Origin of the sequence: Haloarcula japonica DSM 6131 (assembly GCF_000336635.1) — an archaeon.
Classification (GTDB): Archaea; Halobacteriota; Halobacteria; order Halobacteriales; family Haloarculaceae; genus Haloarcula; species Haloarcula japonica.
This window is the reverse complement of record NZ_AOLY01000018.1, coordinates 1-57,671: the sequence shown is the minus strand read 5'-3', so window position 1 is coordinate 57,671 and position 57,671 is coordinate 1. Positions and strand designations below refer to the sequence as shown.

The window sequence follows — 57,671 nt, the reverse complement described above, 5'->3', positions numbered from 1 at the left end:
CTCTAGTTACTCACGGTGTGCTTGGATGACACTGCGAATCCGGTCAGCTAAAAGTTCGTACTGTTCGGGAGTCGCCTCTTTTTCGACATAGTCCGTAATGCCGACTGCGACAGCATCAGGGATAACCGTTTCACTATCACGTGAAGTGAAGAAAATAAATGGGAGTTCCGGGTACTGCATCCGAGTTATCTGCAAAAGCTCACACCCGTCAATTCCGGGCATATCAAAGTCTGAAATGACACAATCTGGCTTATGATCATGTATTATATCTAAACATTCGCTCGCATCAGTGGCTACTATGACATTAAATGACTCCTCCTCGCGCTCAAGAAACTCGTCAGTTAGGGCCAGTAAGTCCGGCTCATCGTCGACGTGGAGTACCCGAATGGTATCTTGAGCACTGCTCGACATATTTAGGTCTTGAATGACATTTGCAAAAATAGCTTGGTCTAGTTATCAAATATGATATTGAAAATGAACTACTGGATGAGATAATCCGACTTCCTATGGTTCATATACTATATTGCTCTTGTGAAGCACGCTGTTGATTCTGAAGGCACTGGAAGACGACGAAATACAGATAGCACCATCCCTTACGGCTTATATGATAAGTCGTTACCACTCCCTTACAAGGAACACCGGTCTGCTTGCTCAGCCAGTTTGGAAAATAGATGAGATAGTGTCAATTCTGAAAGAGGATTTAGTAGCTGTGGAAAAACGGGGACAAATACGTCACGTATCAAACGACACTACTACCCAACCAGAAATAACTCCCCAGCGTCAAATATGGTGAATTGCGTCAGAAAGATGTCGGCGATCCTCTCACCGATCCATCGAACAACCTCGCCTGCTGTCCTCTGATATTCCGGGAACATTATCCCGAGGAGAACTCCCGTCAAGATACCTGCCGGAATACCTAGTACCAGACCAAACAGGATGTAGTCCTGACGCTCAAAGTTGCCCAACAAATCAGAAAATTCCCGCTGCTCAGTAATTTCTTTTTCCTTCACTCCCGGGTCGAAGTTGGAGCCGTCTTCACTCTCTTCAGGTGGGTCATACGAGCTCATGGGTTCGGCCTCAAGAGTTCAATTTTCATATTACAATAGAGGGACAGGATCGTAATACGAGTTTCTCTCAAACTGTCTATATACAGGCCCGAATCAGCATCCCCATTCTCTGTCTCTTACCCCACATGACTGATGAAACCTGAATAGTTTGAATCTCTTATCAAGAAAGAACTCGCTGCAGTGAGAGCGCCTAATCTAAGGAGACTGATGTGGCCAGCGGGCTTGAGTGCGAATCTAGTGTGCCGCCAAGCGACATCGTCACCGCTGGCAGCGGCGGTCGAAACTGGGTGACCGATCGGATAATCGAGGCTGTTAACCAGATTGCTTTCCTGTGATATCTGCACGACCTCTTTGCCAAGATGTATGATGCTATTGCGCTGAGTCGGTTAGAGCTACTCTGACCGAGCTAGTGGGTTTAGTTCCTATTAGTCGCGCCACCAGTGTCATCTAGTTTGAATACCGGATCAAGTCTTGGGATCAGTCAGTATCCGGTCACGTTGCCGACTGCAGCAGAGCATGTGAGCGCCGCAACTAATTGTATGACTGGGCCGAAACCAGCACTTGAAGCCGCTGACGCGACAATCATTGCAATTACAAGCCCGGCTAAACCGATCGCCGCTTCGCGGACAACAATGCGGCGGAATCGGCAACGTCGGTCGCTCGGTTGCGTCTGGAGTACCAGGAGCACATCATGGTATCGCGTCTGTACGAGGTTGTTCGTTACCACAGCGAACAGGCCAGCGATGGACACCCACGACCCCCAGCTAATGCCGAATACCAGATCGAAGTCAAGCGCGAATACGCTTAGCTCGGCTGGCCGCTGGCCTCCAGACGTCGGCGGCGAAGGTTCGGCCCCACCGCCTACGGCTTCTTCATGGCTGTCGGTTGACGTATCGGTCGTCGCCTCAGTGGGTATTTCAGTCGGTTCGTCAGTTGGTGTCGTCGTCTCTGGGGTATCGGTACCTCTCTCAATAGCGCCACTGCCGCCCTCGACAGTGTCTGATTCAGCATCCCGAAAAGGGTCTAATCGGTATACGACCTTCTTTTTATATCCAGATTATACGGTTTTAGAAGACGGGTATGAGTAGCAGCAAAAATATCTCCAATAGGAAATAGTGGCACTACGTATTCACAATATTTTTCTAAATCAATTGAATCTGAGATACTATGTATGTAGTAAGTTTTCATACCAGTGGTCCACGATGAATCGCCATAACTTATCAACTGTCTTCAGGTGGGGAACAATTGGCTTCGGTATTACCGTCTTTCTTTTGATCATAATTATCGGTACTAGTGCTGTGATTGCACAACCAGTACCACCGAACTCCTACTACGGCGTTGCTCAGGCCGATGGAGCTCCAGCACCGGAGGGAACTATTATTGTCGCTGTCGCAGACGGTGTCAAGCAGGACTCTATTTCTGTTGGCTCCAACGGAAAGTACGGGAGTTCCTCTGGTGAGAAGCTCAATGTGGACAGCGATATTAACTCGAAGGTTACTTTTCACGTAGATACTGTTGATGGCCCTCAAGCGGACCAGACAGATTCGGACCCAACAGCGGAAGTAGAGGAACTTGACCTGACATTCCCAAGAGGTGCATTCAGTGACTCATCCTCAACAGAGACCGAAACGGCGACTGAAACCGAAACGGCGACTGAAACCGAAACGGCGACTGAAACCGAAACGGCGACTGAAACCGAAACGGCGACTGAAACCGAAACGGCGACTGAAACCGAAACAGCGACTGAAACCGAAACGGCGACAGCGACACCAACAGGACCAGTCACCGAAATGGGTTCACAAACCGAAACAGAAGCCAAAACGACATCGAAGACCACCACTGCCCCGACGTCAGCAAATACCGACGATACATCCGAAGAGACATCGACAGCCGGTGATATTTCAGCTGAAATTACAATAACAAGTGCAAGCCTCAATCGGACACAAGTAGCGCCAAATAGGGTGATTTTGGTAAACGCAACATTACAGAATACAGGCGATGCGACAGCGTCTACCGCTGTGTCGCTAATGGTCGGTGAGACACGAGCAGCGACAAATAACTACACGCTGCCGGCTGGTGAAAGCCGCGACATCCAGTTTCGCTACCGCGCAAATGAAACTGGAGAGTTCCCAGTCTCTGTTGGACAAACCAGCGCTGGGACACTCACTGTCGACGGGAGTGATGGCTTGATTCCGTGGGGCATACTCCGAGCCATATTTCTCTTTATCTTTCTCCCAGTAGCAATCATTTATGCCATCCTGAAAGCACTTGCAATCTACTACGGCTACTAAATTTCATCCTATTCAATAACTATAATCTACTCCTGCAGAATGTTAGAGATAACAATTAGGGATCGTACTGCTCATCTTTAATTACGCCATACTTTTCACCGGAGTCAATATAGATATAGTAACCTTGGTAAGCCGTCATACCACTACTTAGCTCTTTGAATTCCATATTGTTAGGGCTACTGGCAGAATCTGTTGTTGATTTGGAGACGTACACGTTATCGCTTGTCCCGAGGCTAATCGAACCAAGTTCGTTGGACTCGCTGATAGTTGACCCGTCATTCAGGTCCGGGGTTGCAGTGACAAGATTGTACCCTTCGTATAGATGCCGTGTGTGTTCTCCACTACTATCGCTGAAGGTGTATCCGATACGGGCAGAATTGTTTATGCCGTGAATGTAGTACGCTGAACCTGCAGTTTTCAGGTCTGGGTTACTGTCCCAACTGTCGTCAGTGGGGTCATAGTGCAACTGACTATTCGTGTACTGCAAATCTACGCTTTCAGCGTCCATAGGCGTACCTTCAATCTGGTATCCTTCTTTGAGATTATTGGCTTCATCAACGAGTGTTACCGTATCGGTAGCTGATCCCGAGTCAGCCGCTGTAAGTTCAACCGTCACATCACCTGTCCTCTGACTGTTCGAGATCTGTTCAGGATTGATTCTGGTATCAATACTACCACTACTAACTGGGACATCGTAGTTGTGGCCTCCGACTCTGAGCGTGGTGTCTTTGTCTACGATTGCGTTACCCCGCGGGTCAGCGATGCCATCGGCAGTTACCCGAACAGTGGTGTTCTCATCTTTAACAATACCGATGAAATTCTGGTGGATAGTAAGCGAACTGACTGAGGCAATGTCCGTTACGAGGTCAATTGAATTACTCTCCGTAGCGGTGTTCCCATGGTCATCCTTAGCAGATACAGTCAGTGAAACCGACCCATCGCCAACGTCCGGATCAGAGACAGTGAACTTCTCTTTGTAGGTACTCCCGGAGTCCAACGAAAGAGACAAAGAAGAACTTTCGCCCAAGTTCGATGCATCAACTGTCACCGTATCGATGCCCGATGTCGCGTCGGTTACGTCGGCTGACACACTGACTGTATCACCAACTTGGACTTCTCCATCTCCATCGGTTTGGTCTATTACTGAGACTTTATTGATGTTGTTACTATTGAATTGAGGGTCGGTAGTATCGAGTGTGAATGATTGTTTGAGGTCCGAATAATCCGGGCCGTCGAAATACGACGCAGTGTTGCTCGCTTTATCGGTAGCTCTTACGTATATACGATATTCTCCATCATTTAAATTATTAACCTGCGACATATCATAGCTCCAGTCACCGCTGCTGACCTGCGCGTCGCGCCAATCCGGTGAAGCTGAACTGAAGTCAGATCCATCGTAGTAGTTGTCGTTGCTATCTCGGATTGCGACTTCAACTTTATCAAGGTGCTTATCCCTGGCAGTCCCCTCAACTGTCGGGGCTGATGTCGGTTCTGAGATGCTATCGAGCTCTACCGTCGGAGCAGTATCATCGACAGCAAATGTCGTCGAGTCGTCTGGCTCAATATACCCATCTCGGTGGTCGACCTTGACAGTTGCAGTACCTTCGTCAAGCGTGGTGTCGAGACTGCTCAAATCAATTTCAGTGGTAAACGAACCCGAATCAACCAATGTGTCTGATTCGGAATCCGATTTCGAAATATAATCGCTGTTTCCGCTTGCATCTTCTATAAGGAATGTAACTGTGGTAGAGCTGTCAGAATCAAGGTTACCGGTTATCTCAACCGTTCCGTCAGGTGCTGCAACATCTTCCGTAATATTCAGTGTGCTGTCACTGACGGCGGCACTGGCACTGTCACTGAATGTAACTGTTACCGTGGTGAATGATAGTATTAGAATGATCGACAACCCGACGGCCTGAACGGTACTTTGCGATAGTGTTTGGCTCATAGTTTGTGACCTGTCTGTTTGATCTCTTGGATGCCTTCTCCCGATCTGCTGCTGCCATGCCAAGGTAATTATTGACAGGTACGCAGTTATCTGCCTATCAGCTGCGCTTTATTGTATAGTAATCAATATATCTATACCATTAATAAAGGCTTGGCCACCATTATCGAATTTGAAAGTGGGGATTTCAACTCATTCATAGAACTACCGCAAGGCTACATAGAATCTCTCAATATCTATATTCAGCAAACCTTCCTGACAGTTTATGTGTAATTGACAACTTGATATGACATGACGCGCGTTTCCACTGACGGTTATCTCCACGAGAATCACAAGATATGATTGATGAGTACTGACCTTCTCTCGTAATTCGTGAGATATCGGACACGTCAGAAGGCATCTCCTGCTAAGCCTACGTTCTATACTGACCGGAAGACTCGCGAATAGAACCGCTGAATTCAGAACAACTGATAAAGAAACCATATTAGCAACTACTGGTAAAGTAATAGATGTGATTTAATCGTCTGCCACTACCCGGGTGATTGAAATCCGAGTATCGTCAATACTCGGGGACTACGGCCCGATTCGAACTCCTGAGTCGTCCAAGTAAGATAGATCCGGATCCGCAAAATCCGATGGGCAGTTGCCTCGTGGCAGTCGCTACAGAACTCTTCGAGGATGGGCCGCCATGGTGAGAGTCCCAGCTCGTCGAGGATCTCCTAGTAGTCGAGGTATCCGAGTTCAGCGTATTTGTCCGGCGGAATACCTAGGAGCCCAGAGCCATAGACCGAGCCCAGCAGGATGTGTGACGGATGGCTAGCCGGTGACCCGGGATACGAGTATCTGCATGCTATGGCTCGCTCACCGACGACGTCGACGCCCACCACGGCTCCAAATGTGCGACGAATCCATCGACCATTTCTTTTACGACGAAGAAAGCACGTAACGTCTTATGATGGTAGTTGTAGGAACTCTCTAAGAGAATTTCGAGCTGCACCGCGACCGCAATCCTGAGCACAGCTCGGAAACGAGCAGGTCCGGCAGTAAGTAACAGCGGTCGCTCTTCCTACTGTTCTCAGCGTGTCGATATCAGACAGTGACGACGGTGCCTTCTGATCGTGTCGAGACACGCAACAATATCGGCAAGCGCTGGGCACGTCACTGAACAATCGTTGTACAGGTATTGGACAAGGCTGGTCCCATCGATACCAGAGAAGGCAGCAACTGATCGGCTGTGGAGCCGTTGTTGGCGGGTCATCGCTGCTGTCTTGCAGTCTTTTTCGATTTCGGCGAGTTGATCGTCGATACGATCGAGGCGGACTGGATCGGTCGTTTGGCGTGCGTTTGCACCAAGCGTGGCCCCGCGACGTTCGCAATCGTCAAGTGTCTTTTCGGCTGACTGTAACGATTCGCGTTCGCGTTCGAGCGCCGGAAGTAGCGTTCCACGTTCATCGCGCGCGCCCTCGCTTGCGGCTAGCAACGCCTCATATAATTGCGGGGTCAGGCGTGTTCCCGTAGCGATCTGCGTGCCGAGTTCTGGCCCGAACTCCAACGACATGTTCTCCTCCAGCGAGTCGTTGTACTCGGTTTCGAAGTGTGGTACGGACATTACCGTTTCGTGGTAGGCCTCCCGGACAGCACGCAGACTGGTTTCAGGCTTAGGCTGTCGGGTTCCGAGCGCCGACATCCCGCCGGCTGACGTATCGGCAGCGCCTACGGGGTGTACCGTTGGCTCGATAGACACAAGACTGGCCCGAAAGCGCCTGAAAGCCGTCAGCTCAGCTTCTATACAGTCTATCTCTCGCTGGACAACGGCGAGTGCTTCCTCAATTCGCGGTTGGCTTGTCTCAGTCTTGGACACGAGGCGCTCATTTGAACCATTAATTCACGAAAGATGATTAATGGCACTGTCTAGTTGAGCGAGTTTGAGAAGTGAGCAGGCCGTTGCGAGAACTGTTCATGGAACTCGCAGACCTGCTCAGAGAAACCTTGGAAACAGACAGCCAAGACGNGGCACTGTCTAGTTGAGCGAGTTTGAGAAGTGAGCAGGCCGTTGCGAGAACTGTTCATGGAACTCGCAGACCTGCTCAGAGAAACCTTGGAAACAGACAGCCAAGACGTTTGGGAGAACGAGCGCACCCCGACACCCGTCCGGCGATTTGGGGTGCGTCTCCACGCGGCGGGGCTGTCGATCAGGGAGACGGTCGCTATATTAGAATCACTGGGTGTCGACCGTTCTCACGGCGCGGTCTGGAATTGGGTTCATACGTTGTCTGAAGCACAAAGCGACCCGCCGACGGCGTCGCCGTCGCGGGTCGCGGTCGATGAGAAACAAATCGAGGTTGATGGCGAAAAAAAGTGGCTGTACGCCGCTGTCGACACCGAATCAAAGCTGCTGCTCGAAGTTGACGTGTTCAGCCGCCGCGGGACTGACCCCGCGGCGGCGTTCCTGCATCGACTCACCGAGAAACACGATGTCACCGAGACAGTGTTTCTCGTCGATGCTGGCGGCTATCTGACTGCCCTCTCTCGCCACGATTTGAGCGGTCGGCTTGACTATCGACTCCGGAACCACATCGAAAAGTGGTTCCAGACTGTGACCATGCGAATCGACCGCTTTCATTCCTTCTGGAGGGGCAGTCAATCCAGCGCGAAACAGTGGCTACGACGCTTCAGACACCACTACAACCACGAACGACCGAACCAAGCACTCGACGGACGAACGCCAGCTGAGGAGATTCAGAACTAGACAGTGCCNCGCTTCAGACACCACTACAACCACGAACGACCGAACCAAGCACTCGACGGACGAACGCCAGCTGAGGAGATTCAGAACTAGACAGTGCCTGATTAATCTATATGTTTAGTATATGCTATTTGTGTTGCTAGTGTCTTCCTTACTGGGTAATTCAGGACAGACTATACTGATAGCAGTAGCTACACCAGAAATTCTGTGGCCGCCTGCAATTTTTCATTGGACGTATTGAAGAAGCCACGGACCATCTGAATACCAGCGCTGAGCACGAATGTTGGGCTGACTGAGTCAACAAGCCAAGGCAGAACTAAAAAAAGCTGACAGAAGCGCTGCCTGTGTCAGTGCCGATCGTTGCAGCGGCAGGCGAATCAGGTGGACAGTTGATAGGTAATCCGTATGACGAGGCAGCTGCGAAGGTTGTGGAAGATGTTGTTGACTACAATGTCAATATTGGTTTCTCCACCCACAACAGTCCATTTCGGTGAAGGAAGTCAGTCAGCGATAGTCCCTTGATCGGTCATCAGTCATCACCGAGGGCTGTTGACCGCCATTGTAGGAGCCAAGCGTCGTCGCGCCGCTGTCAGCGAGCTTCGAGTCGCCTTTGACGGTCGCGAAGCATCTGGTCGTCTGAGTCATGTCCGGGTGGTCAATTTCAAGTTCGGTTAGATTGAGCCGCACCACTGTTGTCTGTCTAGTTTTCCGGTCCAATTCCGAAGTACTCAGCGGCTGCGTGCATTATACAATAAATCGTCGACCTCGCAATCTCGGTATCAGACACATCTTCGCGACGTTCTCCCTCAAGGAGCGTCATACCATTTGAGTACGCGATGCACCAGCGACGGACTTGGCGGGAGATCCGACAACTCTGCGTGTCCACCCTGATTCATATTGACGCTTGCTCCTCTTGACCTTGTGTCGTCTGCAGGTGCTCCGATGGAATGTTAAGATCTGCTATCCGGCCTTCCCAGCGCTCACGAAGCCTCGCTGTTGCGACGTCGGCCCCGGGCTGAGAGGAACTCCCATCGAAGTGGTTTGGCACGAAGCGTTTGATCGCTTCACATTCGCCGAGATGGACCACGTGGGTCCGAATGGACTCTAAATCAGTGACGTAGGCAACCCACAGTCGCTTATGCCCGTTGACGACTTCGTAGCCCTCGTCGACGACACGGACCACCAGCTCTGGGATGGATAACCGCGCTCACGGGTACTGGCGATGAACTCACGGTTTGCCTCATAGTAGAAGGCAGACATAGTACGGCGTCGGCTGGATCTCATCGAGGGCGACCGCCGTCGGGCTGTGGCTGTCGATAGTCTCGAGTCGCGACGTTGGGTAGGCGTAGAACGAGATGTTGTCGGCATGTAGTGTGGAGAGTTTAACTGGCTGGTCTCCGGCGTACTGTGGTCGGTGGTGGTCCAGCGTCTGGCGATAGACAACGATGACAACAGTGTCATCAGCGAGGTACTCAGGGCTGTCCTCCGAGACGGTCGTGTCACGGCCGTCGAGATTCCAGTCCGTGACTAAGACTGCCGGCGTGTTCACCACAACCGCGTCGTCAGGGCTAGGATGTTTGCAATCGTGGAAGATATCGTCGGGGGAATATGGGCAGTTACGCATGGTTGATGTCCGGGTTGTCGATGTGGCGAGCTGCTTGGTGAACGCGTTCATTGGAGGGTGGGGAGACTCCTATATGTTCTCATGGCCTATGAGTTCATGAAGATCCGCATCACGGATTGGCACGAGCCCGCGGTTGGTAGGACTATCTCGCCACATGATTGTATCCTCAGCGTTGATTACTGCCTGAGCGTAGAATCAACACTGTCTCGGTGGGTGGGCCCGTAGCCGTCTGGCTCGCCGACACGCACTCCGGATCGGCGAGAGCGATGCGCTTGGAGTCTGCGGCCCACCGACGTATTCGTAAGCGGTGCTGTATCCGCGCTCCGTACTGGCGTGCGCGAGCAATGGCTTCAGTACTGCCACGAGTCGTCTGCTGTGGCCTCCGGGCCCGGAGCCGAACTGGCAGCGTAGGACATAATCAGGCCGTCGACGGTCAGCTGCTCAGGGTCAAGACTTGCATCGATGTCAAGCGCTTGGTCGATGATTGCCTGCTTGACCTGTTTGGCGTTGCTCCGTAGATACTTTTGTCCCTGATAGGAGCCATAGGTGAACCCATCAGCATTCGCAGCCACCTCCATCAGCGGTACGCATAATCATGCGACGGTCCCTCTTCGAGACACTCCTAAAAGAGCTGTTGCACCTGTTTGTACGTGAGGGCGTGCCGCTGCTGTTTCGTATCAAGCGCTTTGACCACGGCCAGACGACGGAGTCGGGTGGCTCCCGTCTCCCCGTTGAGATCACCCCACAGTGTCGCTCCTCTTGTTTCGGGGATTAGAGATTCTTGTGTGGGTGTTTGACGGCGTTCTTGTAGTTCGTAACAACATCACGGTACTCGTCGATGTTCGCCGCATCGCCACCGGCAGTCTTCGCGATGGTTGATTCAAGTACGTTAGTAAGAAACTGGTCGCCAAGGTTGTCAGCGATCTCCATCACGAGCTGTGGGTCAGGCTCAACGGTTTTATCAGCCTCGGCTGTGGTACCACCGTCGGTACCACCAGTGACGAGTTGCTGCACATTATCTAGGGTGTGGCGTGATGGGGGCAGTCCCTGTCAGAAGGATTACCCAGATAACGAGGTACTTGCTCTCTGCTCGACTCACCGCCTGAAGTGTCGACATCAAAGCCACATTTCTGAATTCTAATGATGTAGAAAAAGCCCACTCTGAGACGATATACCCTCAGAATGAGAACCCACAGTGAGGGTCAGCTGTCGGGCCTCGGAACGCTTACTCCCTATTACTCATTGAAACAAAACCGGTATCGTGCGAATATGACAAGAATATTTAATTAACAGTCGCTCGAACTCTTTGTTAATTTGTTTCATGCCAATCAAACTGAAGAGGGTGGACTCTTGTGCGGTATCCATTATAAAAAGATTATACTTGAATTTATTACCCTCTGTCAGCAAAGCCGTTGTATATGCTTACTTCCGAGCGATTTGAGGTAAAGGATCGAGAGCAGGCGAAGAGTGTCCTTTCAAAAGTCAACACAGAGAATGCTCTGAAGTTTCTCTCCGAGCCAACCAATCAGCGATCCGACCAGCAAGAGCAAATTTTCGTGGCGTGCTCTATCCCAAACACGGAATTAGAGTATCGAACACGTGAGGGCGGGCAAATTAGGTATTGTGTGCCAGAAGAGTTATTGGGCCTGCTCCTCTCAGACCAAGGAATGGTTGAGTTTGCCCCCGCTGACCAATTTTCGATTACCACTACGAACTAGTGGTGTTCTAAAAGAATCTTGTCAACTCTGGGATGGCCGTGAGAATACGGGAAGAAATGAACTCTCGACTCAGAGCGCGAGTGACTCGTCCAAGAGTCGGTATAGACTTTCTGCCGAGACGCGGTCAACTTGTCTGAGCCGACAACTTCCACGATCAGCGTGTCGCCAGCGTCTGGGCGTACGCAGCGACAATCATCGAGTCCTCTGAAGAGAAGTACATAAAATCGTCGGTCTGCGACGGAAATCATCACCGAGTTAGACTAATTCAGGTAAAAAAACGCCCGTTTGAACGACACGGCACCACAGTGAAACCAGCGCTGGAGCCCCGGATAGGTTGTTGTCGCGGACTGAAGGATACTTTCCTGGGATCGACTTCATGGATGTTCAAAATTGATAAAAAGCTAGAATATAATTAAATAACACTATGAATAAGGATACAATTCGAGTCTGCCATGTGGTAAATAGTGTCGGTCCAACAAGCATTCCTGCAGATATTGCAATTGAATTACAACAATCGACGAACATTCAAGTTGGTATTCTTTCTTGGTTTGATATAACAGAATTTGAAAATATGGAATGTATTGAGGTACACAGTGCAAATCCTCCACAAACGACAATCGGAATAAATCGCTCGACTGCTATCAGGGTTCACGATATATTTACAGAATATGATATAATACACACGCACCACCCTCACTCAGGATCTCTCAGCAAACTACTCGCTCTCCATGCCGATAATAAAATCATTACTACTGAACATAATAACCACAAAGCGTATTCTCGCAAAGGGCTTGTCTTGAATGGACTGACGAATATTATCCCTGATGCAGTTACTTGCGTTTCTAGATCGGTCTATGACTCATTCCAGTCGTGGGAAAAAAGTATTGTCAATAAGGGCGACGTTCACGTCATCTATAATGGGGTTAAAGATGTGCGCTTATCGCTGAATACCAACTGGTCAGCATACGATTACTGCAACATAAGTCGTGATGAATATTTAATCGGAATTGGTGCAATGCATACTGAGCAAAAGGCGCATGACGTACTTATCAAAGCGGTTGCAGAATTACTGGACAAAGAATATAAAGTCAATCTTCTGATTACTGGAACTGGCCCTCTACAAGACTCATTAAAACGTCTGGTTGTGAACGAGGGAATTGAAAATAACGTCCACTTTCTTGGTCTTATTGACCAAAATAAACTCTATCGATTGTTGGCGGAGTTAGATGTTTATTCAATGCCATCCCGCTGGGAAGGCTATTGTGTTGGTGTTGCCGAAGCAATGGCACTTGGTACTCCTTGTGTTCTCTCAGATATTAAAACCTTCAAGGAGGTATACGACAACTGTGCACTATACCACTCTGTTGATAATCCTTGTGAATTAGCGTCAACTATCGAACAGTTGTTGTCGGACAAAAATCTTCGAGAGAATCTCTCAATGCGTGCAAGTGAACTTATACGGTCGCAGTATAACTTAAACGATGTTGCGACCCAATACGAATCTCTCTACATGGATATATGTTGAAATATTGGTTATTCAGTGATCCTCGGATCAGGCACCCATAGCAGTTGTTCCGGATTTCGGGGTATTTGTTGCACGCTAATCAGGCCAACCAGCCGGCGGCACAACAGGGCGAGGGCTCGATAAACGCAGGGCGTCAGGCCCTGAATAGTGCTCCACTCTGCGTCTTCTTCAGGGTCGTATACGTTCCTCCAGTCGGGTACCTTCTCGGGGTCGACTTCACGAATCGCGTGGAGCAATTCTTCGCCAGTCCATTCGATATCCTCGACGTGGAGACGCTCCTCCAGCCGATTGTCAACGAATTGAGACATAGTATACAATATCGCCGCCATGATCAAGTAGAAGGCCCATAAAAAGGGTTTATTCGATTTGCATTTCGCATCCTCATCAGCGTTAGGACATCGGCCAAGAGGTATGGGACAATTAGAAGGGCCCCGGCGATGGCACCAACGGCACCAAGCTCAGGGCCCCCTACTAGGGTCCCAGCCGTGTCGAGAACAGTGCCGACAGCAAGAGCGAACCAGACGGTGTGTCGGGCCGCGATGGGAAATGCCGGGCATGCGCTGGTCGAAATCTGGAAGCATTGCCCCACCAACGACGACACCCCACCGGCGAAAGCCATCTCGAGAGTGCCGACGACAATCAGTACTACGACGAGCGGTACATAACAGATCAATGCACCGTAGTGTCCTATTCGATGCATATCAGTATCTCAGCCCCTGCCCAGATTCTTGATCTGTATTACTCATCCGTGTCTGATGAACGAAACCGCTCGGGTGGGTAGAAGACAACATGAACCGCGCTCCCAATCGCGTACCACGACTTCGGGAGTATCGAGATCCCTAGTCCCCATTCGGAAGCAAACTGGAAGAGGTCGAACCACTGGTTGTACGGCGGAGCGTCGGAATCGAAGCGCTCGATATTACTCGGGTAGACATGCATCCCATACAGCGCCGGCTCGCCGTTCTCGTCAAGCCACAGCGTCGAATGATCGTCAGCTGGCGGACTGTGTGGCGGCCGATTCGGAGTGTCCATGAGTGGGCCGGCAATCCTCGCCTGTGATCAGCCGACTGATGCACGGCTTCTCCGCTGGTCCAACGAGACCGAACGCATCAATGAACGCCTGCCGCTGGTACTCGCCCATAATAGCGCCGAGCGCTCGCCAGATGTCACGCCATGCCGGGTCGTCTGGGTCGTGGCCAAGGTAGGCGTCAACGGCGTCGGCCAACTGGTCGTATTCAGGCCACGATGTGACTGGTGGGTTCGGACCGATGGACGGAGAGTCATCGCTCATCGCTGATCAGAGATTCGCCTTGTAACACCAAGTGCTTCGGGTTCTTCCGGTACCGGCCCAGGGATAGCCACAGTAGCGTTCGCCGTCGACGCGAGCATGTCGGCATTGTGGACCAGCTCAGCAAGCGGGCTACTCATCTACAGTGATTCTGTTATTACACCCGATTCCCATCCTGTAGGATACTACACATGGATTTAACAGATAGCGCGACCGAGCCAGCAGATATGGCTGCACAGTCAACTGCAGGTCAGGACTCGCTTTTCAACCTCCCGTCGCATCCAGTCGGATACCTTGCAATTGTGGCCGCGCTTGCGACTGCTGGTATCCACTTGGTACTTGGGCCACGTGTCATGGGATTCAGTCAGACGCTGGGCATTCTGTTCATCCTGAACGGGCTTGGATTCCTCGGCGGACTCGTACTGTACAGCAGCCGCTACTGGCGGCCTGAACTGTTCTTAGTCGCTGCAGGATATGCCCTTGTCACTATCCTCGCGCTATTCGTATTTCAAGGATTCAGCCTTGATGCGTTCTATATGCAAGGCAGTCTGAACCCGCTGGCTGTTGGGTCAAAAGCTGCCGAAGCCGTCCTCGCCCTCTGTGCTGTCTATCTCTACACAGCGTCTAGTCCATGAGCCCGCCGCCGCAGGGATAGTCTATACAGACTATCGACACTCGTAACTACTCTAGCGCCCGCTGCAAGCCGTCTCGCATCCCGGTCAAGACCTTGCGCCCGTCCTCAGTGACTGAGTACATCTCACGTCGCTTGGTCGGCCCTGAGGCTTCGACCAAGCCTTCTGCTTCCAGTTCTGAGAGCGTGCGCCGCACGTGGCAGTCGCTCACGTCAACCGCTTCCTGTGCGGCTCATGCGATCAGGTTCCGCCAAGCGTCGCCGCCATACATGGCGACCAACAGTAGGCACGTCTGTGCGACTGGCGTGAGCTCCTGATACGCAACTCGTCTCCCCGGTCGTCTTCGTCAGTGTGGGCTGTCATTCACTCACCGCCGTTGTACGTATAGTCCACCTGAAGTGCTGAACCAGAAACTGGAGGCTGCCCCGAAGCAAATTGAGGGGTGTAATCAACACTGCTCGACGCCTCCGACTCGTCGAAAGCTTTCAGATTTTCGAGTATTGTTTGCGACCAGCCAGCGGCGCATGCTCGCGTCGCATAATGCGTCCACCCACACGGGGGGTACTCATGTCTTTGGAATTCCGCGCGCGCGAAAAATTCGCCGATCGCCGCGAAATCGGTGCGGGGACCGGTCTCCGGCAGTCCGACCCCCTGGGTTTGTCTCTGAAAACTGAAACATTACAACCGACCCACGAGGACGTCGACGTCGATCGTCAACGACTGGGCCACGGGGTCGGGCCGATCATGCCGACGCACCCCCCGCCACCGTAGCTCGGTCCGAATCGCTCTCGGAGAGGTAGACTTTCAGGTCGCCGTGGATCGGCTTCGAGATCTCCGGCCATGTGATCGGCGGCCAGGTGAATGCCTGCTCATTGTAGAGAACGGCCTCGCCGATATCAAGATCCGAGGTGACATCTTCCTCCATCCTGACGGACTCGAATCCTTTCGGTGCCGACCCGCCGTGTGGATTCGCAGTGCCGTTCATCGCGACGCGCCAGCGAATCCGGTCGGTCCAGAGATTGTGTAGGTGCTTGTCCTTGTGATCGAAGAACAGGCCGATGATCCCGTTCTTCCGAAAGTCCTCTACGGCAGTCCCAGCAAGTTGGACTTTCTGCAGTGTCGCGTACTTGTCCTTCGAGACGCCCTCACGGGCGAGCGACGCAACCTCGTCACAGATCCAGGTCGTCCAGTCGAACGGGCCGCGTTCGACGAGTGATAGCGCCCAGCCGAACCACCAGTGATCGACCGGGTCTCCATGCTGGAACTCGACGCCGTCGATGACTTTGTCGCTCTCTTCGTAGACCCACTGACAGCCTCGCATTTTCGCGTCAGGGTAGACGACGTGGAACACGCCGTCCTGCAGGACGTTGAGATTCAGGTCCATGATATCACTGTAGTGCGTAACCTTCCGGACGACATCCTTGAGCGGGACCTCTTTGCCCATCGAGTTCCGGTTCCCGCCCTTCGGAACGACACGGGCGGTCGCCTCGTACCCCTTGGGGAGACACACGTGTGCGACAGGCGCGTATGGAAGCCACTCCGACCGCGAGCCTGTCGCAGCTCGCCAGACGACCCGGGAGTTGTTGACCTCCATGTCGATCTGCGCTGCCCGCAGTGCGAGTGTCGTTTTCCCGGAATTCGGCGGCCCGGTAGCGAACCACTCGACGCCACCGCTGGGCTGGTTCCGGCCGCCGTCCCACGTGTGGTCCCAAAACGCCGGGACGAGACTATCCTCGTCGAACTGGTCAGGATCGAACTTCGGCATGCCGTGGATGCGCCGCAGGTGACGGCCGTCAGAATGACATCGAGCGTCACCCTGCCACTGTTCGCTTCCGTAGTGCGGTTCCACAAATCCCAGGTCCTGTGGATCATGCAGCTCAGGCATGGTCACATCGTCCTCGCTGGATCGTGTTCGCCGTTCTTGTCCTCACGGTGTTCGTCAGCCTCTCCAGCCCATCGTTCGACCGCGCGGTTGTACGCGGGCAGGATGTACGTCGCGGCCCACAGCTCTCGCTCGCGGGCGTACTTCTCCGCATCACGGAGCAACACGCGTTGGGCGCTGGGCCGATCGTGGATTTTCCAGTCGAAGTCCGGTTCGACCTTGTAGAGCTCACCGAGCGTGCCCCGATCGAGTACGTGAATGTACAAAATCCGGCAATAGTGAGGATATAGAGGGAAAATAGATAAGAATAAATGCGATTGGCACCTGATGCAGATACATACTTAGCCAGCGATTTGTTTCTATGCCAACGCCATACACTGGACTGACAAGATAGGTAACAAGTGGATCAGCGACGCCATGGAGAAACAAACCCAATAGTCCGAGATGCCAAAACCGGCGAACACGAGGGTCCGAAACGTGTTCGCGCCAAGTAGATGGCACAATTTGGTCGAAGTCTGTCACTGAAATATACATTTAGTGTGTCCAAACACATATATTCCTTTAGTTGTGAAGTGAGATATGATATTTTTGGAGGATACACGCGCCCAATCGGTACAAATCGGCGCAGTTCTCCTGTTCGGGATTCTAGTAATCTCATTTAGCCTTCATCAAGCCGTTATTGTACCAAATCAGAACCGCGATGTCGAGTTTAACCACTTCACCACGGCCCAGAACGAAATGGAGATACTCCGGAACGAGATTCTTAATGCTGGCCAAGATGGTGACGCCTCGCAGGCCCCGGTTCAACTCGGAACAAGCTATCCTCCTCGAATGATTGCGGCACAGCCACAACGATCTTCAGGATCACTGCGAGTGAGGTCGATAGGTGGGGACAGCAAAGCGTTCGAATTACAGGAGGGAGGCACACCATCAACACAAGAGCTCTGCGGGCTTGATTCAGTGACAACAGGGGCGGCGACTTACCAACCAAATTATAATTATCTTGACTCTGTAAAGAATATCACTTACGAGAATACAGTTACCTATACCAATGGCCGGTCAGAGAGTCGGTCATTTCAGACTGACCAACAACTCGTTCAGAACACAACGGTCCACCTCTACCCGCTTGTCGGTGAGTCCGATCAGGGAGGAAGTAGCGTAGCTTCAGTTACGGTGGAAGGAAATGAAACCGGATTCAAATCCGTCTCCGGGTCGTTCAGTCTCGTTGTACCAACACGGCTGTCAGCTACCGAGTGGGAGCAGTTGCTGAGTGAGCAGACGCATGTGAGTGGTGTTGAATCAGTCAGTGGGCAGGCGGTGAAAATCAACTTCGATAACTCAGATTATAATCTTAAGTGCTCTCCGGTTGGTGTTGGAGAAAGACCCGACAATAATCCAGCATACGTCAAAAATAACGACGGCAATCAAAACGGAGGGGGAACAGCGTATAATATCTCGTGGGTTGATACAAGACTGGTTCCAGGTCCGACAGAGCCCAGCGAGGTTTGTCCACAGTTTCCCTGTAATGTGACTCTGAGAGCATCAACCGATCCAACGCAGATTGGCGCGCCGGTCGGATTTGGGTCGGGTGATGGAAACATCGCGACAGTACAGGAACGACTGAACGTAACAGGCCGAGCTGGTGCCTCCCAAACAAATGTAACGTTCAATCGAGCAGTAGGAAATACAACGCTCTGGACACAGAGTGGTGGCGCAAAGGATTCACTAGTGGTCTCGACACCCTCTTCAGCGGACTTTGAATCAGGCCTCGGAGAATATAGCAAATTTGGGTCATTTGAGGGCAATGATGCGGACAAGCGGGATAATACACAGCAGTCAAACAGCGGTGAATGGGCAGTGCTGCTTGATGGGGGAAGCGACGGTGGAATCAAAACTACGGGATATGATACGACCGGTGGCGAGTCAGTTATCATTCAGTATTGGGTTGTGAACAGTGACCGAGGAACTCCCGACGGCAATGGTCAGTTAGTGGCTGAATATCTGTCCAAGGACGGTAATTGGGTGGAAGCCGACAGCAAACTACAGGAACGCCCTCAGGGATCGGACTCTGCAGAGATTCGAACAGTGCGACTCGGAGAGGCAGCAATTCATGATAATTTCGGGCTCCGGTTCAAACAGGTAGACGCCGACAACCCGAATGATGAGTGGCTCATTGATGATCCCACGATCACTGTGCTGGGCACAAAAGTCGCCCCAGGTGCGGCGGATATGGGAGGCGGCGGAGACAGTGGTGGCGGTCCGCCTGGATTCTCTAGTCTTAGTGCTACAAATGTACCCTCTTCGACAGTATTTGGGTCACAAACATTTACTTTTACACTCAATAAGTCGCTAGCAAATGGCGAGACTGTAACAATTAATTTCGACGAAGCACAGGGACTGAAGGGAGGCGGAAACGAATTCCCGGATCCGGCAGATTATAGATCCGCAGAGATCAGCGACTTTTTTTCAAGCCTCAGTGATGGAACCGCAACAATCGCTGCAACTGAAGGAACAGTGAGAATTACATATCAGGCAAACCAAGACATTTCAACTGGAACAACAATCGAAATAGTCGTGTATGATGTCGACACAGAGGGCCAATCTACCGATACGGTTTCAGCAACTTTCAGTCGGAGCGACGGGACAACAGGGTTAACGACATTCTCAGTCGATTGACTGTCTATCTACAGAGTTCGATGTTTGGATTTCACTTCTAACATACCTCTGTCGCTGTGTCGTGGACGGTGAGGCGGTGGCACAGCCGATACCGTCGAAACGGATATGAGCACGTGGCAGCAACGTTCTGTGGTAACAGAGCGTTAACCGGCAAAATAATGCCAGTCTCTCTTTGTTGGCTAGCTATCTCCCACTCCGCTCTCTAACTGTCATTTATTGCTAGGTTGCCACCCTGAAACGACTACTCGGTAAGCATGCGAACTATTCAAAAGAATTCCCCCGAATATTCGTCCCGAGCCCAGTACCCGGGTTCTGACTGGCGTCCAATTCGTTCTCGCGACGGCGCTGTCGACAGTCTCAGCCGTAGCGTGGATGGGCGGTGAGGATATCAAGGATATCCGAGCACCTACCCAGCAGTACCAGTAAAACCACACAACGCCGGCGGTACTGTTATATAAGAATACTATTTACACAGCAGTATGCCGATAGATCTGGATTCTGATGCATGGAAAGATGCCACCACGTATGATCCACTTGAGACAGAAATCAACTCCTTATTCCGGGATCACCAAGATCAGGCATTATCCATTACTGAGATCGAATCACACCTCCACGAGAACCACGCGCATTTGTTCCCAGCCGATCTCGTCGGAAAAGATGCTGTTGACGGAGCCAAAGCCGCTCGCCAGTCTATAGTCGCAACCCTGCTTGAGCGGATGTACTGGCGTTCCAAGGTTACGTTCCGGCGTGTGTCTCCCGAAGACGAGGCAGATGCTGGGTTATACTTTACATCCGACGGCACAGGTATATTCCCGATCGCAGAAATTGACGAGGTGAAAGACCCGGACCCAGATTCGCCTTTCGGAACACTTTCTGGCCGGTTTCGAGAGGTCGAGGACGAGATTAACGAAGAGGTGTCCGACCTAGAGGAGCGGGTAGACTGGCTGGAATTCCGCGTTCGCGAAGAACTCGGTGCGTACTAAGAAGCTGATATACACGTGGCGACGCAGAGAATAGTGCTTAGATATTCTCACCCGGTTTCCTGCTGTTCAGACTCTTGGCTAATGACAGCATTTCCACTCTTTCGGCCCCTCAAACGGACACTCTACCGACTATCAACTTGTGCGTCGGCTTCCCCAGTCACTAAGCGAGACACCCACACACTGATAGGATGATCCCAGCGAGCGCAAGCAGACTGAGCGCGTCGCGGCGTCATGATGCTATCCAGCGGCACTAACTGTTACCAGAACCGACGGACAGGGGAGGGGACGAGCAGTGAGCGTTCGGCCGTGGGCTTCGCATTGGCTCTTACTGGGTGAGATCTGGCCTCGACACGCCGCCGTTACAGTCGGCGTCGGTCTGTATCAGAGGCATGGACCGACAGAACGGAGCAATCAGTACGAGAAGCGTCGCCCGAAGCAGACAAGCGGTTCGGTGCGCCGAAGTGATCATAGACAATAGAGTCAAATACCGCTAGCTAGGTACATTACATACAATACGACTGATGGATATTCCGTCTCAACTACACTGTCTGTTTGCTGGCACTGTGGAAGAACACGATGACTCGTATGTAATTGAAGTACCCAAGCAAGAGCTACAGGCTGGTTCTCTGCAGGCTAATGCAATGTATCGCGTCGCACTGCTTTCACATCCGACTGAGACCGAGTCTCAACAAAGTGAGACAGAACCCCGGAGAAAACGTGGGTCACAGGAGCCACAGACGCCGCCAGTTGCGGAAGGCGAACAACGTACCGTCGACATCGAGAGTCTCGGCGACCAGGGCGATGGACTCGCGCGTGTTGAGCGAGGGTTCGTAGTGATTGTTCCCGATACTGAGATTGGGGAGCGTGTTACTGTGGAGATTTCCGACGTTAGAGCAAACGTTGCCTTCGCTGAGGTTATTGCACGGGTACGCGACGACGAATGACATCCTCCGCACCGTGAACGGCGCGGCTTCCCGGCATGGGAATACCAGCTAAGTTTCGCTGTTGCTGGCAGAGGGTTCCCAACTCGTGGAAGGCCGAGAGGGTCATCTGCGAGGGGTTTCTCGCTCGCCTCCCGGTGAGTCGTGGCGCTGTCACAGGCGCTCCTATCCCGTGAAATGTCTCGCCTGCGAGTTTCAGCGGCAGTCTCTCACCTCACGGGTCGTGGCGGTCAGCGATGTTGACCGCCGCATTGATGTCTGCGTGATACTCCGATACCCAACACTCGTCACTCACGGGAAGGGGGAATTCTCTCGCTGAAGCAAAATAGCTATCCCATTGAAACAAGCTAAGGTTACAGCATGGAGGTTTCACAGTCACCGCGCGCTGTCTCTTCAGTTGTTTCAACTATTTTGTAGGTAGCAATTGCTGTGATCCTTGGAGCGACAATTCCCATCTTTGCTCTGGGAGTGACTGATGATCTAAACGATGCTGGCCCGGTGGTCGGACAATCTACTGCGGAATTTATTGGCGATAGGAAGGGTGCAGACAATCAAATCATCTGATTTACACATATCGCTGGCGACTCAGTTGCAGTATCTGAAATGGAAATCGTTGTCAGGGCATGTGGGAAGACAACTAGACTCATTAATTTGCCTGCTCCGACGACGGGGACCGCGTCAACGCCGACGTATTTCCCGTTCGATGAGGTGAATTTCCAGGGCAACCAGAACCTGCTTAGTGAGGGAACGGTCGGTTAATCTTGGGATGTAGGCGTTCTGCACGAAGACACGACAAACACGTTTGCTGCTGGCTCGTCCTTCGAGCTTCGAATAACTAATGGCGCGTGTTCACTGGATGTTGGCGAGACTGTTGACATCATGGTCGTCCATTCGCCCACAAATACGGTGATGATCTATACAGAACTGACCGCTCAATAGGCTGCTGAAAAACGGGTACGAACGTGGGATTCCGGGCAGCTGATTTGCAACTGATATAGGTTGTAGCTATTCTACCCGTAGTGTTTAGTTAGTGACATTGTGCCAGCGAGCGAAACTCTGCAACCAGTTTTCGGCGGTTTCCAGGTCGACATGACTGAAGAAGTTCGAAAACGACGAGGTTCGACGCGTCAGCTCTCGAAAGATCCGTTCGACGGCGTTCCGATTTCCGTGGCGACACATCTGAAATCGGAGTCCAGTTCGTTGCAGTGCAGTTTGGAGGTGTTGAGCGCCATCGACGAGAAAGACAGCAGTTTCGACATCGTGTTTGTGCCGAAGTTCGCGTAGGAAAATTTCTGTGAGGGTGGTCGTAGTCGTCGCAAACAACCGGAGGTGAAGCAAGTCGTTCGACTGTGGATTGGTAACGGCGTACAGCCAGAATTGCTGATCGTTGATACGAATCACAGTTTCGTCGAGCGTAATCTGATTCGGAGATTTCCCGGATTCTGGCTGTGGCTCGGCTTTCCGAACCCAATCGTGGACAGCTTTGCGACTGCGTTGGACACCCAGTGAATCGAGTAATTCGACGGTATTCAACAGCGATAATCCTGCAACGTGCGATTGAATACCAAACGCCATCGCTGACTCGGGTGTCCGCTCGCGCTCCACAAATCCAAATCAATCCACTCTCTACATCCGCTGAGGCGGGCGATTTCTGCCATGAACCAGCAAGAAATTCTCCCGCCTCATTTTTCACGCTTAACTAAATACGACCCTCGACAGGGGCACAAGTGTATCTGCAGGGAGACAACGTAGCGAATACGTCTCTAGCAGTCGAGGAGAAGTAGTCGATTTTATCGCTCTTATGTAGAACTCTATAAAGACCCTATAGTATACTGAGATAACCATCATATAGGAGGGTGTCATAGAACAGTTGGCATGGTTTTTTGATACCGGCCGAGAGAACCGCTGTTGCTACTTCTGAATAGCGGCGATAATATCCATCTCTCAGACAGCGGTTTTCCGGGAGCTACTGAAGTGTGTGAATCGTTCTATGACACCCTGATGATATAGGGGTATGTCTTCTGCTCAGTCGGCGTTCGGCGCGATGTTTCGCGAGCGGATTGATGGGTATCGTCGAGATAGACACTGAGCCGCTCGATGTGGGTATCGAGCGGCGACTCAAGGAATTCTGTGAAATAGATCCTGCCATGGATACGGACAAACTCCGCTCAAATGTGGCGGCATCTCGACCGCGTTCCACTGCCGTGACTGTAACCTCAGGCCGGCCTACACCTACGAAACCTGTTTCACGCGAAGCAACGTCCTGTGGGAGGTGCTTCTAGCGTTCACGCTCATGCAGACACGCAATGCTCAGTATCAAGCAGCGAGCACGCTACGCGGCGCTGAAGGTGGCTCGTGACCGGGCTCTGGTGTTCGTCCTCGAGTACACGGCTGTCCGGTCGGGGAACTTCTCCGAGACTCGAATGATCCGCGCCGGCGCGGAGTCCGCTGGGAGGACCTCTCCCTTGACGACGGGAGTATGGACGTCTACCGGAAGAAGCAGCAGTGGGACGCCGCGAGCCTCCCCGACCCGGTAATCTCGCCGCTGCGAAGCTATCGCCAGCTGATGGACCCACCGACGGAGCGATGGCCGGTGTTTCCGACGTTCGACCAACGGACGCTTGCAGAACTTGTACGGGAGGAGTTAGCCGACCGGGGAGAGCAATCGGAGACAATTGACAAGCGACGTGTTGAGTACGCTCGCGATCTCCTACTGGCACTCGATGAGGACACACGACCGCAGTCGATTATGACGGATGGCGCCCGATCCATTCTCCAGCGACTCTCGGAGGCCGCGAAGATCGCCATCGACCACCCGAAACACGACTATTTAGCACCGCACGGCGGTCGACGTGGAATGGGGGAGGTTCTTGTTCGCGCGTTCGGGTACACAGTCGCGGCCCGATACCTGGATAATTCCGAGGATATGGTGCGGGAGCGGTATTCGCATATCGAGGCAGGTGAACTAGGTGATGTGGCGACGGAAGCTCTTGACCGGGTTGATAATTCAGGGCAGAATTTTGAAACAAAAGAAATGTAAGGCGGGCCCAGAATGTTATAAAGAACGACGATTTGGGTCTAGTATGTTTGACCAGGAGAACCCAACTATTCAGCGACAATTAGTCTTTGAATCCCTCTTTAGTGAGCTTAGTCAGTTCCGTAGAGGTGTCCATATAGACAAAATGGCCCAAGCTCTTCTCAAAGAGGAAACAGACCGAAAACATCTTGTAGGGATATTGCGGGGCGGAGAAAAAGCAGTATTCTATCAGGAGGATCGTAGAGAAATTGTCGCGATCCCATTTAATAAACACGGAACGCAGAATCGTTTTGCAGAGTCTCTGTGGCGACAAAAGACTTCTGAGACTGTGTGGGAACACAAAATCAGGCAGCGACTGGTGTGGCTTCACCCCCGGTATCGTTGAGGCAGCAGTTGCAATTCTCCAGATTTAGACTAATGAATTACTATCTCCTTCACGTTCTTTGACGTACCTTCCATTGATCTTGATGTCCAGTATGTCGTCTGCGACTTCTCTGACAGCAGATATACTGGATTCTTCAGTATAAATCCCCAAGCGCCGTTGATTCTTGACAGCCCCTTCTAATGCTCCGATGATCTGTGACTGTTCCCGAAGGAGAGTGACTTCCCCATTTTTTTCTATCTGTGTCTCTGATTCTGGGAGCCCCATTTTGTGGGGGATGTCTATCAATACTGTCTCCGGATTAATACCAGCAGCTTGAGCTATTTCTCGCTCAAATTGGATTATCTCTTGGTAACTAAAACCTCTAAGACTTTCTGGAATTGCGTCTGTTTCAAGCCATACAGCTCGCTTGAACAGATTCCGGTTGTCCAAGCGTGTAGCCATTTTGGAGGTTTCTGGATGGCTCCGGAGAGTTGTTATAAGATCATAGTCATCAATCCTCCTCAGGTCTTTTGGTGCAAGTTCGTTCGCCTTGATGAGGCGCTCTGTTGCTCGGAGGAGCATTAATTCCGCAATCCGTGCGGTATGGTGATGATAGACTGTTGGATCCATTAGGGCACGGGCGGTCAGGACATTCTCTGCAACCTGTATATTTCCTTCTTTGATCACTAGCTGTGAATCTATAAACGTTAATGACCGTATCAGCTGTTCGTGGTCAATCGTTCCGTAGGGAACACCTGTGTGATGGGCATCGCGAGCAAGATAGTCCATACGGTCAACATCAAGATCCCCAGCAATCAGCTGCCCGTATTTTTCATTTCCGCCAACTAATTCTGAGATATATTCAAAATTAATCCCGTGATTTTCAAGAATCTCACGAGCTTGGCTATTGGAAAGTAGATTATAAATATCGTCGTGATCTTTACCGAGATGCCTCTCGAATACCGGCTCGGTGACATGGCTGAAAGGCCCGTGACCGGTATCGTGTAATATGGCGGCAGCCCGAAGACACTCTGCGTGATTCTCGTCGAGATCTAAATGTTTCGCTACTTCATCTGCAAGGTAATATACGCCCAAACTGTGTTCGAATCGAGAATGGTTGGCGGAGGGATATACAAGGGAGGCAGTTCCCAGTTGTCTGACCCGTCTTAGTCGCTGTACAATAGGTGTATCGAGGAGATCGGCTGCGACACCGCTAACATCAATATGATCATGGATCGCGTCCTTTATTGTGAACATGCTATGGATAGTGTCTACAGGCTCTGCTGTTATTAAACGCGTGGGCCGAAAGAACCGAATCCAACTGCCGTTTTGGCCTACTACCTACGCCCAGAGGTAGGCAACTTTATGAGTGTGCGCCCAATCGAATTGGACAACAATGATGCTCTCCGATGTCGATATCAAAAACAGGCTAGAGGACGGAGATCTGGTAATCGAACCGCTGGCTGATCCTGATCTCCAGATTCAACCGGCAACGGTGGATGTCCGTCTCGGTCAGAAGTTCCGAACTTTTAATAACGGTAATATATCGTGTGTGGACCCGACGGTTGATGAAATGCCGGAAAAATACACCACGGAAGTTGATATTGAGGAGGATGGTGAGTTCATCCTTCACGCGGGTGAGTTTGTGCTTGGGACGCTAAGGGAACGAGTTGAGATCCCGCGCGATCTCGTTGCTCACTTGAATGGGCGGTCCTCTATGGGTCGTCTGGGCGTGGTTGTCCATGCGACAGCCGGCGTCGTCGACCCCGGTTTTAAAGGGGAACTTACACTTGAGCTTTCTAATCTAGGCAATTCCCCGGTTGCCCTGCACCCTGATATGCGTATTGCACAACTGAGTTTCCAGAAGCTCCAAACACCCGCTGAGCGCCCGTATGGTCACGGCCGAGAGTCCAAATATCAAAATCAGTTGGGCCCACAGGCGACAAGGCTTCAGAATGACCCTGAATTTATTGAAGAAGAAACAGACTCCACGCCTGATGATACTGATGGGTTCTAATTAAATCGTCTCGATTATCAGATTGTCCCCAAGAGCGGTGACCTCTCAAGGTAGAAAAGACAGGAAATAGTTTGCCATCCGGTTATTAATTTCCCGGAACACTTATTATGTTTCTGGGGGTTGGGTCTGTTATCACTTACAACCATGAACGTCCTGTCCGGTAAAGAACTGGAGTTTTATATTGAGAAAGGATTGGTGAAGAATGCTCATGAAGACGCTCCGTTCGAGGATATTAAGGTGCCCTTGAGATACGGCGGGATAACTGAAAAGAGAACGAAAACTATTGAGGGGAACTCTACTTATGAACGAACAAAGGAATCTACAGCGACTATCCGCCCGGGAGAAACCAAATTATTCCTTACTAAAGAAGACGTAACAACTCGTGAAATCGGTAAAGAGTATCCAATCCGCATTTTTGGCCGTATTTATCCCCCGAACAGTTTTGTACGAGGTGCACAAGATGTTGGGACTGGGCCAATTGATACAAACTGGCAAGGAGGGGAACCGTTGCGTATTGCAATATCTAACAATAAAAAAGAAAGTAGAGTAACTGAACCAAGAGATGGCAAAAAAACCGGTAATAATACTGGAAAAAAAGATGCAGGCATTGAGATCCAAGAGGGGGATATTATTGCCTATGTGATTTTCGAATATGTTTCGGTGACCACGACTCTGGATGAACAAACACTTGAAGATGGGCGTAATCTGTCTGAACCACGATTCAGAGAAAAGGACGTTCAGTCAGCAGCTAGACGGGACCGAGAAATTCTTCTTGAGCGAATTGAGGAGCTTGAAGAGAAGTACGCAGAGTTACTTAATAAGATAGAATAATTAAGGAGAAGAGCGTTTAACTAATGTCCCTCTCTTCAGATATAGATCGCGACACTTTAGTTGAAATTAACGGCATTCTTCTGTTATTAAATACTATAGGTTTAGTGATTAATACGAAAGTGATATTGGCAATCCCCTTTACGCTCGGACTCTTTCTTCTAAGCATCAAGTATGTGAGAGGGGATAGATTTTACCGGAAATTGGAATCGGAGGGAATAATACCAAAAAAGAACCATTATGCTGTAATATTGGCCAGGCTAAGTCCATTTGATCTTTTTGTGAACCAATTGGTGGACGAGATAGAGAGACAGCGGAGACTGATGTGCGATGCTCTATCACACAATAAAGAACTCCGGATTAAAACGGCTCGGAACGAGTTGGAGCAGATTCTTGGGAATTATGGTATCAATCTAAGTACTGAGGAGCAGGAGACTTTAGAAGACCTACTTCGAGAGGAGTGGGCTTCTGTAAGAGAGGAATAGTTGCTAATATTCTATGACTATGCCCCGATTCTTCAGACAGCGGACGAAGATAAGCAAATACAACTGAGAGGGTAAGGCGACTTTGGCTAACTGTATGGTTCTTTTCTTAATTTCCACTACGGGTTGATCCTGTATTTTGAAACAACCAGCGCTTCACTAATATTCCGACAATCTATACAATCAAGTTCCGAGAAATCGGGACCGGGCCACTGCGTATCGCCATTATATTTTCTAGGAATATGCGTAATAAGTAAGTAATCTACTATTCCTCGATTTAAAAATTCCTCATAAGTCGATCGACCACCTATGACATAGGCCTGTTCCTTACTCTCGTTTTTTGCCTCTTCAAGGGCCTCATCAATACTCCCTACCTCTATCACTCTCTCTTGGTCCGAAGATACTCCGTTGCGGGTTAGGACAATATTCTTCCGTTCCGGAAGTGGTTGACCCAGACGCTTCTCTATGCTTTCAAACGTCTTTCTCCCCATAATAACCGGGCTCCCGATGGTTTCGGCTCTAAAATGTTTCAGATCTTGAGGATAGTGCCATGGAAGTTCACCGTTGTGACCGATAACACCGTTATCAGCTACTGCAGCGATAATTACGAGGTCCATAGTTCTCTCACGGTTCATTCTGCAACTTCAAATCTCAAATCACTATGGCTATCGTAATCCTGAAGGGTCACATTTTCATAAGAGAACTCTCCGAGGGACTCAATATCAAGTTCCACTCTGGGCCGATCAAGTGGATCCCGAGCCAGTTGTTCAAGGAGGCCGGGAACATGGTCATAGCCGTAATTGTGACTACCTGCGTCAACCTCTGTTGTCTGCTCAGGGGGAGCGTTTTCTAAAACCCAGTTCCGGACACTTCGATACTCTTCTTTGCTATTCACGTTAGCGAGGTGATCTTGAAACTCGCTTAGGTTCTCAGAGTACCACTCGCCCCGTTCCTCTTGTCCACAATAAATGTGGGCGTCCACAAGTGTATGCGAAAACTTTCCCAGAGCTATATCAGTCACCTCACTTAGAACTCGTGCCAGTAACGCGTAGGCCGCAATATTGAATGGGACACCTAAAGCAATATCTGCGGATCGCTGGGTGAGATGACAATTCAGCTTCCCTGCCTGGACATTGATGACAAAGGTATAATGACAGGGGGGGAGTGCTGAGGGTCCCGTGTTTGCTGGGTGCCACGCTGATACGACCAGCCGCCGGGAATGACGGTCTCGATCGGGGTTTTTTCCTTTGAGTGTATCCACTACGTAACCCAACTGGTCGAAGACCAGTGTACCCGTCTCATCATCACGCTGAACCCAGGGAGACTCTTCGCTTGCCCATGCTTCCCCTGGTAATTGCGCTTTGTTCTCCGGTATTGGGAAACGACGCCAGAATCTCCCATAGGCGCTTGGAAGGTTTCCATCTTCATCTGCCCACGAATTCCAAATCGCTGTTTTTTCACGCAACTTGCGGACATGATGGTCTCCAGATAAATACCAGACGAGCTCATGGAGCATTGAATCCCACCGGAAAGTGTCCATCTTCTTAGTAGTTAATAGGGGATATCCCTTTGCTAGATTAATTTCGTAGTGGTGGCCGAAATCCGCTATTGTATCGACTTTTGTGCGATTTTTCTTGTAATGTCCGCCTCTAAGAATTCTCTGTACCAAATTATGATACTTTTCCATGGCCGTTTGCAGATTAGAAGCCCACTGAAAAAGTTCTATGGTCACTTTCGCTGATTACCTTGGATAGGGGTGGGTAATGAGAGAACGAGAACGGGATTCGGCGTTCGACGACCGTAAGCGGCCATAGTAGGGGGTCACAAGGGATTCCTGAGAATTGCGATCTCTCATCCCGGTGGAGAGATCCGTCCCGTCAAACAGTCGTTGCTGGATTGTTTATTCGAATGAGATCTGGAGCTGCTCCCTATCCTCTAAATTCTCTTGGTACGCTTGGAGGATGTCTTCCCAGTCGGCTTGTCCGGCCAACCACCGACTTTTCAGGTCGGGATCGGGGGTAGCCTGCTGAAGACTGGTAAATGTGATTCCCTCCAGAGTTCGATCCCACCCATCGAAGACTTCATCCTCGTCACCAAATTCGTAGTCTTCCCACATCGTCCCTCGCCACATATAGGTATCCAACCCGGTCTGCTTGATGAAGTTCTTCTTTTCGCCCTCGCTCATCTCAGACTTCTTCACTCGGCCTATATCTAGTTCTGGCGGCCGTGGGATCTCGATTCGCGACTTGATCTGGAATGCTAGGCGAATATTTCGGTCGTACCACTCAGGGTACGCGAATGCTTGTCGGTAGTCCCGATACTTCCCCGCCATTGGATCGAGTTGCCCTCGATCCGCCATATCACGAAGCCGCTGATAGAGGGTGAGCGCCTCTACTGGCCCTCGGTTATGGAAGGAAACAAACGAGATAGAGTAGGGATCGTTGATATAGTCGATCATATTGTCGCTTCCCGACCGCCGGGTAGTACCCCCGATCATAGTGTCGACGCCTTCGACAGCATACTGCTCGTTGTCCTCGTGGTACAGAAGCCACATCTCCTGTCGTGGGTTCTTTTCTTCCCCCCGGTCGGTTTCCGAGTAGTTCATGTCGAAGACCGGCTCTTCCCAGCTCGTGGCGTTACTGAGCCATTGGTTGATGCCGTTTCGGACCTTCCGTTCGTCGATGAAGCCCTGGGTCACGTAATCGTCCAGACTGTTGAGCTCGTCATCGACCCGCTGAAGAGTTAGCTCCTCGTCATCGAGCATGTCCCGACGGAGCGGGAAGATACCCAGACGTTTGCCGGTCCCCTCGCTGGCGAGTTCGTCCTTCTCCTGTTCAATAGATCGGTCGAGTGCTTCGATCCGATTCTTCGCCTCCTCTTTCTCCGACTCACGTGCAGTAATCAGCGAGTTCACCGAACTGACTTTGTCGTCGAGGAGGTTCTTCGCTCGATTGCGACGGCTCTGCACGGCTTCTTTCATCCCCTGAACCCGCTGATACCGGCCATCTGCTTCAAGAAGATCATCCCGACTCTCGCGCAGTTTATCGAGCTTCTGTTCAGCTGCTTCACGATCGCTTTCGGTCAGGGGATGCCATGGCGGGAAGAACTCCTGAACCTGTCCGATCGTCCCGAGATCCACATTCTCGAGTTCCTCCTGGAATTCATCGATTTTCTCGTCGTAGAAGGTCTTGAGTGCCTCCACCTTCCCTTCGAGAGTCGACGTAGCACTGCCCCCGAACTTGGTCCGATCCGCCATGTCGTAGGTCCGCCACTGACTCGACACGATTTCTTCCCAGTGGTCTTCGACAGCGGGCGCAGCATTCGGCGTCTGAAGCATCTCCTCCAGAATCTCCGTTGCGAGTAGAAGCAACTCTGGCCGCTGGTCAGCACGAATGTCGTCGATGTCCTCCGGTTCGTCCGACGCTTCTTCACCCTCTTCTTCCGGTTCATCCGGGCTTGCTTCCGCCTCGATAGCATCGAGAACGCGTTCGACGTCCTCCGCCGTGCTGTTTCTGACAAGGGCGTTGCCGGCTCCGAGCTGCGATTCGAAGCGCCCACGGAAGTTCTGCTGCCAGTCGGAGACGTCGTCGAGATGTTCGTTGACCGTTGTCGGGTCCTGCTTGATCTCCTCCAGGTCGTTCTTCTCTGAACGGAGGTCCTCCAGCTGGCTCGGGATCGTCTCCGTGACGAGCGTTTTCTTCTCCTCACGCTCGTCCTTCATCTTGCAGAACTCACGCACCTGCTCGTGAGGGACTTGAAGCTGGGCATGGCCTACTGTTCCGAGTGGTGCCGTCCCTTTGGCCCGGCTGGACCAATTTTCGACGGACTGTTCCATCTCAGAGAGTGCATATATGCTCTCTGCCACTCGCCGGTTGATCTGCTCCCGATAGCCCTCGATAAAGTCAGTCCCGGTACCACTGGTGATGAGGTTCTCATCGACACCGATCAGCCAGTAATCGTTGTACGGGATTCGCTCGATGGGAATCGCGTCGCCCGTGAACGACTCTTCGACGCGTTCGTCGATGTCTGAGAGGGTTCCACCCTGACCGAAACTCTTTGAGTAAATTGGGATATCGAGTGCTTCGTCGTCAGCATCAAGCAGGTTACTCAGGTCACTCAGCGAAGAGTAGGAATTGGGATAGTACATCTTTTCGCCCGGCGGATCCGTGACTTCGGGGTCGAAGTCGACCTGTGGAGCGACACCGACACCGCCTACATACACGTCGACGTTGTCGTTCTGATCTTCGATGCGCTGGGCGATCCGATTCAGCATCGCCGAGAGCAGCGAGAAGGTTCCGCTCCCTGTGCCGCCACCGAGCGAGTGGAGCAGGAAGATGTTGTAGGAGTCCCGATCCTCCCGGAAGGTGTAGTCGACTTCCTGGTAGTGTTCGAGGATATCGTACCACAATGACTCGAAGTAATCGTCGAACGTCTCGTGCCCCCGGCTATCGAGCTTGTACCGGCCGACGGGACGTTGACGCTCTGCCCCCTTTCCACCCACTTCCGTATCCTCCGTCAGATATGGATAGGTAGCCATATCTTCGTCAAGGTGGGCATCAGAAACGTTGAGACGCACTCGAGTCGTACCTGGTGGGACGCTACTGAGCGTATCCCCGTCAGTATCGATGGCAAAGTAATCGAAAAACTCCTCACTCTCGTTTCGCTCAACCGTCTCTGCGAGCGTGTTCATCATGGCGATACCGGCCTGTCCGACGCCAATAGCAAACGTCGGTAGCGGATCCGACATATAAGAACACCGTAGCCCGAATTCGACTTAAGTGTTGGTGGCCATCCAAATCCTATATCAATATATCTCCAAATTGTCTCTCGTTGTTGCGTTGGTCAGACGGGCCAGTATCCTCGGTCACCTTTTCACCATCGACGGGGCTGCCACAGGTATAATCCGCCTTCCACTCCTCGGTTCATGATCAGTCGGCGGATGGCGCGGTGAGCATCGACTACTCTCCTCCAAACTCGCGATATGAAGAGGGGGAAACGTCTTTGTCGCTCGTTGAGAAAGTCTAACAACAGGGCACGGGATTGACATGGGTGTCACCGACTTGATTGAATCGACGTTCGGTACTGATGATCACGAGTCACTTTTCGACCCAGAATTCTACAGCGACAGAGAACTCAGAGAAGACAAGATTCGGATCAGCCAGGAACGAACCCGCCTCGAGAAAGAACTGGAGAAGTACGAGAACAAATACAAACGACTCCTTGATCAGGGGGCCGGTGCTAACGACATCGAGCGCGAGGAATTCGCACAGAAAGCTAAACTCACCAAGCGAAGGTACGAGATCATCGAAAAGAGGTACCGGAAACAGGGCGTCATTCTCGCCACTCTGATCACTATCGAGGGAATCCGGGAGCTCTTGGAACGACATGATAAGAACGAGTCTAATATCGCGAACATCGTTGCCGACGCGGAGACCGACGTTGGTGCCCTCCGAGAAACGTTACAGGAGCAGATGGCACAGCACCACCTCGACGTGGAGACGATGCAAGAGGTACAACGGAGCATCGACATCGACGTGCTCCCGTCCGAATCGACCCTCTCCGCGACGGACGAAGCGGCACTCATGGATAGTGTCGCCGCTGGCCATATTGACGCTGAATCTGTCGACATTGATCAGGATATCGGCGAGATCAACCCTGGAATCGGAGAAATCGTACTCGACGACTCCCCCACGATTGACGAGCCCGATATCCTGTCGAACATCGAAGACACAGATGGTTCAATTACGACAGATGTCAACCGCACCACCGATGACCGGCTCGAGATCGATATCTACGCAGCGGACGAACGAACTGTCAGGATCCGTGACTACGGCGCGAGAGTGTCCACGACGTGGACCACAGACATGAGACCGACTAAGTTGGTTGAGACTATTACCAGCATGTTCGACATCACGGACACGGCCCCAATGGAGGCGAACTGGGAGACCTCCGACGACAAGGTCGAACGCGAGACAGGAACTGTCAAGAAACTCGAACCCGCCGACTGGTTCCCTGACGCCTGTCGGTTCCTAGTGATAGAGGGACCTGACTTCGAGATTCGGTGGGGAGACGACCCCGGGCAAGAGGAAGTCTTCGAAGTCTCAGTTACAACGGAATCAGAGACGGCGGAGTCGGCAGTCTCCGACCTTCTTGCGGAGACGCTTCGAAACGAGCTGTCCACCGATCTTCTAGAGAAACTGATGGGGCGCACACGATTCGTCCTTGAGGAATATCAGCTCGGTAAAACACGTTGACCAAGATCTTACCCAGAACAGGATGCCTAGGCATGCCTGACGCACTTGCTTTCTGATACCCCTCAGAACACCTCGCTGACGACGATCAACACGATTACCAGCAGGTTGCTCCCGACCACAACCAGTTTCCCGTACCGATGTCCGGCGATCTGTCCCTCGACCCAGTATCGATCCGGTGAGAGTGCCTCGAAGTACGACCGGGTCCGGTACCGGACGGCCACTATCACCAGCGCAGAAACGACGAACAGGATGCCAGTAAGAACGAGTGTCCTCCGAGCGTTCGCGGCGATGAGTTTCCCCACAAAGACGACAATGAGTGCCAGAAGCGTGAGTTCGAGATGCTCCATCGCATTCTCGTAGTCGAAACTATATGCGGCGAACCGTTCGATGTCGGTCTTTTGGCGCTCATCGAACAGCGTAACCTCGTCGTATTCTTCGAGGACTAAATCGAGTCGTCGGTTGAATCCGGGTCGCAATAGTTCGAGGATGACGATGCTGACGAAGGGAGCAGTCTGGACGACGAGCGAGGCCAACTCGCCGATCATCAGACCAGTTCGACCTCGGGAAACACCTCGGGGATGGAGTCGTTCTTCGACTCCTCCAGCGCGTCCTCGCGGTCGTAGTACGTTAGATTTACGCGGATACTGTCCTCGGCATCGAGTGCCTCCGCATACTGTGACACTTGGAGAGCGAAGGTCTTCCGGGTCGGATTTCCCCTCTCCGCAGGTGGGAGGACTTTCCGTGCCACATGGTACTCCGTTTTGCCCGAATCGAGGAACTCGAGGCACCCATTCAGGCTCTGCAGATGGAGGTCAATGTAGATCGGATAGCCCTTATAGTTGGTAACGGTGACCTCCTTCGTTCCCGTTGTCTCGGGCCCGATGCAGCAGACCCGCTCCGTGTCCTGCAGGTCCGTCTCGACCGTAAACATCGGATGCGTCCTTTCCTTCTGGCATTTTGCTTTGGTCATCTTGGTCCCCTCTTCAGTGAAGTTCGGGTGTAAACCGACGGTTAGATGTCTATATCGTCGTCTTCTCCGTCGCGAACGAGCGAAAGTCCTAGCTTCAGAATCACGAAGATGACTGCGAGGATTCCGACGTAAGAGAGGATCTCTTGGGCAGTCGAAAGGGTTTCGCCTTGGTCTGTCTGCTGTTCCAAGCTATCGATCACATTCTCGGGGCGGTTTTCAAGTGCGTTCTGGGTCGAAAATGACTCTTGTTGGGAACTCCCGCCTGGGGTTTCGTAATTGAAATTGACTTCCCCGACTGTAACGTCCCCTGAGTCGGCCCCGCCGATATAGTAGGTTCTGTACTCGACTCGGAGAGTCGTACCTGCAGGGACCTCGTCAGCTCGATAGACCACTGCAGATTCTCGCGTTGATCTATCGAAGTTGATGGACCGGTCCCCCTCGACGAACACCTGAACAGAGCTCTGATCGAGGACTGTGTTGTCGGCACCTTGAATCACGATTCGGGGATTAACTGCGCTATCACCAGTGACTTCGATCGTTCCAGTGACCTGAATTTCGTGACCACGGGCGTCGGAGCTCGATCCATCGTTCCATCCGTCATAAGAACTCGAGAACGAACCACTCACAGCAGCACTAGCGATGCCGGCGTCGGCTGTGAGGACGATTATAGTGATCAGAATAGCCAAGATGGTGGTCCGCCGCCCGGAAAACGGATTTCTGCGCATATTGGAACCCCTCGGACATGAGTTTTAAATAAATTTCTTTCACTTCCTACTTCGAGACCTGTGTTTGGCACGTGAGGAAACTGCCTGTGCTACGTTTTATGAGACTGGTCGGATCTGTTGAAATCCTCGTAGAGTTATGAGACCGTAGGGTAGTGTGACCGGAAGCTGGCCCTCCTGAAGTCAACACTACTCCGGGCCGATGACTGGTTGACCGAGCTTGAAAATAGGATTATCTCTTTCAGGCCTAAATGCAACTCGGTAGGACGTTGAAACCACCGCAGGTCGACTCGACCCGTGAATGGCTACAGACTATGATACCGACGCCGACTAGCTTGATCACGCGTCGGACGACACAATACAAATCCAGTCCGTCTTTGGATCAACCTGGGAGAACGAACGTCGTCAAAATGTACGTGATTAAATTGATCACCAAGGGTAATAGCCCGATTAGCAGAACTCCTCTGAGCAACCGATAGTCGATTGGGTATTCATGTCCGTTCTCAACTCGGTCGAGTGCCGTATATAGGTACACCGAGTCGAAGAACTCCTGTTGGTCTTCGGGTCTGGTTGTGACGTCCTTTAGTCGGACGGCAGAAACCTCAATATCGGCATGTAGTTCTTCGAGGGCCTGTTGCTTTTGGTGACGCATGTACCGGTGGATCCACACAACGGGGACAACGAAGAATAGGATCCCTATGACCCAAGCAAAGAAGAGATAAATGAACACCATATCCGATGGCTGGGTGTACGCTCCACCGGATAGAGCAAATCGCCCACCAGTAACTTCTGCGATCGGGAAGACCTTTCGCAAGAAAAACAAAGTGAACAACAATAACGCTACGAAGTAGGTCTGAGTCCCTCGTTTGATCAGTTGCCCGACTGGCCGGAGACCGTGGAAATTAATGGTATCTGCGAAGTCTAGATCGATCGCTTCGTCGTGGATCCGATAGGGTAACATCATATGTATACCGACAAATGTGGTGAGAAGATCGGCGATGACTGGAAGATATATAAACGGGATGACAAATAAATACTTGATGGAACCGCTCAGCATTCCTTCGAACGCATAGACGCCTGAGATCTCTCCGACTCCCACAAAGTACCCAAAGTGGAGACTTAGGCCGGCAACATAAATCCCCCATCGAATCGAGGGTGGTGTCAGCGGCAAAAACCGATCCCTTACACTAGGCACGACCTGAAGATCATCAATTCCCTGTTGGTACCAGTCTCGAAGTTGCATTGTGAGGAACAGCCCGAACAGGAGAGAACCGTGATAGGTCACCGACCACGGATGGAGTGTACCGGCCCCTGTCATCGAGAACTGCGGAGAGAACAGCCAAGACACCACGCCACCGAGGAGCGTACCTACGACAAGGTACAGGTACGCATCATAACGAGATGTGATATCGGTGATTCCGACCATCTGTGCGAACCGTTCGACTATTAACGTCCCCGCCGGTGATCTCGGCGGCGTTCCGGTCGCTCTCAGCTTCGATAGTAGCGTTCTCCCGTTGTCACCTTCGGAGGACTCTGTCGACATAAGTACCTCTACGAGCTACATTACAAGGATGGGATATGAAACCCAAGTGTGACGTGGCCTATTCGGAGAATTCAGTAGTCCATTCGTATTTAGCTAAGCCTCACACATCGGTTGTGAAGCAATAGCAAGTGCATTTTGTAAGATCGGCCGTTACCAGTGAATCATTTGTACGTCCTCGATAAGCCCCCGCTATCACGCGGTTTATTTCTTATCTAAGAATAGATTGTCTGAGAAATAAGAGTTCGCAGAGCCAATTAGTCTGGTCGATTGAGTAATTCTGGATACGCGAATCGCTCCTGTAAGTCCGAGTCAAAAATTGACCCAAGAAGGGAGGAGACATCAGATTCTGGATCAGTGTGGTACTGATGAATCGTGCCGAACTCACTCGTGTACTGTAGTGAAACAGGTGAGTAGAATCCTAAAAGAGAGAGGGAACTCGACTGTTTCCCGGTGACAAAATTATCGATATCTTTGAATTGGTAGTAGAGTTCACGCCGGAGAGACCCCGATTTTTTCTCCCCATTCAATAGCAATCCTTTGAGAAGGCTATGGTCGTCTTCCGCTGCGATAATACCGAGCCGGCCGGTCGTCTTCCCGAACTGTGATTCCGCCAGATCTTCTACTGGCTCCTCAAGTAACGCTATCCCTTTTTCGAGAGATTCTCTCAAATCTTGCTTGCTGAGTACCCCCTTGGATAGTAGTGAGCTAAAATTCGAATTTCGTAGGTCATTGTCTGCGGCGTCCTCTTCAAGTTGGAGTGGTACACGGACACGTCCCTCCTGATGGGTTAGTTCTTCCATCGAGGATTCCAGCTGAGAACGTTGTTGCGAAAGACGGGCCCACCGCTGCTGTGCTTTTTCCCAGGCCTCTTGCTTGTCTTCGGCCTTCTTTTCCAAGTTACGGCGCTGTTCTTTGAGTTGATGACGAACTTCTTCTATTTGAGTATGGAGATAGGCTTCAAAATCACGTAGATTCTCGAATTCGGCAACGAATCGCTCAGCACGTCTCACATCGTCTTCGAATTCGTTTAATTGTTGGCCTGAATCAGAGACAAAGCGAGGGATGAGGGAATTAGAGACTCGTTCCTGAAGATTTTCCATCTGTTCCTGAAGCCTAATAAGTAGATTTTCATACCACTCCTGAAAATTCTCGTCCTGAGAGTTCCATTGACTCACTATCTCAGGTTGGGGGGTTTCATCAATCTCGTCCGAGAACCACTTATTTCCTACTTTGCGCAAGTAGCCGGGGAGTGGATGGGTTGCAATCTCTTGTCTGATTTGCTTCCGTAGCAGAGAGGCACAGAGAAACCTGATCGCAGGTTCTGCAGGAACATCATCCGGGATCCGCTCTCGGTTTGTCTGCACGAGATTTTGGACCCGATTCTCAAATACATCCGTTCGAGAACTGTCCGGCTCGGAGGTACCAGAAATTACTGAAATTAGGTCCATGCAGTCGGATTTTAGATTCTCATCGATCGGTAGTGACTCGGCAGTTCCACCGAAGTGGTCCGTTTCACTTCCATCAGCTGGAGACACTTGGCTCGTCATTCGTAGTAGAGACTCGATCCATTCGGCGGCTGTGATAATGGATTCACGCCGGTTACGAAGAGTACCAAGCTCGTCATCAAGACCGCCCAGTTCCCGATTAAGGGAATAGAGCTGCTGTAGTTCTTCAATCGGTATCTCAACCGAGACGCCGGCCACGGAATACAGATGGCCTTGACAGAACCAATCATTAGCTTCAGCTGACGCTAGGTAGAATATCAACCGCGCTGCCAACCTATTAATCTGTGAACTGTCACCGCTATGAAATCGGTTTGCTTCGTTGAACCCGAGCAGCCAATATCCTTCAAATGGGTTCTGATTGATCGAGAGTGAGGTTGAGCTAATGCTGGCCGGCGAAGAGTCGATATCGATCTCAATTGGATACATTGTTTCCCCGTCGATATCCATCAGTCTCCGGAGCTCTGCAAGTGCCGTATAGGCATTTGCATAATGAACGGGTTCACCATCAGGGACATCGATTTGCTCCTGTAACCGATCTAATCTCGGCAAGGAGCCGATACCGAATATCTCGACAGTTTCTTCGATTTCAGAGCTACACCTCTGGAGCAACAAGGTAACGAGTGGAAATGCTCCTGATCCTGTTCCACCCCCGAGGCTGTTGATAACCCATATCTGCCGTAGTTTAGGATCTGAAGAAATTTCTGACAGAGTTTTAATCTGGTCCAAGAGGCAGTCGTACAGGCTCGAAGAGTCCGCATTGGAGTCAACTAGATAACGACCGAGTGGACGTCGACGGGAGGTCCCTGCTTCAGGGACAAGTTCAGGTTCTCTCTGTAGATAGGCCAAACTCTCAGAAGCGCAATTGTAGGCCTCTCTATCGATTGTTAGCTCGTATGTGGTTGCAGATTCGGGGGCAAATGCTTGAAGATCTTGATTACTCGAATCAATTGCGAGGAATTGGAACCGATCTTCTACCCCTTCCGCAGTAACAACCTCGTCAACCGCAGAAAGGATATTACACCCCGTTCTACCGATGCCGACGACCAAGACAGGGTGTATCGCCATTAAACGACAACTCTTCCGCGATACCTAAAAAGAATGGCCTTCCAATTCACCAAAGGAAACCCTGCAGAACGATACCCGATCTACACACTCCGATGAGTTTGCAGATTTATTATACAGCAGAAAATACCCTCATTCGAGTCGCTAATTGATCTACAATGTCTCGAACGTTCACCCAGAAACTATCTGCGGAACTCGACCACAACTCTGAGGGGACGGTTCATCTGTATGCCGAATACGATGTTCACCCGGATTTAGGGGGACTAACTCTCTCGTTTCCTGATTATCTCACCCCAGAAACTACCAGTGGGTTTTCAAATTCTCAGGGACATCAATGTGAATGGGATGGGGCGACGGAGGACCCATGGATTCGGTTCCGTTATGACGTGGATCGGACGAACGCAGGCGGATACGAATTTGTTGATACGGGTGGGTGGGCTCTTTTAAAATATCCACCTATCAATACATCGTGGCGGTACTCTGGTAGGAACATTGAGCTGCAAAAGGAACATGATATTAGACAGGAAGGAATTGTGAGTTCGGATGGGAGTATTGTCTACCTTGGTCCCCATACTCAAGAGCGATTTCAAGCGGGTGGTCAGACCTTTCGGATCGCTATTCCAGAGCACGCGTCACTAAGGCCGTCACTTAGTGATGTACGAGAATCGTTGAGCTACGCAGCGAAAAACCTCAAAGTGGGGGGTAAGAACGACGGGGTTGTTGTCGTTGTAGCCCCCTCAAACATCAATTGGGGGTGGGGAGGGCTTCAGAGTGGCGTGAATGGCTTCTGGGCTGTTGACTCGAGTAGGGTGGACCACGCCAATAACACCTGGGTTCATGAGTATGTTCATACACGCCAAGAGTGGACCCGAGATAGTTCAACGCAGTGGCTCATCGAAGGCACGACGAACTACTATGCCGCGTTGCTCACGTATCTTGAAAGCCGGATCCCTTTTTCTGCCTTCCACAGATACGTAACTACCGACCGACACAGTGGCTCTGTTTTAGTCGATCCAAGTCAGTGGACCTCCTCAAACGCACACTACACCAAAGGCCGTCGAGTTACAGCGGCCCTTGATGCGAAGATTCGGCGTGAAACTAACGGCGAGAAGATGTTTGAGGACGTATTTCGGAACATGAATAGCATCGATGAGTCGCTCTCACATCAGAAATTGGAAGGCTTGATTCGTGACGTCGTTGGCCACCGTCTGGATGAGTGGTTATCAAAATACGTGAAAAGCTCACAAACGCCTGAAATCCCAAAAGACGAAGATTTGTTCTCTGGAGGGACTATCCCAATACCAGAACCCGAACCAGAACCAGAGGACGACGAGGAGGATGAGGAGGAAACCGGTCCAGATGACGAGATTGATGAATGCCCGGTCTGTGGAGAGTCCGTTACTGGTGACCAACAGTTTTGTGAGGCTTGTGGGACGGCACTATTTGGACAATGTCCCGTCTGCGGGCGCGGTGTCACGGACGAACCTTATTGCCCTGAGTGTGGCACAGCAATCCAAGAGGAATGTGAAGTCTGTGGAGCCCGAAGACATTCCTCAGAGGAATTTTGTTCCAACTGCGGCACGAGATTTTAAAAAGAGGGGTCTGGGGCATCTTTTTGAAACTGCCAACCAGTAGTTAGAAATGTGCATGGCGGACGCACCGGATACCGAGCGGCAGGCGGTCGAACCCGACGGTAAAGAGGTCCTTAGCGTATCCCAGCTGAACGACCGGATTGCGTCAGTCGTCCAGGACACGCCTGCCCTCAACGGCGTCCGCTGTATCGGCGAAGTCACCGACCTCCACCAGAACAGTACGGCACTCTACTTCACGCTCACCGACGGCGATGCCGAGCTCCCCTGTATGATCTGGGCGAACCGCTACCGGGAGCTGGATGCTGATCTCGAGGACGGGACCGAGGTCATCCTCAAAGGCGATGTCGACTACTGGACTGAAGGTGGGAAAATCGACCTCAAGCCGTGGGAGATGATCGTCGTCGGCGACGGCGACCAGGCGGCCGCAGTCGAGCGACTGCGACGCGAACTCGAAGAGCGTGGCTGGTTCGACGACGAGCAGAAACAGCGCCCGCCGGCGTTCCCGGAACGGGTCGGTGTCGTCACCTCACTCCGGGGCGATGCTCGCTACGACATCCAGAGTGCGATACACGAGCAGGACCCAACCGTCGATATCCTGGTGAAGGATGCGACCGTCCAGGGGTCAGAGGCACCGACGTCCATCGCGAACGGGATTCACCATCTCGACCGCTCGGAGGACGTCGACGCGATCATCGTCGGCCGTGGTGGCGGGAGCGATTCGAACCTTCAGGCGTTCAACACCGAGCGAGTCGCAGAAGCGATCTTCACCGCCAACACGCCGATTGTGACCGCTATCGGCCATACTGACGACCGGCTGATCGCGGATCGGGTGGCGGATATGGCCGCGATCACCCCGACGGCCGCCGGCGAGTACATCGCGAAGTCGCGGAATGACTTCCTCGCTAGCGAGATCGAACCGTTGGAGCAACAGCTCGAGGCTGCCTACGAGACCTTCGAGCAGGAGCACGAACACGAACAGGAACTGGCTGAGGCAGTCGAGGAGGCGACCGCTCCCGAGGGCCTTCCACCGGTCTACTACAAGGCCGCGATTGCTGCCCTCCTCCTGTTGTTGTTGCTCATCACTGCCCTCTGGTTGGGAGTGATCTGAGAATGCCGAAAGACCCCGACATCAGACGGCGGATGGACCGTGTTGAGGAGATCATCGACCGGCTCGATGCGGACGAGGTGTCGCTCGAGGACGGCTATGATCTATACGACGAGGGTCAGGAACTCCTGGCCGAAATCCGGGAACTGCTCCACGACGGGGACGGCGAGGTTATCGAAATCGAGTGATCGGCGCAACACTCGAACAGGCCGTTAATTCTTAACCAACGCTCCACCGGAAAGGCGGTGTTTTGTTGGTTAAGACTGTGCCTGTTCCGATCCAGCCTGCAGGCTTAACTACGAGGTTCGTCCATTTCGAAACGTGCGGGACTAAGTCACGATGCTACACGAGACGGTCCTGGTGTTCGGTGTCTATCTGGTGGCCTGTGGCGTCGCCTGGGTGCTTCATGAGTCGGCGCACTACGCAGTCCATAGTCTCTACGCGGACTCGGTTTCGTTTGGCGTGAATCGCCGAGGTCCCTATGTCGACGCTGTCTACGAGTCGACTGCTCCTACACTCGCAATCCGGGTCGGTTCAGTTGCTCCCACTCTTCTCTATACGCCTCTCGTGATGGTTGGTATCGCTGGCTATCTCTCGACGTATCCACTTCCCCAGCTGGATCCGGTTGGATGGTCGTTGGTAGCCATTCCTCTCATCATCCTGACTTTCCCAACGGGCAGCGATCTCCAGGCCTGCTTCGAAGCGGCGCACTAGCCGTTCTCGACCTGTATTCGATTAGCGTCAGACACCCGTTTCATTGGTTATGTAGCCTGATTTGAAGAAATACGTTGGCCGTCAATATTTAGTAGATATGGCGCAAGTATGTGTAAATGTAACATGGCACAAGCAAGTCCCCGCAGTACCCTCTCAGAAGCTGACTCGGACGAGCGCCCCTCCGTGTCAGTTGAAGCGTGGTTAGAGGCGGTCAGTAGAGAACTGGATCCCGCCGAGTGCGAGGACCTCTCCGAACTCGGCATCTACTCGATCCACGAACACAGCAGCGCCCGGACCATTACCCTTCCCGAGGATGCAGACGAGTTCGACGACGCAACGACGGTAAAGCAGTACTATTTCGAGGGCGAGGATTGTCCGCTTCTCATCGTCGCCCCACTGCAGGCCTAAGTCGCCCTGTCGAGCGCGGTCGGTCAGCAGTCGGCGTCGTCTTCCTTATGATCGGAGTAGAACTGGATGAGATACTGGAATCGCGCTGTATCGCTCGTGAAGGAGTCGAGCTCCTCCTGTAACCACTCGTATTTCCCCTGCGGGATTCGCATATTGATCCGGGCGACATCGTCGTCGACGTCGGAGCCGGTGCTACCAGTGCTGGGTGCTGTATCGGCGTCTGACATTAGTTCGACTCAGGCTATGTGGTCGCATATATCCCCGCAGAATGGGAACTTCTCTAGAGAACTTGGAGAACTTTGAAGACCTCCAAATTCATCCAAATTTTCTGACTTCTTTTGGTTAATCACTCCTTTCTCACTCACGATGTGTGCTCAGGTCCCCTCCGGCGAGACGCCGGCCAGTACTGACGAATCGACGTCCGTCATTCGGATCATTCACAGGTCCATCGGTCCGATTCTGCTGGCGCTCCTCCCGCTGATTCTGTTCGTTGGAACGGCGGCTGCGCAGTCGGATCCTGGCAGCGCCTTCTGTGATTCCAACATGGCCGACACCATCCAGAACATCTTCACCATCATCCAGTTCGGCGGGCCGCTCATCGGCGGCGTCCTCGCCCTCGGTGCGACGGTGGCGATCCCGTTCACCCGCCGGTCGGACTGGAAGAAGGAGATGAAGTCGGTCCGGAATCAGGGCCTGCTGTGGGGCGTGATCGTCGCGCCGCTCGGGACGGAGATCGTCCAGTTCATCCTGAACAACATCGTGGTCGGTGGCACGAGTTGTGGATTCTAATCGCGCAACAGGATTCGCACTCGTCATGTCCGCCGTCCTCGTCGCATCGACAGCCGCCGTTCCAGCGGGCGCCCACCCTCCGAACAGCACCGACCACGGCGTCCCGGAGGAGACCTTTCACAAACTGTGGTCGGGGGATCAGGACGGCGCGACCGACGGCGCGAATCTGAGTAACGGGTCGGCGGTCGAGCAGCTCGGCGAGGGGACCGATGTTCCGTTCGATTCGCCACCGCGGGCGGTCGAGCGATGGAACCGGGGCGACCACCAGGAGTTCCCGACGACGAACAGCTCTGTGTCGATCCACCCGCCCGATGCCGACCTCTCCAGCGGTCAGTTCGTCAAAGAGGCGTATACTGAGGTGTTCGCCGTCCAGCCATCCACGCGAGCGCGCCTGTCGCCGTCGAGACAGCCGCTCTACGTTGCTCCTGAGGGGACGCTTCGCGGTACCGTCGACTACCGTGTGGCGGTGCCGCCAGACGACACCTCCGGCGACCGGCGCGTCTACTGGAGTCTCGAGAGCCACCAGATCGAGGAGACGAAACTCCTCGTCAACGGCAATGAGGAGACGACGGCTGGTGGTTCCCACACGCCGGCGCTGTCATACTCCTTGGATGGATACGCCGGTGAGGAGCATCGGCTCACGCTCCAGGCGAATATCTCGGTCCGGCTTCGGAAGGAGGTCGAAGTCTGTACCGCTCACAACGACGAGGGTGACTGCACCAACTGGGAGAGCTCCGTTTCATACCCGACCGAGAACGTCACGGTGACCGATTCCATCGGGGTCGTGAAGTACGACCTCGCAGTCTCCGGATTCATCGCCGAGTATCCGAACGGCGACCTCGGCCTCGTTGTTTACAAGAACCAGCCGTGGCTCGGCTACCAGCTACCCGATGGCGATGTCAGAGGTGTCTGGCGGTTCTACTCGGCCCGGGACAAGGACTGGGATACGCTGGTCTACAGCTCCGACGATGGCCAGCGGACCGCTCACTCGCCTCTTCACCCACTCCAGGTGAACGCCTATCCCATCGAGACGGGGCCGACGCCGTCGCCCCGGCGAAACGTGACGATACTGGACGTGTATGGCACGTCGACGTCCCCGTCGACACTCCCGTCGAACGTTCACTTGGACGTCCTCACGGAGCCGTACACCGCCAGCTACGGCATCGCGACGCGGTCCACGGCCGACGATCAGCCCGAGACCATCCGGGCGTGGGGACTCGTCAGAGGTGTCGAGGCGGAACGGCCTGCAGACGAGTTCGCTCGAATCCAGATTTACGAGAGCAATCTCACCCTGGAGGTGGTGAACCAGAGTGAAGACACGGTCACCGTCCGGGTTACCCTTCAGAACGCGAACACCGACGCACCGATCAACACCAACGGGCGGGATGGATACGTCGTCATCAACGGGCAGCGATTGAACACGACCGGCAACGGAACCGTCACAACGACGATTGAGCGACCTCCTGGCGGTGTGTCGGCGCGATATGAGCCAGGTCACTGGTGGCTCAACCCACCGGGCTACACCGGCGACTCGGATACCGTTCTGCTGCAAGGTTCAGTGCTCCAGTTGGTGTCGGCGCTGTTCCGGATCGGCGTCCCAGTCTCGTTGTTCCTCCTTGCGGTGTTCTTCCTCGACCGGATCACCGGCTGGCGGATTTGGCCCCCATGGAGGTCACTATGATGTCGGGAAAACACCTCACATCTCACGACTCAGAGTCGGAACAGTGCGTTAGCCGACGGCGTCTCTTGGCGTGGTATGGGACGGCGATAGTGGGTGGATTAGCAGGTTGTGCTGGAAATGGCAATCAAGGGAACAACTCCGAATCGCCAGCTTCGACTTCGTCACCGTCTGAGGATTCGGTGTTCGAAGAGACCCGTTTTGATGGCCCCGAACTCGTTGTGACACTTAGTCAGGACCACGACGTCAGCCGTCTCAATCTCATCGCTCCTGATGGAAGTCTCTACACCCAAGCCGACGTTGCAGAGGGCGCCACGACGGTTCGACTCCGAGTAATGGATATCCAGCCTGGACTGGGAGATTATGAACACTACAATCCTGGTACGTACGAGCTGACCGCGGTAAGAGAGGATTCCTCGCAAAGCAGAGAGCTGGAGATGCGGCCAAATCTCAAGGTTACCGAAGCATCCCATTACGAAGAAGGAGCAAACCGAGGAAATCTCGCGTTAACCATCGAGAATATGGGGACTGCGCCAACGTGGCCCTATCAGATCGTCTATCGAGATGCACCTAACGAAGCAGCCAATGCAGAACTCAACGACAGGAAGGGTATTCAGCAGTTCATTACTCCCGAAGATCCAGTAGAGAACATCATCGTCCCGGGCGAGGCTGTTGATTTTGTGGGTAACACCCCACCGATTGTATTCACTGACGATGATTCGACAGAGCAGACCTGTGCCGGCCAAGCGATTGAATTCGTGGCTGTCGTTGGAACAGTAGTCAGTTCTTCACTCGAACAAACGATAGAGGTATCTCTCAGCGGGGAGCGGTCAGTTATCGGGACTTCAGACACCTACACCTGCTCTGAGATCGCAGCAGAGCTCATCGGCGGAGGTGAGAGCGATGCGTCCTAAACTCAGGAGGGTTTCTACGATCGTCTGTGCGTCTGTGGTTCTGCTATTATTAGCCACCCAACCAGCGCTTGCACAAAGCGGTGGTTCCGGAGGTGGAGGAGCATTAGTCGACATTATTATCGAGGCCTTCCGGCAGCTACTGCGGGCTCTATTTAGTCCGATTGAAACCATCCGGAGTCTCGGTGATTCACTTGCCAGACTTGTTGTCGGGACCCCTCACCCAGATTCTACATTCAGTCGTCCCTCCAATGGACCTTGGCCCAACATCTACGATTACTACTGGGGCACGATCATCCCGCTCTCACTTTCCCTGTATGGGCTGTCGATTGGATTGGTTATTTTCTTCGAATCGACCAGCCATCTCTTTAGTAGCTACCATCGATCTAAGCTCAAGAAGCGGGCCTTTGCTGGCCTATTGGGAATCCTCTCATGGTGGTGGATGGCTGCGCTTTCGCTCCGGTTCATCGATGCTCTGAGTGGTTTCCTGACCCCGAGTCTATCCAATATCAGCTGGTTTCAGACCCTATCCTTCGGCGCAATCGGCCTTATCGGGCTCGTCCTGAGCTGGGCAGTCGATATCATCCTCTTCCTGCTAATTGCCCTCATTTATCTGGTTAGACAGCACGCACTCTATCTCTATGTCCTCCTGATGCCTCTGCTGATAGTTCTCTGGATTCCGGGTGTGGGCCCGTTCAAGCTCGTCTCAAAGTTTATGAAGAAGCTCGCCAGCTTCTACGTTCCCTTCCTCTTTATGACGGTCCCTGTGGCCCTCCTCTTCCGGCTAGGTGATTTACTCGGGACCAGTGCTGGGCCGACGCTCGGTGGGATCGGAATATGGATTTCAGCGCTGGTGATCCCTTTCTTGGCTCTCGTGTCCCCACTAGTGCTCTTCTGGCAGGCTGGAGCCCTGTTTTTCATCGGCGACCGGATGGCTCATCACTTCTCTGCTCAACGGGCTAAAAATCGTGCCCGTCGGGTTAAGCAAGGAATCAACACAGGAAAACAGGGCAGTCGGAACTTTGTGAGAGGACTTCGGGATGAACCCGCAATCACCCAGAGTGGCCAATACGTCTTCGATTCGGGAGATTCGCGAGCACATTCAGCCGGTCAGCGATTGAACAATGTTGGATCCCGCCTCCGGAATCCCGAGAATGGGAGCGGTGGGAATAGCGGAGGGAATCTCGGAGGGGGAGGATCGAGATCCGCATCTGAGACCGGCGGTACAGACTCTGGAGGAGACGCATACGACCGTAGCAATCAGGATCAGTTTAGAGATCCTGAAACCAGGGACCGAACCCACGATTCGGCTGATGAACCACCACGCTACATCCACTAACAACCCATGAGCTCCGCAACAGACCCCGCGAAACGCATTCCGAAGTCGCTCGGTACCGACACCCAGTTCCTCGGGAAGTACTCGCTGACGGACCTTGCCGTCGCCGGGCTTCCCGGCGTCCTGGTAGTCCTAGTGACGCAGGTCGTCATCCCACCGTCACTCAGCGTTCGCGGCGTTCCGGTGTCAGCCCTCACGATCCCCCTCGCGGCGATTGCGATTGCGTTCGGTGGGCTGTTCGTCTATCTCACCCCCGGCTACACCAACAGTCTCGACTGGCTCGGCCTGTTCGTGAACTTCCACCGTAGCGAGACGGAAATTGCCCACGAGGAGGCGAAAGAGTACACCCACGTCGAGCGCGTCTACCCACGTCACGACGCGATCGAGCGGACGGATCGGGCCCTCGTCGGGGCGGTCCAGGTGTCGCCGCCAACGATGGCGCTCTCGACCGACGACGAGTGGGCCCAGAAGACGGAGGCCTTCCAGGACTTCGTCAATACGACCGTCGAGTTCCCGATTCAGATTTATTCGACGACGCAGTCGTTCCCGGCCGACGAGTACGTCGGACGGTACGAGGATCGCCTGAGCGATCCGGATGTCAAATCCAACGAGAAACTCCAGGCTCTCATCGAGCACTACGTCGACTGGTACGACCGGGAGCTGGCGCAGCGCCAGATGACCATTCGCGACCACTACGTCCTGCTCCCGGTTCGGCCCGAAGAGGTCCGGTACGAACGGGCCAGCCTCCTCGAAAAGCTCGCTGGGATACCCGTGCTGGGGATCCTCGTCCAGATTGTCACGGCGCCGCCGGAGGAGGAAGAGCGAGCTGCGATGCTCGAGGAACTGGACGAGCGGCGCCGGCGGGTCGAGCGCGGCCTTCGCGGGATCGAGGGGTGTGACACCCGCCCCGTCGATGCGGCCGAACTCACCCGCCTGGTCGCGGAATACTGGACAGGCACGGAAATCGAGTACGGCGACCCCGAACAGGTGCTCCGCACGTCTCCGGTCATCACCAAGTCGTAGGCTACCCAGTGGAGTGGATTTCACCATGAATTCCCGCTCGAACCGATTCCGGTACGGATTGAATGCCGTTCGCGGTCATCATTCCGGTGTTCAAGCGCACGCCTACGGGTGCGCCTCCTTCGCCCCCATTTTGGTTGCGAAGGAGTCGATACCCGACGTTCTTAGCCGCGTTGTAGTCCGCATGGTTCTCGTACCCACAGGACTGACATCGAAAGGTATCCTGCGACGGGCGATTGCCCTCGCGCGAGCATCCACAGGAGGAACATCGGCGCGAGGTATTCTTTGGGTTGACCTTTTCAACGGTGATGGCTCGTTCTTCGGCCTTGTAGGAGACGTACTCGTAGAGTCGGTTGAACGCCCACTCGTGGAATTCCCTGGCGCCGGGCATTCGATTTCGGATACCCTTCAGGTCCTCGAAGGCAATCACCGTGCAGCCGGTACTGACGGCTTCTTCGATAATGCCATTCGCGATGCGATGAAGCGATTGTTTGAAGCGACCGGTCTCCTGTCGGCCGATTGCTTGGATATTTTCGTGGGCATATCTCGAACCACACCGTTGGATCGAGTTCCGTCGCTGAGCATATTCATCATGCCAGTGGTTCAATTCGTTGCCGGACCAGAACACGCCAGTCGAGGTGACGGCGATATTCTCGACCCCAAGGTCCACGCCGAGAACCGCTCCGTTCTCGACTGGCTTGGGGTCGTCCACGTCCGCCTTTGTTCGGACGTGAAGGTAGAAATCACCACGACGATGATGAAGAGTCGCGATAGTCGTCTCCCAATCGTCAGAGTGCAGGTACTCAGCGTGGGGCGTATCACGGACTTCGTCGGGCAGAACGTACTCGGCGGTGATGCGTCCATCCACAGTACTCAGCGAAGCGTGATCGTCGTGGAACGTCGCATTTCGCTGATTATATTCACAAAATGGGGTGGTGAAGGTCGGCAGAGATGCGGACTTGCCCTCCGACCACTTGGTGACGACGCTTTTGAGCGCATCAATAGCGCAGTCACGAGCGGATTGCACGTGGTTACTGTGGAGGCCTGTCCGAGCACGAACGTCCTCATAGGTCTCGCTGTGGAGTACGGAAGAGCGGGTTTCAGCCCACTCCCCGTCCCACGCAGCGTCGACAACGTAGTTGGCTGCCCACAGGAATTCGTCGATCGTTTCGTGCAGCAGGTCTGCTTGGTCCTCGGTCACCTCAAGCTTGACCTGGACGGTACGGCAGACCTCCATAACCTATGCCAACAACGCCATGATTATGAGATTAATGCGGTTCGGCTGAGAGCATCGTTTTCCTCGAATATCGAAGACGCAGAGTCCAACGATTCGGTATTCGGATACCACCAGCCCCAACCGATCAAAGCCCTGAACCAATGATTAGAAAACTGCTCCCCTTCACCGGCTCGAATAGCTCGGAAACTGACGACGAGACGACCGCAGAAAACGCTCCAGACGACCAAGAACCGAATGATGCCGAATCACAGCTCCCCGTCGACTACGAGGCCGACGGTGAGGGGGTCAATGGCATCCCCGAAATCCACCAGACCGTCGTTACGCCGTCGAGTATCGAGCGCACGCCCAGCGCTCTGAGGACGGACCACCAGTGGGCACAGAGTCTGTGGGTTGGCGAATACCCCGACGCGCCGATGGATGGCTTCCTCGAGAAGTTGTACGCCGCAGCAGAGACCCAGCAGACGGATGTCAGTATCCACATCGACCCCCGCGATACGCGGGAGACACTGGATTCGCTGGAGAACAAGATCGAGGACCTCGAAGCCGACTACGAGTATCTGACCGAGAAACATCGGGCGAGTGCGCGAGGCGTCGAGAAAGACCTCGAGGACCACCAAGAGATGTACGACGTCCTCCGGAACACGACGATGCAGGCGTTCGACGTCTCGATGTATCTCACGGTCAGGGGCGACGAGCGTGACAACATCGACGCTGAGTCGGTGTCGACGACGGCCCGGCAGGCCCCCGCGAATCTGACCCCGGTGACGCCCCGATGGTCCCAGCTGAAGACCTTCACGTCAGCAAGCCCGATCGCCCTGGACCAGTTCAACGAGACGCTCGACAGCAAGACGCCGATGCTCGGCGGGGCCGTCGGCGCGATGTTCCCCTTCGTTTCCGGTGCGTTTGCGGAACCCGGTATCGAGTACGGAACGTACGCGCTGAATTCGAGCCCGCTCATTCTCGACCGGTTCAAGCGGCAAACCGGCTACTGTATGATGGTTATCGGCCGGCTCGGCGCGGGCAAATCCTTCGCGACGAAGCTCCGGCTGGTGCGGCGAGCCATGTTCGACGAGGATACGGTCATCATTATGCTCGACCCGATGCGGGGGTTCGCCGGCGTCAACGAGGCGCTCGATGGCGAGCGTATCACGGTCGGTGGGCGGCGGGGCCTGAACCCGCTGGAAATCAAACCGACGCCCGACCACGTCCTCCAAGAGGTCGACGATCTCGACCCGTGGGGCGAGCAAATCAACTGGGTGATGACCTTCTTCGCGACCTTCTTCGAGCACGTCGCAGACCACCCACTCGGCGAGCGCAACCAGACGCTCCGGCGGGCCGTCCAGGAAGCCTACGAGAAGCGCGGGATCACCCGCGACCCGGAGACGCATACCCGAGACTCGCCTACCATCCACGATGTCATTACGGTCCTCGAGGAGATGGTGGAAGACCCCGAGGAGTACGGCTACGTCACTGACGGAGAGCAGGAGGCCGTCCAGTCTGATGCCCAGTCGCTGCTCAAGGACCTCCGGCCGTCGTTCCGCGAGGGCGGTGAACTCGAGAATCTGGCACGGCCTTCCGAGTTCGACCTCGATTCGAAGGTCATCTACCTCGATCTCCATCAGGAGGAGGGCACCCGCGGCCGAGCGGAGACCAGCCTAATGATGCAGGTGCTGTTCAATAGTGTCTACGAGCGGGTCAAGCAGACCGACAAGCGCGTCGTCTTCTGTATCAACGAGGCGCATTACCTGATGAACGACGCCGTCTCCCTGGACTTCCTGGAGACGGCTGTCCGGCACAGCCGCCACTTCGATCTGAGCCTCGAATTCATCACGCAAACGGGGGGTGAATTCGCGCTGACGCCGGAGGCGCGGACCATCGCGAACCTCTGTTCGCTGACCGTCCTCCACCGCGTCAACGAGGAGAAAGAGAAGATCGCCAAGTGGTTCGACCTCAGCGAGCGACAGGTGAACTGGGTCACCTCCGCGAAGGCCGGCGAGGACGAGGACGGCTACTCGGAGGCGCTCGTCGGTATCGACCAGGAAGGCTGGTTCCCACTACGGATTCGGGCAAGTGACTACGAGGCCCACGTCATCGACGGCGGCGCTGCGGACGTGGCCGATCTCGAACCCGAGTCGAGTGCGAGCGTGACGAGTCCGGACAGTCGACCCGCCGGCGCTCGGGCCGACGGCGGCGACCCACCCAGTACTGGTTCACAGGAGGATGACTGACCAGCGTTCATCAGACCCCTCGGCTGCGGATAGCGGCGACGAGTACATCCGGATTACGCCGTCCCGGAGTGACCTCGCGCCGGAGACCGTGGTCCGGCAGCTAGCCGGCCTCCACGGCCTCGACGCCGGCAACGACGGGCTTCTCGCGAGTATCGGGCCATTCGGCGATCCACCGCCAGTATTCGAGTTTCTCGCAGTGAGTGAGGGGGCAGACGAGCCGGTCGAGTTCTACTATGGGGCCGACCGCCGGATGGATGCCCTCGAGGAGCGTCTCCGGACGCTGTATCCACCGACGGTGACGTTCGAGCGGGTGACGCTCGACTTGGAGGCGAAGCTGCTCCCGTCGCCAGCAGAGCCGCCTCACGACAGTAGTCAGAGGGGCAACGACCGCAACGAGATGAATACCAGGTCCTCTGAGGACACCCGCGGTGACCCACACTCCGACTCTGAGCCCGCAACGCCCTTCGACGCGACGAGGCAGGAGCCGGTCGGTGACGGTGGCAGTATGGTCTCGGAGGACCCCAAGTCGGTAGACGACGCCGAATTACTGTTCGGAACCGAATCGAGTGACAAACCTCCGGTGAGTGAGCCGACCGACTCAGAGCACGACGTCGATCATCAGTCGAGGCAGACACAGATGAGCGTCGACGACACGACACCGCTCGGAATCACCTGGCACGGGCAGGCTACCCGTCGTGAGGACTGGATGACGACGTTGCCTCAATTTACGAACACGGAAGACGAGGACGACGACCACGCGAGGGCCCCACTCGCGTCTCTCATCGACCAGCTAACCCGTGCCGAACATCCGATCGCGTTTCAGGTACTTTTCCAGCGGAAGCCGGACTGGACGCACGAGGCACGCGAGCGCCAGCGGAAGCTCCGCGAAGGCGAGGACAGGATTGTCGACTGGTTCACGGGGGAACTTCTCGGAAATACGGAGCACGAACCCCACAGCCCCTCGAACACCGGACGGCAACGCCGGTATCTCGACATCGGTGGCCGGGAACGTGTCGAGTCCATCGACGAAAAAGAGCCACAGCAGACGTTCACCGTGAATATGCGGGCGCTCTCGCTGGTGACCTCCGACCGACAGCAAGAGCGCGTCGGCCACCGTCTCGATGACATCGGATCGGTGTTCGACCACCTGAACGGGCCACACTATCGGGTGCGACCGAAGCGTGTCCGACGTGGACTCCGAAAGAAACGGCGAGCTAAGAAGCACGCCAACCGCGTGTTCAACGCCAGCCTGACGACGAAGAGTGACTGGCGGAAGACCCGCCCCGATCTCGTCCTCGGACCAGCTGAACTCGCGAACTTCGTTGTCGTCCCGCCGGCGACCGATCTCACGACCGAGGGTGGGCGGGGGTCCGATGCCGAGCCCGAGAGCCGTACGCCTCTGCCGCTCCCCGCGCAGGACCATATGGATGCCTTCACGGACGCAGGGATGGCTATTGGCCGCGGTCTCGGGGAAGACGGCACGCCCACGCCGGAGGCGATGCGGATTCCACCACATCTACTGCCGTTCCACGTCGGTCGGTTCGCGAAGAGCGGCGCCGGCAAATCAATCGCGCTGATCAACGACGCGCTCTCCCTGTACGACCAGACCACGGGCCCTGTGTTCCTGATCGACTCCAAAGGCGGGAACCTCCCCGAGAACTATATGCGGGCTCACGCGAAGCGCTTCGGCACCACAGACCTCGAGGAGAACGTCCTCCACTTCTCGGTGCCCGACATCCTGCCTGGCTTCGCGTTCTTCGACATCACGCCAGCGCTGGAAGATGGCGTTCGTCGCGTCGACGCGATTCAGGACAAGGCCGACCACTACGAGGAGCTCATCAAGCTCGTGATGGGGCCGGAGCGGTACGAAGACGCCATCGCCTCGCCGACGCTCATCAAGTACCTCATCAAGGCGATGTACGACGAGGAGTACGGCCTCGAAAACGGGCACTTCCGCCAGGATACGAACTACTTCACCCACGACCAGTTCGAACACGCGGTCACGCAGTTCCACGCCGCCGGCCCGCCGGACTCCACTCCGGAGGATGCACCACGGGCAAGCGACCCACAGGTTGCCGAGAAACTGGAGCGCCACCTCCGCTCGAACCCGGCGACGTTCTCGAACGTCGTCAGCGGCATCAGCAACCGGATGGACTACATCACCCAGGACGCCCATCTTCGGCGGATCTTCAACAACACCGAGTCGCAGTTCGACTTCCGTGACCTCCTCGACGAGGAGAAGGTGGTCATCTTCGACCTCGGCGATCTCCGCGATGAGGCTGCCCGCGTGATGACCGGCGTCATTCTGACGCAACTCTACGACGCCGTCAAGCGTCGCGACGGGGACGAGTTGGCCCGCAAGCCGGACGACTACGTCGCGAACCTACTCATCGACGAGGCGTCCTCCGTCGTCGTCTCAGATACGCTGACGACGCTGCTGGAAAAGGGGCGGGAGTTCCGACTGTCCATCGAACTCGTGACGCAGTTCCCCGAGCAGATGAAGGAGGCGGGCAACCGAGAGGTCTACCTGAACGTTCTGAACAACATCGGGAGTCCCCTCGTCGGGAAGATCGCCGTCGACGCCGACATCGCCGAAGCGCTGTCACACGAGGCGATGGACCCCGTCGAGTTCAAGAACCGTATCAGTTCGCTCCCGCGTGGTGAGTGGATCGCCCAGCTCCCGAGTCCGGAGTTCGGCGAAACCGGCCCCGACCCGTTCAGTATCGAACCGCTTCCGATTCCGCCCGGACACCCCGACAGCGAGCAGCCACTGACCGGGGCGCAGGACGAGCGGTTCCAAGATGCCTTGGAGGCTGTTCACGAGCATACCCGCGAGGAGTACGGGGTGGCTGGCGGAACGACCGTGGAGAGCCGTGACGCAGCGACTGATGTTGCTCTGGAGAATGCCGACGACCTGCCGTTAGAAGTCGCGATGGCTCGTGCGATTCGCGCTGTTCAGCTGTCGAACGACGTCCGCGAGACGAACGGTTGGGTGTCCGTCGAGGACGTCGACGAGGAACTACTCTCTCGGATCGAGGAAGGCACCATCGAGGCACAGGGCTACGAGACGCTCCCGGAGGTGCGGGAAGCATCCTCTCTCATCGAGGTCGATCTCCCGGACGGTGCATCATCGGTTCAGGTTCGGCTCACAGACGAGGGGGAGCAGGCAGCCACGGCCGACACGTCGACGTCACCGACCGGCGGGGGCGAGCACCACGATTCAGTCCTCAATACGGTTGAGCGGGCGCTCGCAACGGCAGGGTTCTCCGTAGAGGTCCTCGATCAAAACGGGGAGTCTCGCCCCGACGCCATCGCGACGCATTCGGATCTCGGCTCGGAGCTCCAGGTCGAAGTCGAAACCACCACTCACGTCCGCCCAGCGAAGGTGCTCACGAACCTCCGGAAGGCCCAAGAAAAGAAGCGAATCCCGCTGTTCGTCGTCGCAGACCACGACGATCAACCAGCCGCAGAGATCGCCGACCGGCTCGCGAAGATCCTGAGCGAGCCGCGAAATCAGCTCTCATCCGGGGAAACACGGCTGTATACAATGAATCACAACGTCACATTCAACGGCGGTGCGCGAGCCGCGGATGGGGTTACGGCCATCCGACCGGCGACTGGCGGCAGTCGCCACACCCGCTGGTTCGAGCGGGACGATGCGTTCGTTCTCGAGGATAGTGCCGGAGACGAGCACGCCCGGATCGACTCGTTCGACGCCGTGTCAAAAGACCAGTTCCCCGCGACGTACAGCTACGACGCCGAGAGCGAGACATACACCGTCTTCAGGCCGGGAGAACTGCCCGAGTCCTACGAGTCACGCCAAGCGTTTGAATCGGACTGGGTGCCTGTCAAGCGTCCATTTGTGCCCGGTTCCGACCTGCCTGTCCCTGACTATACGGAGCGCTCGTATGCGATCGCGATCACCGAGGGCGACCAGACGCTCGGAATCCACGCGCCAGACACGGAGACATCCACCAGGATTCCGGCACTCGTGGACGCAGTTCAGGACGGGACGCTCCACCCGGCAGGCGAGAGCCCGGATAACTCGGCCGGTTCCAACGCACAGGAGGACGGCGACGCGGATCCGTACGGCATTCAGGCATTCGTCAGGGATCGGCTCACCGAAGCCGACGACGGCGTCGTCGCTGTCGCCGAGGTCTACGATGCCTACGAGCAATATGCTACAGCCGGGGAGTACGAGGTGAAGCCGAAAAATCGGTTCACACAGGCCCTCCGTGACCACGTTGCGTTCGAGCGCGACAAGCAGTGGCTGGACGGCCAGACGCGGCGCTGTTACGTCGGAATTGCGCTGCGCGACGCCGGCGAGCTAGAGGAACCGAGCGATGGCAGTGCGTAGTCGTTTCGCTCCCGCTCAGGAGGTGAAGGAGGAATCGAGATGACGCTCTCCGAATCAGCCATCCGCGAGCACTACCGTCGCGCCAAACCCGTCTACGAGGCTCTAGCGACTGTCAAGAACTATCCAACCATCGGGTTGAACGACTTCGTCGGATGGTACATCAAACGCGACCACGACGACGTCGAGGCGATTAA

At 53.9% G+C, this 57,671-nt stretch carries 48 protein-coding genes and 4 pseudogenes; 25 read left to right on the top strand and 27 right to left on the bottom strand.

Annotation, left to right across the window (positions count from 1 at the left end):
• Positions 1–6 precede the first annotated feature (6 nt).
• Positions 7–411 (bottom strand): response regulator, encoded by a 405-nt coding sequence (locus C444_RS07835; RefSeq protein ID WP_004592128.1) that lies wholly within the window; start codon positions 409–411, stop codon positions 7–9.
• Positions 412–752: 341 nt separating this feature from the next.
• Complete coding sequence (locus tag C444_RS07830) at positions 753–1,067, bottom strand: hypothetical protein (RefSeq protein WP_004592126.1); 315 nt, start codon at positions 1,065–1,067, stop codon at positions 753–755.
• Between the two features lie 1,202 nt (positions 1,068–2,269).
• On the opposite strand from C444_RS07830, the gene C444_RS07825 reads away from it, so the two are divergent.
• Entirely contained in the window at positions 2,270–3,358 is a 1,089-nt protein-coding gene (locus C444_RS07825) for a hypothetical protein (protein ID WP_152420787.1), read from the top strand.
• 55 nt (positions 3,359–3,413) lie between these two features.
• Here the strand turns inward: C444_RS07825 and C444_RS07820 are convergent, their stop codons facing one another.
• Together C444_RS07820 and C444_RS07815 are read right to left on the bottom strand one after the other, a co-directional pair.
• Positions 3,414–5,306, bottom strand: a complete 1,893-nt coding sequence (locus C444_RS07820; protein ID WP_004592123.1) for a hypothetical protein — start codon at positions 5,304–5,306, stop codon at positions 3,414–3,416.
• Between the two features lie 1,072 nt (positions 5,307–6,378).
• The gene (locus tag C444_RS07815; protein WP_049909280.1) at positions 6,379–7,164 is read right to left on the bottom strand and encodes a DUF7260 family protein; all 786 of its coding nucleotides are present in this window, start codon (positions 7,162–7,164) and stop codon (positions 6,379–6,381) included.
• Between the two features lie 207 nt (positions 7,165–7,371).
• Here C444_RS07815 and C444_RS07810 point away from each other — a divergent pair, with 207 nt between their 5' ends.
• Entirely contained in the window at positions 7,372–8,052 is a 681-nt protein-coding gene (locus C444_RS07810; protein ID WP_004592119.1) for an IS6 family transposase, read from the top strand.
• A 501-nt stretch (positions 8,053–8,553) separates the two neighbouring features.
• Here the strand turns inward: C444_RS07810 and C444_RS22005 are convergent.
• From C444_RS22005 to C444_RS07785, 5 genes are all read right to left on the bottom strand, one after another.
• A complete protein-coding gene (locus C444_RS22005; protein WP_161607596.1) occupies positions 8,554–8,694 on the bottom strand; it encodes a hypothetical protein in 141 nt (46 codons plus the stop codon).
• Positions 8,695–8,941: 247 nt separating this feature from the next.
• The gene (locus C444_RS07805) at positions 8,942–9,232 is read right to left on the bottom strand and encodes a hypothetical protein (RefSeq protein WP_049909279.1); all 291 of its coding nucleotides are present in this window, start codon (positions 9,230–9,232) and stop codon (positions 8,942–8,944) included.
• A gap of 57 nt (positions 9,233–9,289) precedes the next feature.
• Positions 9,290–9,724 carry a hypothetical protein gene (locus C444_RS07800; protein WP_152420786.1) on the bottom strand — a complete coding sequence of 145 codons (435 nt, stop codon included), beginning with the start codon at positions 9,722–9,724 and terminating at the stop codon, positions 9,290–9,292.
• A gap of 299 nt (positions 9,725–10,023) precedes the next feature.
• The gene (locus C444_RS07795) at positions 10,024–10,251 is read right to left on the bottom strand and encodes a hypothetical protein (RefSeq protein WP_004592112.1); all 228 of its coding nucleotides are present in this window, start codon (positions 10,249–10,251) and stop codon (positions 10,024–10,026) included.
• Positions 10,252–10,444: 193 nt separating this feature from the next.
• A complete protein-coding gene (locus tag C444_RS07785) occupies positions 10,445–10,687 on the bottom strand; it encodes a hypothetical protein (protein WP_004592110.1) in 243 nt (80 codons plus the stop codon).
• 1,128 nt (positions 10,688–11,815) lie between these two features.
• Here C444_RS07785 and C444_RS21070 point away from each other — a divergent pair.
• The gene (locus tag C444_RS21070) at positions 11,816–12,916 is read left to right on the top strand and encodes a glycosyltransferase family 4 protein (protein ID WP_080509684.1); all 1,101 of its coding nucleotides are present in this window, start codon (positions 11,816–11,818) and stop codon (positions 12,914–12,916) included.
• Between the two features lie 8 nt (positions 12,917–12,924).
• Here C444_RS21070 and C444_RS07775 read toward each other — a convergent pair whose 3' ends face one another.
• Together C444_RS07775 and C444_RS22675 are read right to left on the bottom strand one after the other, a co-directional pair.
• Positions 12,925–13,224, bottom strand: a complete 300-nt coding sequence (locus C444_RS07775) for a hypothetical protein (RefSeq protein ID WP_152420785.1) — start codon at positions 13,222–13,224, stop codon at positions 12,925–12,927.
• Positions 13,225–13,654: 430 nt separating this feature from the next.
• On the bottom strand, positions 13,655–13,948 hold the full coding sequence (locus tag C444_RS22675) for a hypothetical protein (protein WP_004592100.1): 294 nt from the start codon (positions 13,946–13,948) through the stop codon (positions 13,655–13,657).
• Between C444_RS22675 and C444_RS22670 the strand changes: the two genes are divergently transcribed.
• Both C444_RS22670 and C444_RS07760 read left to right on the top strand, forming a co-directional pair.
• Positions 13,947–14,213 carry a hypothetical protein gene (locus C444_RS22670; protein ID WP_239641270.1) on the top strand — a complete coding sequence of 89 codons (267 nt, stop codon included), beginning with the start codon at positions 13,947–13,949 and terminating at the stop codon, positions 14,211–14,213. The genes C444_RS22675 and C444_RS22670 overlap by 2 nt on opposite strands.
• A gap of 218 nt (positions 14,214–14,431) precedes the next feature.
• Positions 14,432–14,839 carry a DUF7475 family protein gene (locus C444_RS07760; protein WP_049909275.1) on the top strand — a complete coding sequence of 136 codons (408 nt, stop codon included), beginning with the start codon at positions 14,432–14,434 and terminating at the stop codon, positions 14,837–14,839.
• A gap of 46 nt (positions 14,840–14,885) precedes the next feature.
• On the opposite strand, the gene C444_RS22665 is transcribed toward C444_RS07760, so the two are convergent.
• From C444_RS22665 to C444_RS07750, 3 genes are all read right to left on the bottom strand, one after another.
• Entirely contained in the window at positions 14,886–15,047 is a 162-nt protein-coding gene (locus tag C444_RS22665; RefSeq protein WP_229775378.1) for a GntR family transcriptional regulator, read from the bottom strand.
• 531 nt (positions 15,048–15,578) lie between these two features.
• Positions 15,579–16,721 carry an ATP-binding protein gene (locus C444_RS07755; RefSeq protein ID WP_152420784.1) on the bottom strand — a complete coding sequence of 381 codons (1,143 nt, stop codon included), beginning with the start codon at positions 16,719–16,721 and terminating at the stop codon, positions 15,579–15,581.
• Between the two features lie 2 nt (positions 16,722–16,723).
• Positions 16,724–16,984 (bottom strand): hypothetical protein, encoded by a 261-nt coding sequence (locus tag C444_RS07750; protein ID WP_004592094.1) that lies wholly within the window; start codon positions 16,982–16,984, stop codon positions 16,724–16,726.
• A gap of 313 nt (positions 16,985–17,297) precedes the next feature.
• Here C444_RS07750 and C444_RS21720 point away from each other — a divergent pair, with 313 nt between their 5' ends.
• The 3 genes from C444_RS21720 (at position 17,298) to C444_RS21060 (ending at position 21,321) form a co-directional block, all read left to right on the top strand.
• The gene (locus C444_RS21720; RefSeq protein ID WP_152420783.1) at positions 17,298–19,394 is read left to right on the top strand and encodes a hypothetical protein; all 2,097 of its coding nucleotides are present in this window, start codon (positions 17,298–17,300) and stop codon (positions 19,392–19,394) included.
• 479 nt (positions 19,395–19,873) lie between these two features.
• Positions 19,874–20,377: a hypothetical protein gene (locus C444_RS07745; RefSeq protein ID WP_004592091.1), complete on the top strand. Its 504-nt coding sequence runs from the start codon at positions 19,874–19,876 to the stop codon at positions 20,375–20,377.
• Positions 20,378–20,898: 521 nt separating this feature from the next.
• The gene (locus C444_RS21060; RefSeq protein ID WP_004592089.1) at positions 20,899–21,321 is read left to right on the top strand and encodes a TRAM domain-containing protein; all 423 of its coding nucleotides are present in this window, start codon (positions 20,899–20,901) and stop codon (positions 21,319–21,321) included.
• A 119-nt stretch (positions 21,322–21,440) separates the two neighbouring features.
• On the opposite strand, the pseudogene C444_RS23035 reads toward C444_RS21060, so the two are convergent.
• Positions 21,441–21,610: pseudogene (locus tag C444_RS23035) on the bottom strand (RNA-guided endonuclease TnpB family protein); the annotation flags it as partial.
• Positions 21,611–22,341: 731 nt separating this feature from the next.
• Positions 22,342–22,976, bottom strand: a pseudogene (locus C444_RS07735) (IS6 family transposase).
• 356 nt (positions 22,977–23,332) lie between these two features.
• Here C444_RS07735 and C444_RS22660 point away from each other — a divergent pair.
• Both C444_RS22660 and C444_RS07730 read left to right on the top strand, forming a co-directional pair.
• A pseudogene (locus tag C444_RS22660) lies at positions 23,333–23,611 on the top strand (IS1595 family transposase); the annotation flags it as partial.
• Between the two features lie 25 nt (positions 23,612–23,636).
• A pseudogene (locus C444_RS07730) lies at positions 23,637–24,358 on the top strand (site-specific integrase); the annotation flags it as partial.
• A gap of 406 nt (positions 24,359–24,764) precedes the next feature.
• Here the strand turns inward: C444_RS07730 and C444_RS07720 are convergent.
• Complete coding sequence (locus C444_RS07720; RefSeq protein WP_004592082.1) at positions 24,765–25,976, bottom strand: HD domain-containing protein; 1,212 nt, start codon at positions 25,974–25,976, stop codon at positions 24,765–24,767.
• A 139-nt stretch (positions 25,977–26,115) separates the two neighbouring features.
• Here C444_RS07720 and dcd point away from each other — a divergent pair, with 139 nt between their 5' ends.
• The 3 genes from dcd (at position 26,116) to C444_RS07710 (ending at position 28,049) form a co-directional block, all read left to right on the top strand.
• Complete coding sequence (gene dcd, locus C444_RS07715) at positions 26,116–26,736, top strand: dCTP deaminase (protein WP_004592080.1); 621 nt, start codon at positions 26,116–26,118, stop codon at positions 26,734–26,736.
• 144 nt (positions 26,737–26,880) lie between these two features.
• Complete coding sequence (locus C444_RS21715; protein WP_004592078.1) at positions 26,881–27,567, top strand: hypothetical protein; 687 nt, start codon at positions 26,881–26,883, stop codon at positions 27,565–27,567.
• A 23-nt stretch (positions 27,568–27,590) separates the two neighbouring features.
• Positions 27,591–28,049, top strand: coding sequence for a hypothetical protein (locus tag C444_RS07710; RefSeq protein ID WP_004592076.1), 459 nt, complete (start codon positions 27,591–27,593; stop codon positions 28,047–28,049).
• A 116-nt stretch (positions 28,050–28,165) separates the two neighbouring features.
• Here C444_RS07710 and C444_RS07705 read toward each other — a convergent pair whose 3' ends face one another.
• The 3 genes from C444_RS07705 to C444_RS07695 all read right to left on the bottom strand — a co-directional run bounded on the left by C444_RS07705 (position 28,166) and on the right by C444_RS07695 (position 32,793).
• On the bottom strand, positions 28,166–28,663 hold the full coding sequence (locus C444_RS07705; protein ID WP_049909271.1) for a dihydrofolate reductase: 498 nt from the start codon (positions 28,661–28,663) through the stop codon (positions 28,166–28,168).
• A gap of 14 nt (positions 28,664–28,677) precedes the next feature.
• Positions 28,678–29,733 carry a thymidylate synthase gene (gene thyA / locus C444_RS21050; RefSeq protein WP_004592072.1) on the bottom strand — a complete coding sequence of 352 codons (1,056 nt, stop codon included), beginning with the start codon at positions 29,731–29,733 and terminating at the stop codon, positions 28,678–28,680.
• A 213-nt stretch (positions 29,734–29,946) separates the two neighbouring features.
• Positions 29,947–32,793 carry a tubulin-like doman-containing protein gene (locus C444_RS07695; RefSeq protein ID WP_004592070.1) on the bottom strand — a complete coding sequence of 949 codons (2,847 nt, stop codon included), beginning with the start codon at positions 32,791–32,793 and terminating at the stop codon, positions 29,947–29,949.
• A 298-nt stretch (positions 32,794–33,091) separates the two neighbouring features.
• Between C444_RS07695 and C444_RS07690 the strand changes: the two genes are divergently transcribed.
• Positions 33,092–34,300 carry a hypothetical protein gene (locus C444_RS07690; protein WP_004592067.1) on the top strand — a complete coding sequence of 403 codons (1,209 nt, stop codon included), beginning with the start codon at positions 33,092–33,094 and terminating at the stop codon, positions 34,298–34,300.
• A gap of 62 nt (positions 34,301–34,362) precedes the next feature.
• On the opposite strand, the gene C444_RS07685 is transcribed toward C444_RS07690, so the two are convergent.
• The 5 genes from C444_RS07685 to C444_RS07665 form a co-directional block, all read right to left on the bottom strand.
• Positions 34,363–34,845 (bottom strand): hypothetical protein, encoded by a 483-nt coding sequence (locus C444_RS07685; protein WP_004592066.1) that lies wholly within the window; start codon positions 34,843–34,845, stop codon positions 34,363–34,365.
• Positions 34,845–35,270, bottom strand: a complete 426-nt coding sequence (locus tag C444_RS07680) for a hypothetical protein (protein WP_049909266.1) — start codon at positions 35,268–35,270, stop codon at positions 34,845–34,847. The genes C444_RS07685 and C444_RS07680 overlap by 1 nt, the downstream gene beginning before the upstream one ends.
• A gap of 41 nt (positions 35,271–35,311) precedes the next feature.
• Complete coding sequence (locus C444_RS07675) at positions 35,312–35,995, bottom strand: hypothetical protein (protein ID WP_004592062.1); 684 nt, start codon at positions 35,993–35,995, stop codon at positions 35,312–35,314.
• 379 nt (positions 35,996–36,374) lie between these two features.
• Positions 36,375–37,535: a hypothetical protein gene (locus tag C444_RS07670; RefSeq protein ID WP_152420782.1), complete on the bottom strand. Its 1,161-nt coding sequence runs from the start codon at positions 37,533–37,535 to the stop codon at positions 36,375–36,377.
• 254 nt (positions 37,536–37,789) lie between these two features.
• Positions 37,790–40,105: a tubulin-like doman-containing protein gene (locus C444_RS07665; RefSeq protein ID WP_049909265.1), complete on the bottom strand. Its 2,316-nt coding sequence runs from the start codon at positions 40,103–40,105 to the stop codon at positions 37,790–37,792.
• 665 nt (positions 40,106–40,770) lie between these two features.
• Between C444_RS07665 and C444_RS22000 the strand changes: the two genes are divergently transcribed.
• From C444_RS22000 to C444_RS07645, 4 genes are all read left to right on the top strand, one after another.
• Entirely contained in the window at positions 40,771–41,694 is a 924-nt protein-coding gene (locus tag C444_RS22000; RefSeq protein WP_161607595.1) for a zinc ribbon domain-containing protein, read from the top strand.
• Positions 41,695–41,749: 55 nt separating this feature from the next.
• Positions 41,750–42,802, top strand: coding sequence for an exodeoxyribonuclease VII large subunit (xseA, locus tag C444_RS07660; RefSeq protein ID WP_004592054.1), 1,053 nt, complete (start codon positions 41,750–41,752; stop codon positions 42,800–42,802).
• A gap of 2 nt (positions 42,803–42,804) precedes the next feature.
• The gene (xseB, locus tag C444_RS07655; RefSeq protein ID WP_004592052.1) at positions 42,805–42,987 is read left to right on the top strand and encodes an exodeoxyribonuclease VII small subunit; all 183 of its coding nucleotides are present in this window, start codon (positions 42,805–42,807) and stop codon (positions 42,985–42,987) included.
• A gap of 649 nt (positions 42,988–43,636) precedes the next feature.
• Positions 43,637–43,921, top strand: a complete 285-nt coding sequence (locus tag C444_RS07645) for a hypothetical protein (RefSeq protein ID WP_004592047.1) — start codon at positions 43,637–43,639, stop codon at positions 43,919–43,921.
• Between the two features lie 23 nt (positions 43,922–43,944).
• Here the strand turns inward: C444_RS07645 and C444_RS07640 are convergent, their stop codons facing one another.
• A complete protein-coding gene (locus C444_RS07640; protein ID WP_004592045.1) occupies positions 43,945–44,148 on the bottom strand; it encodes a hypothetical protein in 204 nt (67 codons plus the stop codon).
• Positions 44,149–44,287: 139 nt separating this feature from the next.
• Between C444_RS07640 and C444_RS07635 the strand changes: the two genes are divergently transcribed.
• The 5 genes from C444_RS07635 to C444_RS07615 all read left to right on the top strand — a co-directional run bounded on the left by C444_RS07635 (position 44,288) and on the right by C444_RS07615 (position 49,658).
• A complete protein-coding gene (locus tag C444_RS07635) occupies positions 44,288–44,710 on the top strand; it encodes a hypothetical protein (RefSeq protein WP_004592043.1) in 423 nt (140 codons plus the stop codon).
• Positions 44,700–46,391, top strand: a complete 1,692-nt coding sequence (locus tag C444_RS07630) for a hypothetical protein (RefSeq protein ID WP_229775377.1) — start codon at positions 44,700–44,702, stop codon at positions 46,389–46,391. The genes C444_RS07635 and C444_RS07630 overlap by 11 nt, the downstream gene beginning before the upstream one ends.
• Before the next feature lie 179 nt (positions 46,392–46,570).
• Positions 46,571–47,302, top strand: a complete 732-nt coding sequence (locus tag C444_RS07625; protein ID WP_004592041.1) for a hypothetical protein — start codon at positions 46,571–46,573, stop codon at positions 47,300–47,302.
• Positions 47,292–48,638 (top strand): hypothetical protein, encoded by a 1,347-nt coding sequence (locus tag C444_RS07620; RefSeq protein WP_049909262.1) that lies wholly within the window; start codon positions 47,292–47,294, stop codon positions 48,636–48,638. Before C444_RS07625 ends, C444_RS07620 begins: the two co-directional genes overlap by 11 nt.
• 6 nt (positions 48,639–48,644) lie before the next feature.
• A complete protein-coding gene (locus tag C444_RS07615) occupies positions 48,645–49,658 on the top strand; it encodes a hypothetical protein (RefSeq protein WP_004592039.1) in 1,014 nt (337 codons plus the stop codon).
• A 1-nt stretch (position 49,659) separates the two neighbouring features.
• Here C444_RS07615 and C444_RS07610 read toward each other — a convergent pair whose 3' ends face one another.
• Positions 49,660–50,892 (bottom strand): RNA-guided endonuclease InsQ/TnpB family protein, encoded by a 1,233-nt coding sequence (locus C444_RS07610; protein ID WP_004592038.1) that lies wholly within the window; start codon positions 50,890–50,892, stop codon positions 49,660–49,662.
• A gap of 140 nt (positions 50,893–51,032) precedes the next feature.
• On the opposite strand from C444_RS07610, the gene C444_RS07605 reads away from it, so the two are divergent.
• Together C444_RS07605 and C444_RS07600 are read left to right on the top strand one after the other, a co-directional pair.
• The gene (locus C444_RS07605; protein WP_004592037.1) at positions 51,033–53,120 is read left to right on the top strand and encodes a VirB4 family type IV secretion system protein; all 2,088 of its coding nucleotides are present in this window, start codon (positions 51,033–51,035) and stop codon (positions 53,118–53,120) included.
• A complete protein-coding gene (locus tag C444_RS07600; RefSeq protein ID WP_004592036.1) occupies positions 53,113–57,477 on the top strand; it encodes a type IV secretory system conjugative DNA transfer family protein in 4,365 nt (1,454 codons plus the stop codon). Before C444_RS07605 ends, C444_RS07600 begins: the two co-directional genes overlap by 8 nt.
• The last annotated feature ends 194 nt before the right edge of the window (positions 57,478–57,671 follow it).

What these genes read in the sequence shown, in the direction of transcription:
- C444_RS07640 (WP_004592045.1), bottom strand. Translation starts at nt 44,148, where the DNA reads ATGTCAGACGCCGATACAGCACCCAGCACTGGTAGCACCGGCTCCGAC.
- C444_RS07820 (WP_004592123.1), bottom strand. Translation starts at nt 5,306, where the DNA reads ATGAGCCAAACACTATCGCAAAGTACCGTTCAGGCCGTCGGGTTGTCG.
- C444_RS22005 (WP_161607596.1), bottom strand. Translation starts at nt 8,694, where the DNA reads ATGACTCAGACGACCAGATGCTTCGCGACCGTCAAAGGCGACTCGAAG.
- C444_RS07685 (WP_004592066.1), bottom strand. Translation starts at nt 34,845, where the DNA reads ATGATCGGCGAGTTGGCCTCGCTCGTCGTCCAGACTGCTCCCTTCGTC.
- C444_RS07645 (WP_004592047.1), top strand. Translation starts at nt 43,637, where the DNA reads ATGGCACAAGCAAGTCCCCGCAGTACCCTCTCAGAAGCTGACTCGGAC.
- C444_RS07835 (WP_004592128.1), bottom strand. Translation starts at nt 411, where the DNA reads ATGTCGAGCAGTGCTCAAGATACCATTCGGGTACTCCACGTCGACGAT.
- C444_RS07775 (WP_152420785.1), bottom strand. Translation starts at nt 13,224, where the DNA reads ATGTCTCAATTCGTTGACAATCGGCTGGAGGAGCGTCTCCACGTCGAG.
- C444_RS22675 (WP_004592100.1), bottom strand. Translation starts at nt 13,948, where the DNA reads ATGGACACTCCGAATCGGCCGCCACACAGTCCGCCAGCTGACGATCAT.
- C444_RS07635 (WP_004592043.1), top strand. Translation starts at nt 44,288, where the DNA reads ATGTGTGCTCAGGTCCCCTCCGGCGAGACGCCGGCCAGTACTGACGAA.
- C444_RS07665 (WP_049909265.1), bottom strand. Translation starts at nt 40,105, where the DNA reads ATGGCGATACACCCTGTCTTGGTCGTCGGCATCGGTAGAACGGGGTGT.
- C444_RS07710 (WP_004592076.1), top strand. Translation starts at nt 27,591, where the DNA reads ATGTCCCTCTCTTCAGATATAGATCGCGACACTTTAGTTGAAATTAAC.
- C444_RS07760 (WP_049909275.1), top strand. Translation starts at nt 14,432, where the DNA reads ATGGCTGCACAGTCAACTGCAGGTCAGGACTCGCTTTTCAACCTCCCG.
- C444_RS07755 (WP_152420784.1), bottom strand. Translation starts at nt 16,721, where the DNA reads ATGCCTGAGCTGCATGATCCACAGGACCTGGGATTTGTGGAACCGCAC.
- C444_RS21060 (WP_004592089.1), top strand. Translation starts at nt 20,899, where the DNA reads ATGGATATTCCGTCTCAACTACACTGTCTGTTTGCTGGCACTGTGGAA.
- C444_RS07675 (WP_004592062.1), bottom strand. Translation starts at nt 35,995, where the DNA reads ATGCGCAGAAATCCGTTTTCCGGGCGGCGGACCACCATCTTGGCTATT.
- C444_RS07825 (WP_152420787.1), top strand. Translation starts at nt 2,270, where the DNA reads ATGAATCGCCATAACTTATCAACTGTCTTCAGGTGGGGAACAATTGGC.
- C444_RS07695 (WP_004592070.1), bottom strand. Translation starts at nt 32,793, where the DNA reads ATGTCGGATCCGCTACCGACGTTTGCTATTGGCGTCGGACAGGCCGGT.
- C444_RS21070 (WP_080509684.1), top strand. Translation starts at nt 11,816, where the DNA reads ATGAATAAGGATACAATTCGAGTCTGCCATGTGGTAAATAGTGTCGGT.
- C444_RS07690 (WP_004592067.1), top strand. Translation starts at nt 33,092, where the DNA reads ATGGGTGTCACCGACTTGATTGAATCGACGTTCGGTACTGATGATCAC.
- C444_RS07610 (WP_004592038.1), bottom strand. Translation starts at nt 50,892, where the DNA reads ATGGAGGTCTGCCGTACCGTCCAGGTCAAGCTTGAGGTGACCGAGGAC.
- xseA (WP_004592054.1), top strand. Translation starts at nt 41,750, where the DNA reads ATGGCGGACGCACCGGATACCGAGCGGCAGGCGGTCGAACCCGACGGT.
- dcd (WP_004592080.1), top strand. Translation starts at nt 26,116, where the DNA reads ATGATGCTCTCCGATGTCGATATCAAAAACAGGCTAGAGGACGGAGAT.
- C444_RS07620 (WP_049909262.1), top strand. Translation starts at nt 47,292, where the DNA reads ATGCGTCCTAAACTCAGGAGGGTTTCTACGATCGTCTGTGCGTCTGTG.
- C444_RS07720 (WP_004592082.1), bottom strand. Translation starts at nt 25,976, where the DNA reads ATGTTCACAATAAAGGACGCGATCCATGATCATATTGATGTTAGCGGT.
- xseB (WP_004592052.1), top strand. Translation starts at nt 42,805, where the DNA reads ATGCCGAAAGACCCCGACATCAGACGGCGGATGGACCGTGTTGAGGAG.
- C444_RS07705 (WP_049909271.1), bottom strand. Translation starts at nt 28,663, where the DNA reads ATGGACCTCGTAATTATCGCTGCAGTAGCTGATAACGGTGTTATCGGT.
- C444_RS07605 (WP_004592037.1), top strand. Translation starts at nt 51,033, where the DNA reads ATGATTAGAAAACTGCTCCCCTTCACCGGCTCGAATAGCTCGGAAACT.
- C444_RS07670 (WP_152420782.1), bottom strand. Translation starts at nt 37,535, where the DNA reads ATGTCGACAGAGTCCTCCGAAGGTGACAACGGGAGAACGCTACTATCG.
- C444_RS07795 (WP_004592112.1), bottom strand. Translation starts at nt 10,251, where the DNA reads ATGGAGGTGGCTGCGAATGCTGATGGGTTCACCTATGGCTCCTATCAG.
- C444_RS21720 (WP_152420783.1), top strand. Translation starts at nt 17,298, where the DNA reads ATGATATTTTTGGAGGATACACGCGCCCAATCGGTACAAATCGGCGCA.
- C444_RS21715 (WP_004592078.1), top strand. Translation starts at nt 26,881, where the DNA reads ATGAACGTCCTGTCCGGTAAAGAACTGGAGTTTTATATTGAGAAAGGA.
- C444_RS07745 (WP_004592091.1), top strand. Translation starts at nt 19,874, where the DNA reads ATGCCGATAGATCTGGATTCTGATGCATGGAAAGATGCCACCACGTAT.
- thyA (WP_004592072.1), bottom strand. Translation starts at nt 29,733, where the DNA reads ATGGAAAAGTATCATAATTTGGTACAGAGAATTCTTAGAGGCGGACAT.
- C444_RS07810 (WP_004592119.1), top strand. Translation starts at nt 7,372, where the DNA reads ATGGAACTCGCAGACCTGCTCAGAGAAACCTTGGAAACAGACAGCCAA.
- C444_RS07600 (WP_004592036.1), top strand. Translation starts at nt 53,113, where the DNA reads ATGACTGACCAGCGTTCATCAGACCCCTCGGCTGCGGATAGCGGCGAC.
- C444_RS07830 (WP_004592126.1), bottom strand. Translation starts at nt 1,067, where the DNA reads ATGAGCTCGTATGACCCACCTGAAGAGAGTGAAGACGGCTCCAACTTC.
- C444_RS22670 (WP_239641270.1), top strand. Translation starts at nt 13,947, where the DNA reads ATGAGTGGGCCGGCAATCCTCGCCTGTGATCAGCCGACTGATGCACGG.
- C444_RS07615 (WP_004592039.1), top strand. Translation starts at nt 48,645, where the DNA reads ATGAGCTCCGCAACAGACCCCGCGAAACGCATTCCGAAGTCGCTCGGT.
- C444_RS07800 (WP_152420786.1), bottom strand. Translation starts at nt 9,724, where the DNA reads ATGAACGCGTTCACCAAGCAGCTCGCCACATCGACAACCCGGACATCA.
- C444_RS07680 (WP_049909266.1), bottom strand. Translation starts at nt 35,270, where the DNA reads ATGACCAAAGCAAAATGCCAGAAGGAAAGGACGCATCCGATGTTTACG.